This window comes from Paraburkholderia sp. PAMB 6770 (genome assembly GCF_057748135.1).
In genome coordinates this window covers 917,977-975,067 of the sequence record NZ_CM173239.1, presented here as the reverse complement: position 1 = coordinate 975,067, position 57,091 = coordinate 917,977, and the positions used below count along the sequence as shown (strand labels likewise).

The window sequence follows — 57,091 nt, the reverse complement described above, 5'->3', positions numbered from 1 at the left end:
ATCGTTTAGGGCGTGGACTACCAGGGTATCTAATCCTGTTTGCTCCCCACGCTTTCGTGCATGAGCGTCAGTATTGGCCCAGGGGGCTGCCTTCGCCATCGGTGTTCCTCCACATCTCTACGCATTTCACTGCTACACGTGGAATTCCACCCCCCTCTGCCATACTCCAGCGCTGCAGTCACCAATGCAGTTCCCAGGTTAAGCCCGGGGATTTCACATCGGTCTTACAGCACCGCCTGCGCACGCTTTACGCCCAGTAATTCCGATTAACGCTCGCACCCTACGTATTACCGCGGCTGCTGGCACGTAGTTAGCCGGTGCTTATTCTTCCGGTACCGTCATCCCCACGAGGTATTAGCTCAAAGGTTTTCTTTCCGGACAAAAGTGCTTTACAACCCGAAGGCCTTCTTCACACACGCGGCATTGCTGGATCAGGGTTGCCCCCATTGTCCAAAATTCCCCACTGCTGCCTCCCGTAGGAGTCTGGGCCGTGTCTCAGTCCCAGTGTGGCTGGTCGTCCTCTCAGACCAGCTACAGATCGTCGCCTTGGTAGGCCTTTACCCCACCAACTAGCTAATCTGCCATCGGCCGCCCCTGTAGCGCGAGGCCCGAAGGTCCCCCGCTTTCATCCACAGATCGTATGCGGTATTAATCCGGCTTTCGCCGGGCTATCCCCCACTACTGGACACGTTCCGATGTATTACTCACCCGTTCGCCACTCGCCGCCAGGCCGAAGCCCGCGCTGCCGTCCGACTTGCATGTGTAAGGCATGCCGCCAGCGTTCAATCTGAGCCAGGATCAAACTCTTCAGTTCAAACCTGTTACTGTTTTCGGTTCCGCGGTCTCCCGCTAAACCGGTCGCTCACTCAACGTACTGACGTTGTGGCCAGGCCCTGCCCCTTGACGAAGCAGCCCTGACCTTCCTTTCAATACTGTGTGAGACACTTTGATACTTTTGCCCTGCGCGCGGCTCTTGCGAACCCCGCGCTGCGCGCCCTGCATCAAGTGCCCACACTTATCGGCTGTATGTTTTTAAAGAACATTCGCTGCGTGCTGCGCCCCGCTACTGCCCTGTTCACTCCGGCGCTGCTTCGCTGCGTTGCTGCGTCTGCAGCAGAGAAACGAGATTATGCAGAACCTCCTCCCCCCCGTCAACTCCACCTGCGAAAAAATTTGCAGCCCAGTGACGATCGCGTGAAAACTGTGTGACCAGGTGGTTCTGTTTTTACGCAGCGGCGCGGCACCTGCATGCGTGCGTCACTGCATCGCCTGATGCGCGTCCATCACGCGCGCCACCACGGCAAGATAATGATCGAGATCCGGCGTCGTCCGGTTTGCCACCTTCGCCTGATCGTCCCAGCGGCGCAGACGCAACGCGTCCTGCGCAAACGGCTTGCCGAGGAAAGCGTCGGCCTCCTCGCGGCCGAACACGCCGCCCTGCAACGCCAGGCTGCGCACGGAATCCGGCGACAGACGGCCGAAGTATCCCTCGTCGATCGCACACAGGCAGCGCTTCGCATCGACGTGCAGCCGGATCGGCTCAAGCACCGCATCGGGCAGGATCGGCCGCAGGAACGGCAGCGCGTAATACTGATGCAGATCGTCGACCCCGCGCGCGGTCGGCGTCGCGCCCCGCCGGTTCAGCAGATGCCCGAGATCGTGCAGGAAAGCCGCGGCGATCAGTTCCTCATGCGCCCCGTCCCGCTCGGCAAGCGCCGCGCTCTGCAGCGCATGCTCGCGCTGGGTGACCGGCTCGCCGCTGTAGGCGAGATTGCCGTGCGACTCGAACAGCGCACGGATATCGTCCAGATTCAGTGCCACGCCTTCACTCCCACGGTAACGAAAACGTCTTGAGGTTCGTGAAGCTTTTCATCGCCTCCTGCACCCCTTCCTTGTAGCCGAGCCCGGAATCCTTGATGCCGCCGAACGGCGTCATCTCGATCCGGTAGCCCGGCACTTCCCATACGTTGACGGTGCCGACCCGCAACTCGTTGACGAGGCGCGTGATCGCATCCTGGCGGTTCGTGCACACGCCCGAGGACAGCCCGAACGCGGTGCCGTTGCTGATCCGGATCGCGTCGTCGAGCGAATCGAACGTGATGACCGGCGACACCGGCCCGAACGTCTCCTCGCGCACCAGCGTCATTGCGGGATCGACCCGGTCGAGCACGGTCGGCGCGTACAGCGCGCCGCGCCGCTGGTTTCCGGACAGCAGCCGCGCCCCTCGCGCGACGGCTTCGTTCACGCGCGCCTCGAACAGCCGCGCCGCCGCCTCGTCGATCACGGTGCCCATCTGGTTCGACGCATCGAACGGGTCGCCATAGGTCCATGCGCGCGTGAGTTCGACGACGCGCTCCGTGAAACCCGCCGCCACGCTCTTTTGCACCAGCATCCGCTTGACTGCCGTGCAGCGCTGCCCGGAGTTCCTGTACGAGCCCTGGACCGCGAGCGCGGCGGCGCGATCGAGATCCGCATCGTCGAGCACGATCAGCGGATCGTTGCCGCCGAGTTCGAGCACGACGCGTCGATACCCCGCCTTCGCCGCGATGTATTTGCCGATCGCGACGCCGCCCGTGAACGTCACGAGCTCTGCCAGCGGATGCGTGATCAGTTCGTCGCCGATCTCGCGCGGATCGCCGGTCAGCACCTGCAGCATCGGTTCCGGCAGGCCCGCCTCGTAGAGAATGTCGGCCAGCATGAACGCCGACAGCGGCACCTTCTCGGACGGCTTCAGCAGCACGCGGTTATTGGTCGCGATCGCCGGCGCGATCTTGTGCGCGACCTGGTTCATCGGATGATTGAACGGCGTGATCGCGACGATCACGCCCGCGAGCGGCTCGCGCTGCGAAAACACGCGCCGCTTCCTGCCGTGCGGCGTCAGATCGCACGAGAAGCTCTGACTGTCGTCGCGCAGCGTTTCGATCGACGCGAACTTCAGCACGTCCGACACCCGCCCGATCTCGTAGCGCGCATCCTGTATGGACAGTCCCGATTCGAGCGCGATCAGATCGGCGGCCGCGTCGGCGCGCGCGCGCAGCAGAGCGGCGGCGCGTTCGAGGATCTGCGCGCGCTCGTAGCGCGTGAGCTTCGCCTCGTAGGCGCCGGCATACGCGAACGCCGCGCGCACGTCGTCGACGCTTGCCATCGGCACCGTTCCCGCGCGCAGCCCCGAATACGGATCGAACACGTCGAGCGTGCGCGCGCGCGGCGCGCGTTCGCCGGCGAGCCGCAGGGTTTCGGCCCGGAAAGCCGGATGATCGGTCACTGCGGCGCTCATGCTGTCTCCACGTGGTTCAGGGCGAGGTCGAATACGTCGAAATTGCGCAGCCGCCGGCCCGCGGCGAGTCCGTCGAGGCGCCGGTTGAACAGCAGCGGCACCTGCTGCTCGGACAATCCGCCGTGGGAGCGCAGCGGCACCGTGAGTCCCGAGAGATCGTGCGCATCGCGCCGCGTGCCGAGCACGACGTCGCGCCGGCCGATCACGACGATGTCGCCGACGCGGTCGTTCGGCAACGCGAAGCGCTCGCAGGCCGCGTCGTTGGGAAGCACGAGCTCGACGCCGTCGAGTGCCGCGAGCCGCGCGATCACGCCGGGCACGTCGGCGCCGGCCGGCAGGTAGATCGTCGCGAACGAGCCCAGGGCGCCGTGATGCACGACGTAGGGATCCGTGATCGGCAGGATCACGCGCGCGGAGCCCACGCCGAGCCACGCATCCAGCGGGTCCTGCAGGTAGATCACGTTCGGCTCGCCGGTGCGCGGATCGTGCTTCGCGTTCATCCCGTGATCGGCGGTCAGGGCGATCACCCAGCCGAGCGCATCGAGTTGCGCGAGGTAGCGATCCATCATCGCATGGAACGCATTCGCGCCTTCGGTGCCGGGCGCGCATTTGTGCTGGACATAGTCGGTGGTCGACAGATACATCAGGTCGAGACGGCGCGTCTGCGCAAGCCGCACGCCTGCCGCGAACACGAACTCGGACAGCGCGGCGCTGTAGACGTCCGGCACCGGCAAGCCGACCTGCGCGGGCACGTCGCCGATGCCGTTGTCCTCCGGCGTCGCGGCATCTGCTTTCTCGGCCGAAAAGCAGATGCCCGCCATCCGCCAGCCGAGCAGGCGGCGCAGCTTGTCTTTCGCGGTGACCACCGCGACCGCCGCGCCGGCCTCGGCCGCGGCCGCGAGCAGCGTTCCCGCGCGCAGATAGGCGGGATCGTTCATCATCACCTCGGCGCCCGCGCCGCCGTTGGCGAGCGGATCCCAGAAGTAGTTGCCGCAGATGCCGTGCACCGACGGCGGCACGCCGCAGACGATCGACAGGTTGTTCGGGTTCGTGAACGACGGCATCACGCAGTCGCCCCGCAGCGCCGTGCCCGTCTCCATGATCGTGCCGACGAACGGCGCGACGCCCGCCGCCACCGCGGCCTCCAGGTAATCGTATTCGCAGCCGTCGATACACACGACGACCGTAGGCTGCGCCGGCAGCCGGTAGGTCCGGCCGTTTACTTCAATGCACGTGCCAGTGCACGTGCCGGTCGTATCGGTCTGACTGGACATCGCCCTCTTCCTTGTGCGTCGCCGACGCGCATGCTTCATTCAGCGGCGCCGCCGGAGGGCGCGCCGCGTTCTCCCGTCATGTCGCCACAACGCCATCACACCTTGTCACGACAATTCGCATATTTTCAGTCATTTTGACATTTTTTGCCACATTCCTGAATACGCCTGAATACGCTCCGCACCGCGCTTCCTCCGCGCGTCCACGCGTCCACGACGCGCGCCTATCCGCCGCGGCGGCGCGGCACGCGCGCCGCGATCAGCAGCAGCGCGCCGAGCGACACCAGCAGCAGGATCAGCGACAACGCGGACGCCGGCAGGTAATAGCCGCGCTCGACCTGGCCGACCACGACGATCGGCACCGTCGCAAACCCCGGCGGATACACGGTGAGCGTCGCGCCCAGTTCGCCGAGCGACAGCGCGAAGCCGAGTGCGAGGCTCGCGCGGATCGCCGGCACCAGTTGCGGCAGCACGACGCGCCGCAGCACCATCGCCGGGGGCGCGCCGAGGCTCGCGGCCGCCTCGCGCAGAACCGTCAGTTCGGGACGCAGCGCCGCCGCGGCGCACCGGTAGCAAAACGGCAGCACGAGCGCGAGCTGCACGAGCACGACGATCGCAGCCGACCCCGACAGGTCGAGCGGACGCTTGTGATACGCGATCAGCACCGCCAGCCCGAGCACGACGCTCGGCACGCCGTTGGGCATCATCGCGACCGTGTCGACCAGCGCGCCGAGCCCCTTGCGGTCGCGGCCTTCGAGCGCAAGCGCGAACCATAGCCCGAGCACTGTGCCGAGCACCGCGACGCCGAAGCCGACCTCGAGGCTCGTGGACAGTGCATCGAAATCGCTCGGCCCGAGCCGCTCGAACCAGCGCATGCTGAAGCCGTCGGGCAGGATCGTGCCGGACCAGTGCGCCGCCACGCTCGACAGCGCCACGACGGCGACCGGCAGCACGAACAGCCACACGCACAGCAGCGCCGCGCCCGCGACCAGCGCGCCGCCGGCCATCCGCGCAGCGCGACTGCGCGGCGCGCGCCGGCTCGCGCGGCGCGCGGCCGGCAACCCAGGCTTCCCCAGACCGGCGGCCATCAGTGCGCTCCTTTTGCCGTGCGGCGATTGACCCGGCGGTACACCGCATACAACGACAACGACATCATCAGCATGACCACCGCGCCCGCCGCCGCGGTCGGCAGATCGAGGTCGACGGTCGCCGAACTGTAGATCGCCACCGGCAGCGTCACGAGGCGCGCGCTGCCGAGCACCAGCAGGATGCCGAATTCGTTCAGCGTCAGCAGAAAGCACAGGATCGTGCCCGCCGCGATGCCCGGCCACGCGAGCGGCAGGATCACCCGCAGCGCGACCATCGGCCCGTTTGCGCCGAGACTGCGCGCGGCTTCGACGATGCGCATGTCGAGCATCGCAAACGACGCGAGCGTGGGCCGCACGACGAACGGCGCATAGAACACGACCTCGGCGAGCACGACGCCGCCGAGGCCGAACAGGAAATCGAGCGGCGGCGCCTGCAGATGAAAGAGCCGCTGCAGTCCGATGCTCACCGAACCCTGCGAGCCATACAGGAAGATCAGCGTGAAGGCGACCAGAAACGACGGGAACGCGACGAACAACTCCAGAAACCGCGTGACGAGCCGCGCGCCCGGAAACGGCCGGAAAAAGAGCAGCGCGGCGAGCCCGACGCCCAGCAGCGACGCGAGCCCCGCGCTCGCGCACAGGATCGCGAGCGTGGTGCCGATCAGCCCCTTCGTCTCCGGGTTGCCGAAAAACGTCGCGTACGCGTGAAAGCCGAACCCGTGGCCGCCGCTCAGGCTCAGCAGCACGAGCCGCGCCAGCGGATAGACGACGAGCGGCCCCAGCACGACGCTCGCGAGCCCGAGCAGGTGCCATTGCGCGGCCCGTTCGCGGCGCCGCGCCGCGGCCGCGTGCGAAGCCTCGCTGCGCGCGCGCACATGAGCATGAGCACGAACGGCGCGCGGGTCGGCGTGAGCGTCAGGGTTCGATAAGGACGACATCGTCTGCCTCGTAGTGCAACGAAATCCGCGCGCCCTTTGCAGGCGTCATGCCCTGGCCGCGCTGCATCGTGACGAGCACTGCCTCGTCGGGGCGCGCATCGAGCACGACCGACACCGACAGCACCGCGCCATACCAGTCCACCGATGCGATCGTGCCGTGCAGGTGGCCGCCGCCGAGCGGCACGATCCGCCATGCTTCGGGCCGCAGGCACGCGACGCGCTCGCGCTCGCCGTGGCGCGCGTCGCCGAGCGCGAACGCAATATGCGGCGGCAGCAGGTTCGCCGCGCCCAGGTAGCGCGCGACGAACGCGTCCTGCGGCGCATCGTAGAGCTGCTGCGGCGTGCCGAGCTGCGCGATGCGGCCGTCGCGCATCAGCAGCGTGCGGTCGGACAGCACGAGCGCGTCGTCCTGATCGTGCGTCACGCAGACGATCGTCAGGTTCGGCAGACGCTCGTGCAGCGCCTTCAGCTCGGAGCGCACCGACGCGCGCAGGTTCGCGTCGAGCGCCGACAGCGGCTCGTCGAGCAGCAGCACATCCGGCTCGATCACGAGCGCCCGCGCGAGCGCGACGCGCTGCTGCATGCCGCCCGACAGTTGCGCCGGCATCACGTGGCCGGCGTCGCCGAGCTGCACGAGCTTGAGCGCATCGGCGACGCGCCGGGCGATCTCCTTCGACGACTCGCGCCGCGCGCGCAGCCCGAACGCCACGTTCTCGAACACCGACAGATGCGGAAACAGCGCATAGCTCTGGAACAGCAGGCCGAGGTTGCGCCGGTGCGGCGGCACGTGCGTGAGATCGCGCCCGGCCACCGTCAGGCTGCCCGCGAGCCCGTCCGCCTCGACGAAGCCGGCGATGAAGCGCAGCAGCGTCGTCTTGCCGCAACCGCTGCGGCCGAGCACGGTCAGGAGTTCGCCGCGCCGGATGTCGAGCGACAGGTCGTCGAGCACCGCGCGCGTGCCGAAGCGCACCGTCAGGTGCGCGATCTGCACGCCGCCGGTCATCTCCGGTTCCGCCGCGGCAAGCGCGCGCGGCGTGGCGCCGGGCGCGCCATAGGCAAGGTTGGCGGTATTCACCGGCTTCGTCCTCCTGCGGGAAACGGCGGGCACATACTCAGGTACAAACCCGGACGCAAACCCGGGCACAAGCAGATAAAAACAGCGATGGCCGCCGCGCACGCCGCCAGCCAGCGAGCCGGGCGCGGCGCGCGACGCGTTACTGGGCGGGCTTGACCACTTCGAGCGGCTTGCCCGACGAACCGATCACGTCGTTTTTCCAGCGCGCGGTCCAGTCGGCCTTCTTCGCCATCACGGCGTTCCAGTCGACCGGAATCAGCTTCACGCCGGCGATCGCCTGCTTCACCGCCGCGCCGTTCTTGCCGGCGAGCGGCACGTCGGTGCGGCCCGGAATGCCGAACACGTCCGGCACCTTCGCCTGCACCTGCTGCGACATCAGGTAGTCGATCAGCTTCTTGCCCGCCGCCTGGTTCGGACCGTTTTTGATCAGCCCGATCGCGTACGGCAACTGGAAGGTAGTCGGCGCGCCGCCCGGCGCGGCCGCGAGGAAGACCGGCTTGAGCGTGAGGCCGCCGTTGGCCGCGTCGTCCAGATCCATCTGCACATCGCCGTTGGCCACCGAGATCTCGTCGCGCGACAGCAGCACATCCAGATAGCCGGTGCCCTTGGTGTGGAACTTCGCGTTCGCCTCGAGCTTCTTCAGGTAGTCGAACGCCTTGTCCTCGCCCATCAGCGACGTGGTCAGGATGATCATCGCCATGCCGTCGCCGGCGGTCGCCGGATTCGAATACGCGACCTTGCCCGCGTAGTCGGGCTGCAGCAGGTCGGCGAACGTTTTCGGCTGGTGCTTCACGACGTCCGGGTTGATCGCGAACGAGAAGTAGTTGTTCACGAAGGTGGCCCATGTGCCGTCCTTCGCCTTCGCGATCGCCGGCACACCCTTGTAGTTGACGCTGCGATACGCCTGCAGCAGGCCCGCCTGATCGGCCTGCTGGATGAACGGCGGCAGCGTGACCAGCACGTCCGCCTTCGGCGAATCCTTCTCGATCGTCGCGCGGTTGACCACTTCGCCGCTGCCGGCGGTGACGATGTCGACCTTCACGCCCTCCTGCTTCTCGAAGGCGGGCAGCACCGACTGGTACAGGTTTTCGAGGCCGTCGGCGGTGTACAGCACCACCCGGCCGGCCGCGCACGCCTGCAGCGAGACCGCGCCGAGCGCCGCCGCGACGAGCGCCGGCAAGGTAGCGCGGACGAGCCTCGCGGCCGCGCGAAACTGACGGTTCTTTTTCATCTGCTATCTCCGAAAGGCGATCGACCCAACGGTCGGGAAACCGGATTGGTCTGTTGTGACGGCGCGGCGGACGCCCGCATGGCGGCGCCGTGCACGTTGCCTGCAAGGGGCAGCGCAAGAATTGCAGGTTTGCGTGACAGCGCCGTGACGTCTCCCAATATTTCCAAAAAATGACACATTTTGCCAATACACTATGTGTCGACCGAGGGCTGTATTGACCCATTCCGACGCTGATGGAGGCTGTGTGATTTCTGGAAACGACCCGATCCTGCTCACGCCGGGGCCGCTGACGACCGCGTGCGCGACGCGCGAAGCGATGCTGCACGACTGGGGCTCATGGGATGCGGCATTCAACCGCGTGACCCAGTCCGTATGCGAGGACCTCGTGAAGATCGTCCACGGCGAAGACGACTATGTCTGCGTGCCGCTGCAAGGCAGCGGCACCTTCGCCGTCGAAGCCGCGCTCGGCACGCTGGTGCCGCGCGACGGCTGCGTGCTGGTGCCGGACAACGGCGCGTACTGCGCACGCATCCGGCGCATCCTCGAACGGCTGGGCATTGCGTGCGTCGCGCTGCCGCTGCGCGAAGACGAGCCGGCGAGCGCGGCCGCGCTCGACGCGGCGCTCGGGCGCGACGGGCGCATCACGCACGTCGCGCTGGTGCACCTCGAAACCAGCGCCGGCCTGCTGAATCCGCTCGACGCGATCGCGGCCGTCTGCCGGCGCCGCGGCAAGGCCCTGATCGTCGATGCGATGAGTTCGTTCGGCGCGTTGCCGATCGATCTGCGCGGCAGCGGCATCGACGCGCTGGTGTCGGCGAGCGGCAAGTGTCTGGAGGGGGTGCCCGGCATGGGCTTCGTGATCGCGCGGCGCGGCGCGCTCGACGCGTCGGCGGGCCGCTCGCCGTCGCTGGCGCTCGACCTGCACGACCAGTACGCGTATCTGCGCAAGACCACGCAATGGCGCTTCACGCCGCCCACGCACGTGGTCGCCGCGCTGCGCAGCGCGCTCGACCAGTTCGTCGCCGAAGGCGGCCAGCCCGCGCGCGGCGCGCGCTACGCGCGCAATTGCGCGGCGCTCGTCGACGGAATGCGCGCGCTCGGCTTCGTGCCCTTCCTGAGGCCCGACGTGCAGGCGCCGGTGATCGTCACGTTTCACGCGCCGCGCGATCCGGCATGGCAGTTTGCCGCGTTCTATGCGGCCGTGCGCGATGCCGGCTACGTGCTGTATCCGGGCAAGCTCACGCAGGTCGACACGTTCCGGGTCGGCTGTATCGGCGCAATCGACGCGCACCATCTGCGCGGCGCGGTCGCCGCGATCGGCCGCGCGCTCGACACGCTCGGCTGGCGGGTCCGCTGACGCGCATCAGGCGACGACGATCTCCGGGCCGCGCGCGGCGATGGCTTTCGCCAGCGCGCGCTCCGGCGCGCGTTCGGTGACGAGGTAGCGGGCCCGCTCGAAGCCGTTGATGCGCACCGGCGTCATGCGGCCGAACTTCGAATGGTCGGCGACGACCACCGCGATGCTGCCCGCCGCCAGCATGCGGCTGCGCACTTCCGCGGCCATCCGCGTGTAGTCGGTCAGCGCGCCGTCCGGCGCGATGCCGCTCGCGCCGACGAAGGCGAAGTCGGTGTGATACTGGATCAGCTGCTGCACGGTGTCGAGCCCGAAGGTCGCGTCCTCGCTGTCGGACAGCTCGCCGCCGAGCAGCGTCACGCGGTTCTCGTTGCGGCGCCCGAGCAGCAGCGCGATGCGCCAGTCGTTCGTATAGACGCTCAGCCGGTGACGGCCGGTCAGCGCGCGCGCGACCGCCTGCGTCGTGCTGCCCGAGTCGATGATCACCGACGCGCCGTCCGGCACCAGTTCGGCCGCGCGCTCGCCGATCGTGCGCTTCGCGCCCGCGTGGGCGGCCTCGCGCACGTCGAGATCGGGCTCGTGCCGCTCGGTCGACAGCGCGCCGCCATGCGTCGTCACCAGCAGGCCGCGGCTCGCGAGCGTATTCAGATCGCGCCGCACGGTCTCGCGCGACACGTTCAGCTCGCGCACGAGCTCCGCCACCGACAGCGCGCCGTTTCGCGCGACCTGCGCGAGGATGAATTGGTGTCTTTGTTCTGCCAGCATCGGAAGAAGGCCGGCCGGCGGCCGGCCTGGGTTCGTTGAGCTGCGCGGGGCCGCGCCCTCGCCGGGTCTCGCCGGGTCTCGTTGGATCTCGTCAAGCCGCCGTATTGTAGTACGCGACACCGGGCGCGAACACGCCGGCGCGCGCACAGGCCGGCTATCCCTGCTAACCTGCGCACTCTGGGCGTGCGCCGCAGGGCGCGCGCGATGTCGACCGGCTGGCTCATGCGATCCCTGTTGCACCGCTTACGACTGCTGTGGCACGCGCTGCGTTTCGGCGCGCGCCTGATCTGGCTCGCTGCGCCGCGCGAACACCGGCTGCACTGGGCCATCGCGCTGCTGCGCCGCCTGCATGCGTCCGGGCCTGCGCGCGCGCGTCTGCATACGCTGCTGCCGGCGCTCGGGCCGCTCGCCAGCGCGTTCCTGCAAAGCGTCGACGCGCACCCGGAACTCGCGAGCGCGACGCTGCACGACGCGCTCGACGCAATCGGCCGGCTCGAAGCGCCGCTGCCGCCGGCCGACGTCGAAGCGGCGTTGTCGCGCGCGCTGGGGCGGCCGGCCGCCGCGCTGTTCGCGCGCTTCGATCCGGTGGCCGTGCAGAGCGGCCTCGCCGAACAGACGCATCTCGCGACGCTCGTCGAGCCCGTCAACGGTCACCGCGAGATTGCGATCAAGTTCGTGCGCGTCGCGCAGGTGCAGCAGATCGCCGACGAACTCGCGCTGCTGCGCCAGCTCGCGCGCTGGCTCGAACGGCTGTCCGGCCGCGCGCGGCAAGTGCGGCTCGGCGCAGTTGCCGCGGATCTCGGCGACGCGCTGCTCGCGCGTTTCGACCTGCGTGTCGAAGCCGCCAACCTGAGCCAGACCGGCCATCATTTCGACGGCGACCGGCGCCTCGTCGTGCCGGACGTCGTCTGGACGCTGTGCACCGCGCATACGCTCGCGACGCAGCACGTCGACACGCTGCCGGCCACCGATCTGGCCGGGCTCCTCGTGCATCATGTGCGGCTCGCGCCGCTGGCGGCGCATCTGGTCGAAGTGGTGACCGAGCAGGCGTTCGCGCACGGCTTCTTCCACGCGAGCTTCGACGCCGCGAAGGTGCGCGTCAGCGTGGAGCCGGATACGCGCGGGCGTCTCGTGCTGGCGCAGTTCGCGGCAATGTCGAGCCTGTCGTCGCAGGAGCGCGCGTTCTTCGTGCACGGCGCATCGGCGCTGTTCGAGCAGGATTACGGACGGCTCGCGCGCCTGCATCGCGATGCGGGCCACGTGGCGCACACGACGCGCACGGAAGCGCTGGAGGCCGAGTTGCGGCAGCGCGCCGAGGCCCACTTCGCGGCTGCGCCGGACGAGCGCTCGGCCGGCGCGCTGTTTCACCATCTGCTGTATGCGGTGGAGCCGTTCGACGGGGCGGTGTCATCCCGTCTCGCGATCGCGCAGCGGACCTTCGGACAGGCCGAAACGCTTGCGCGCACGCTGCACCCGGGCGTCGATACGTGGAGCGTCGCACGCAGCGTGCTCGCCGATCTTGCGCGCCGCGATCTCGATCATCGCGGCTGGAGCGCGCGCATTGCACAGGAACTGCCCCATCTCGCGCAGATGCTGCCGCGCGTGCCGCAACTCGCGGTGCGTTATCTGCAGCAGCAGCACGACGCGCCGACGGCGCGCCGGCACACGCTGCTGCTGCAGGATCTCGACCGCGAGTACCGGCGCACGCGCATGCTGCTGTGGTCGTGCGCGATCTGCGGCGGCGTGCTGGGTGCGGCCGCGGTGCTGCTGACGGGCTGAGGGCACGGGGCGGGGCCGGCTGCGTAGCGGTTTGCGGTTTGCGGTTTGCGGCCGGCATCGGCGGGCCCGCGAGCCGTGCCCTTGCAAGCATGTGCGCTGCGGACGCATGCGTACGTCTACGTCTGCCTCATCGCGCGCATGCGCCGGGAGAACGCGTGCAGGCGTCATGCGCGCGCGTCGCGTGGGGAATCATCGGCTGTCGGTGGGGTCCGCCGGGGGAATGTCGGCGCTGCTTACCTCGCTGCTGTTCGCTTCGCTGCCGACCGAGCACGCGTGGTCGCCGAAACCCGGGTAGTCGACTGCCCAGTTGCCGAAAATCTGCGCCTGCGCGTCGCCGAGCGTCATCTTGCCCTCGCACACGCAGTGCTTCAGACGCACCACCAGCCGCGCCTTGCGCCGCTCGCCGTTCGCGCCGGCCCACGGCAGCAGTTCCAGATTCGATGCCGCATCCGGCGAACCGCCCAGCAGCACCGGCACGCGCCGATCCAGCGCGTAGCGCGCGCCGTCCGTCTTGCTGATGCCTCGCTCGGCAAGCAGGCGCGCCTTCATCGCCATCAGCGCGTCGACCGGCGGAGACACCGAATCGGCGTAATCCGGACGGCAAATCGTGTCGCCAATCGATTGCTGCGTCACCCGCGGGTCCAGCATCGACGCGTCCTGCGCGGCTACCGGCGCGGCATGAGCGGCGGCCGCGCAGAGCGCGAGCACCATGCCCAGTTGTGCAATGCGCGGCCTGGGGGACGCGCGACGCCGCGGGACGCTTCGCATCGGGCACGGCGCACCGGCCACATCGACGCGCCGCGTTGCGCCAAACTCGTCTGCATTTCTTTCCATCATGCGGTAACGCGTCAGGCCATGACGCGTAGTAGTCAACTCGCACGGGCATTAAAACACATTCGATCGCGCGGAGGAAAATCCGCCGCGCATGAATGAGCCGCGCCCGCGCGCCGCGCGCCGGCAATTCGCGCGGCTGCGCCGGCGCTATTTCACGCGGCGCGCCTGCAGCGCGCGCACCCGGTCGAGCGCGCCGGTGTCGGCCGTCGCGGCGTCGTACATTGCCGCGAGATCGCCTTTCAGCGCGGTGCGCGACGGGCCGTCGAGGTAGACCATGTGCCCGGACGGATAGAAGCGCGCCGACAGGTTGTGCCGCACCTGCTGGCTGACGAGCGGCATCTGCTGCAGGTCGAGCACGGTCTGGTAAAACGGCGTAACAAAATCATAAAAGCCGTTCGCCGACAACACCTTCAGATCGACGTTCAGCGCCATCACCGCCGCGAGGTCGCCGGCCGTGTAGAGGATCACATTGCCCTTCGCGTCGATGCCCTTTTGCGCGCCGGTCGGATCGATGTGGCTGAAGTCCCAGTACTGGAACGCCTGGTCGTTCAGATCGGTGAACGACGAGTTCGACGTATAGCGCAGCTGCTCGTTCAGATAGACGTTCCACATCGTCGTGTAGACGCCGGTGACGGCCGTCATCGTCGGGTCGTTGCCGCCGGAGTTCGGGTCGATCCTGCCCGCGATGCCGGTGTCGATCGCCGTGACCCGGCCGTCGTACGCGCCGAGCGCGAGCCCCTTCGACTTCAGCAGCGTGGTCAGGAACAGCGCATTGCCGCGGCTGTCGTAGCCGGCAATATCGAGGCCCCACGCGAGCAGCGTCGGCTTGTCGATGCCGGTGTATTCGCTGAGCTTGTCGACCGTCGCCGGGTCGGTGGCGGGCACCTTGCGCAGCGCCGCGAGATAGTCGGTGCGCGCGAACTGCGCGACCTCTTCGGCGAACGCGTCCAGACGGGGCGGCGTGGGCGCGACGCCGAGCCGGTGGTGATACCACGCGTCCGCGGCGGCGGTGGGCAGCGCGCCGACCGGATTGCCCGACTGCGTGTAGTCGAGAATCGACGACTGCAGCGTGACGCCGTTCAGATCGATCCCCGCCTCGTGCAGCATGTAAGCGAGCACGCAACTGCGCGCGGTGCCATACGACTCGCCGTACAGGAACTTCGGCGAGTTCCAGCGCTCGTTTTTCGTCAGAAAGCGCTTGATGAACTGCATGATCGAGCTCGCATCCTGATCGACACCCCAGAAGTCGCGATTGCGGTGCGGCGCGATCGCGGCCGAATAGCCGGTGCCGACCGGATTGATGAACACGAGATCGCTGCGATCGAGCAGGCTGTCGGGGTTGTCCTCCATCTGGTACGGCGCGGGCGGCGTGAAGCCCGGCATCGACGTCCTGATCCGGCGCGGCGCGAACGAGCCGAGCAGCACGAACACCGACGACGAGCCCGGCCCGCCGTTATAGAAAAACGTGACCGGCCGGCTGTCTTCTTTCTGGCCGTCTTCCGTGAACGCGACGTAGAACATCTTCGCATCTGGCTGCGAACTGCTCGGATCGACGATCACGAGGTGGCCCACGGTCGCTGTATAGGCGATCTTGCGGCCGCCGATCACGATCGTGTGATGGGTGAGCGCCGCCCCCTCGCTGGTGTCGGTGACCGAGTCGTCCGGCCCGTTGCCGTAGGCGACCGGATCGAAAAACGGCTGGTCCGCGCCGTGCTGCGGCGCATGCGGGCGATGGGACTGCGGGCTGGCGGATGCTGACTGGGTATGCGTCATGATCGCTCCATCGGATTCGTATGAAGACGTGCGTGTCGCGGTGCGCGCCGGGATCGCCGGCGCGCACCGCACGACTATAGTGCGGCCGCGATTTTCTGGCCATCGGGACTGCCGAGCCCGGTGCACGCGTCCCAGCCCTGCGAGGCCGCATAGGCGCCGTTGTTGCCCTGCGTGATGTCGTGCAGCGCGCCCGGCGCCCGGTACAGCTTCGGATTGACAAAGCCCACCGGCGTGCCCTTCGCCGCATTGATGCGCGCGATCAGCGCCGCCCACAGCGGCGCGACCGCGCTCGTCCCCCCGACCACGGTGGGCGAGCCGTCGATCAGCACGTCGTAGCCGCTTGCGGGCGACGCGTCGGCGGCGACGTCGGGCACGCCGCGCCCGGCGAGCGCGACCGGCGCCGCATTCACGCCGGCCGCGCTGAGCCCCTGCTGCCACGACGGCACCGCAAACGCGCGGCTCACCCCGCCGCCGCTCGCGCCGCCCGCCGCGCCGTCGTTCCACACGACCTCGCCCGTGATCGTCTGCCCGGCAGCGCTCAGCCGCGTGCCGCCGCAGGCGAGCACGTAGGGGCTCGACGCCGGAAAATCGACGACCGTCTCGCCGGACGGATCGCTCGAACCGCTGTCCCCGGAGGCCGTGCAGACGGTGATGCCCATCGCGGCCGCCGCCTGCAGCGTGTCGTTGAAGGTCTGCAGCGACTGCGCGGGCCAGGCGGACTCGGGACCGCCCCAGCTGATCGAAATCACCGAAGGCCGGTTGACGGTGTCGTGCACGGCGCGGCTCACTGCGTCGACGAAGCCCGCGCCGGTGTTGGTCGAAAAGTAGACCGCGAGCGTCGCTCGCGGCGCGATTGCGCCGGCCACCTCGATGTCGAGCGTCACTTCGCCGTCCGGGCCGTTCGGGTCGCCAGTGGGCTGGTTCGCGCCCGAGTCCACGCTGACCGCGACGACCTTCGGCGCGCTCTCGCCGAGGCCGGCGAAGTAGCGCGTCAGATCCGCGCCCTCGTAGCCGCCGCCGAGCTCGACGATGCCGATGCATTCGCCGCTGCCGTCGCCCGGCGGGAACCGGTACAGCGCCGCCAGCTGCAGCGGCGTGAACGACTGCGCGTCGCGCGCGCGCGCCGGATCGAACGGCGGGCGGATCCGGAAGTGCGGCCGCGCCTGCGGACGGGTGTCGAGCCCGAGCACCGCGGTGACCACGTCCGCGAGCGCGTCCGGCACGCTGACCGTGCCCGCATAGCCGCGGTACTCGCCGAGCGCCCGATGCCGGCAGCGCTGCAGATGCACGCCGAAGGCCGCCTCGAACTGAGCGGCGGTGCCGCCCAGAATCACCGCGCACGCGGCAGGATCCTCGCGCACGACGGTCAGGCCGGCCTGCGACGCGAATGCGCGCACTTTCGCGACGTCTTGCGGCGCCGCGCCGTAGGTGTGCGCGAACGCTTCGCGCGACAGCGGACGAACCGCCGGATCGCCCGCCTCGATGCGGCCGAGCAGCGCATCGAACTGCGCCTGCGCCGGCCGGCGCAGCACGACGCGCACGTCGATCCGCCCGACCCGATCCCAGGGTCCGAGCACCTCGGCACCGGCCTCTGACGCACGCTCACTGCCTCGCAACGGATGCTTTGTCATGATCTCGACACTCCTCGGTGCGCGGCGCGGCGGCCGCGCGTAGGCCACGGTTTGCACATGCACCGGCGTGACGGCCGCCGTGCGGCCAGGCGGTGCGGCTTTCCGGCTTCACGCACGCTTCGTACGGGATTCACGCAGGCGTCACGCTGGATTCGTGCACGACTTCCCGCCGTCCGACACTGCCATTCGAACACAGTTCCAGCGCACGCAGCAGTTGTCCGGATGGCCAGCGCGCACGCAATCCGTGTGCCGCGCCAGCACGCGCCGCACAGCCCGCGTATCATGCTTCAGCGGCAAGTCAGCCGTGGCTGTCCCGCGTGCGCGACGCGCGCACGCCGACGAAACCGGGTCATACAAAGGAACGTCCCATGTCCATCACGATGTATCAAGCGTCCGTGCCGGTGCTGGTGCGCGGTCTCACCGCACTGCAGGCCATTCTCGGCAAGGCGGAAGCGCATGCCGCGCAGCGCCAGATCGAGCCGGCCGTGTTCACCGGCGCGCGGCTCTTTCCCGACATGCTGCCGCTCGTGCGCCAGGTGTATATCGCCACCGACACGGCCAAGGGCTGCGCGGCGCGCCTCGCCGGCGTCGAGCCGCCGAAGTACGACGACGTCGAAACGACGTTCGAGGAACTGCAGGCGCGCATCCAGAAGACAATCGATTATCTGCAGGGCTTCGATGCAGCGCAGATCGACGGCTCCGAAACGCGCGCGGTCACGCTGAAGATGCGCACCGGCCCGGTCGAATTCACCGGCCTCAGCTATCTGCTCGGCTTCGTGTTGCCGAACTTCTACTTCCATGTGACGACCGCCTACGACATCCTGCGTCATCACGGCGTGGAGCTCGGCAAGCTCGACTACCTCGGCAGCCGCTAGACGCGCGCATCGCCCGCGCGCGGCCATCGCGGCCGCGCGCTAGTCGAGCGACAGGCGCAGCGCGAAGCCGAGCAGCGCGACGCAAAACGTCCAGCGCTGCACGGTCTGCGCGAACGGGTGCGCGCGCACCCATCCCGCAATGCGCGCCGCGCCGCTCACGTAAAGCGCATCGAAGCAGGCGCCGGTCGCGACGAGCAGCACGCCGAGTTCGGCCATCTGCCAGTCGATCCGCCCCGCGTCCGGGCGCAGGAACTGCGGCAGCAGCACCGAGCAGAACAGCAGCGCCTTCGGATTCAGCAGGTTCGTCAAGAGCCCTTTCGCGAACGCAGCACGCAATGGACGCAGCGGGCGCCCGCCGGGCCCGCCCACGGGCAGCGCGAACACCGGCGCGCGAAAAATCTGCACCGCGAGCCAGCCAAGGTACGCGGCGCCGCCGAAGCGCACGGCCTGATACAGCCACGGCGCGCTGCGCAGCAGCGCGGCAACCCCGCATGCGGAAAGCGTGACGTGCGTCGCGCGCGACAAGGCGAGACCGCCCGCGGACGCGAAACCGCTGCGCGCGCCGCGTCCGATGCTGGTTTGCAGCAGCAGCGCCATATCGGGGCCGGGCAGCGCATAGACGACACAGAGCGCAGCGAAATAGACGAACAGGAGATGCGTGGAAATCATCGGAGCCTCACATTTTCGAGGCCTCTATCTTGCAGCCGGGCAGCGAGCGATTGCTGGCGAAATTCTGCATAAAAATGATGCAGCCGAGGGGAATACGCTAAAATTCCTCCATTCACCTCGGCTTTCCACCATGACGAACCCTCTCGACAAAGTCGACCGCGTGCTCCTCGCCGCGCTGCAGAACGATGCGCGCATGTCCAATGCGCGTCTCGCGGAAACGGTGGGCCTTAGCGAGACGCCGTGCGCGCGCCGCCTGAAGCGCCTCGAAAGCGACGGTTATATCGAGCGGTACCGGGCGGTGCTGTCGCGCGCGGCGCTCGGCTTTGGCGTCGTGTCGTTCGTCTACGTGCGCTTTGCGGTGCACGACCGCTCGGTCGCCACGCGCTTCGAGCGCGAAGTGCAGGCGATTCCGCGCATCGTGTCGTGCCATAACGTGTCGGGCAGCGCGGATTACATCCTGCAGGTCGTCGCGCGCGATCTGGACGATTACGGCACCTTCATGCGCGACGAGTTGCGCTGCCTGCCGGGCGTCACGTCGGTGGAATCGTCGCTGTCGCTGCGCGAGATCAAGGCGAACGGCGGACTGCCGTTGGGCTGATGCGCGCACTGTCCCTCGACGCGAAGATCCGGGCAACCGGCCGATGTGCCAGTGGATTGTGGACCTGTGAAGCCCGGGCAAACTGCATGTGGACAAGGGTTATGACTTTGCCCATTGCCCGCGTTATCTGAAGCAGCGCGGCATCACGGCTCGCATCGCCCGTCGCGGCGTGGAAAGCAAGGGGCGGCCTGGGCAGATAGCCTTGCCGCAGCTCGCGAAGTCTATTACGGAGACTCGGCTTCAAATCCAGTGCCAGGCGCAACACATTATTACAGCCCACATGCGCAAGATCAATTGCATAGAAGCAACTCAAAGATTTATCCACAAGTACCGCATTTTCTGACGCCGGAATCGATCCACGTTCCCAATCCGCCAGGGGTCTCTGACAATGATTTCCGCTTTTACTCGAACGTGCGTTAGTACACTGCTGTTTATAGCAATACCGGTTGCCCATGCAGCGTCATCCGCCTATTACGGCCCGGACAAGCCTGTTAACGAGGTTCGTAACGGGCCTGATGGATGGGCTATATCGGTCAGGTGCAAGGCCGATGGCTCAGACAATGACTGCGTTGTTGCGGCGACCCGAAACGGACAGGTAGTAAAGGAAATTTTTGCGTCGCCTGAATTACCCGGCGTCCAATGGTATTCCGATATTGCGATGATTACCTATCCGTGTGGCTCCGGTTGCCGGAATGACGTGTTTTTCAGCCCGCCTGACAAGATCGACGGAGGACAACTGATTGACGAAAACGCTATCGATACCAGGCGGCGTCTGGTCGTCAGTGTAGCGGCAAACCCCCTTGAGATTTATCGGCTTTTTACCGGTAGCCATGAGCCGATCGCAAAGCTACGGCTTGACACCCATTACACCGAGCCCGATATTAAAAAAATGCAATGGCGTGGTGACCGTCTGGTCGTCTGGTACAGGGACGATGCTGGGAAATCAAGGCAGGCATCGATTGCAATTCCGCACAAGTCGCTACCAGGTGCACTCAAACGCAAATGATTTATAAAAGTTAAATTTAAAAACGGGCAAAAAAATGACACAAGATATGTTCATCAAGATTAATGGCATTGAAGGGGAATCACAGGATGCCGACCATCTCAACGAAATTGACGTGTTTGTCTGGACATGGGAAGTAAAGCAGAATTCCAGCATGCTTTCAGGCTCAGGCGGTGGATCCGGAAAGGCCACGGTCTCCGATCTTTCGTTTTCCCATCAATACGACAAGGCAAGCCCGAATCTTGCCAAATACTGCTTTTCCGGAAAGCATATCGACCAGGCTGTGTTGACGATGCGAAAGGCGGGAGGCGGGAGGCGTCCCGCATGAATTCGTGCGAATCACGATGTATGACGTGGTTATTACCCATGTTACACATTTGGCTACTCCGGGAGGATGTCATGAGAATGTATCCCTTTCATTCGCGAGCGTGAAGAATGAATATATCCTGCAAAACTCATTGGGCGGTAGTGGAGGCACAATTACGGCCATGATGTATATCAAGCAGAATACAACGGTCAAGTAACCATGAGCACCGCTTCGGCAGGCTTTTCATTCGAGCGCCAAGCACACCTGCCGCTGCCTTGCAGCTGCCGTACACGTTGCAGCCCCTGTCGCACGCTTTCCCGATTCTGCACCCCGCCTGTGCGCGGCCGATCCGTGTTTCCCATGGCCCCGTTCGTCGCTCTTTCACTCCGCAAGTCGATCTGCCGATGCACTCCGCAACAACGCCTGTTTCACCACACGCGACAGTCGGGTATCGAAATGTCGGACGGGGTCCAGGGTAACAATACCCGCTGCATTGCTACCCATCTGGAGTCCCATCGATGAATCACGAAAAAGCGCGCGCCGAAGAAGCCGAAGCCATGCAACGGGTCATGACGGCCACGCAGCGCGTACAGACGGCCTTCACCGCCATGCAGTCGCACTACCCGCCTACCGGCGAAGGCAAGCCCTCGGCCTTCGCGTTGCAGACCTTCGACGCGGCGCTGCAGGAACTCGAAGATGCACAAGCCGCATTCGACGCGCTGCTGAACGACCTGCTTGACGGAAACCGCTGAACGGCATATCCGGGCCGATCTGCCGGCCTGAAGCGGGTATCGCGATCCGCCACGCATAAATAGACGCAGGCGGAATACGCGGACTGGCTGGATGCGGGCGGGCTAGACCGTTAGTTGCGATATGTGCAGCGCAAAGATGCGGCGAAGTGCAGCGAGGCACGGAACAATGCGGCGAAGATGTCCAAGGGCTCGCTCTGAAAGTGAACACGGTGCCACGCAAGTGAAAAACTGCTGTCACAGATTATGGAAAAGACCGGGCGGCCGAGGTTGTTCGAGGCGGACGTGGTCGTTTGCTGGTGTCGCTGATCGAGCCACTCCGGTCAGACGACCTTCTCCAAAGCGGTCAGACGGTCGAATCCAGGTTTTGCGAACTAGAGCGCCATAAAGCGGCCGTTGGTGACCTCACCCAATCGGCCATGAAGCGTCATTCATCCATTGCGTCGCTCAGACATTCGGACGGCCGCTACACCCGGGAAACAGCCATCCGATCTCCGTTGGCCAACGCCAAGCGCATTGCTTATTGAACCTCGCCTGCCAAGCCCGCGAGAGCTGCCTGTGGCGGAGGTTGTTCGCTAAGAAAATCGTTGACAATGCGGACTAGGCGCCGCAGTGCTGGGACTCGACCGGCTAAGTCCGCCCACATAAATGTCATATCCAACGCATTGACGGTACGCATCGCATTCGCTTTGTTGTAGGCGAATCCGGCTAGTTGATAGCAATCGTGCAAATCGTCTGCTGGCGTGTCGCGAGCTGACATGTCGTCCGTTTCTGGATTGAACCCTAATGCTTGCTGAATCGCGGACGGACTAATTGTCGGTGCAATTCTAATGAAGTGCGAGTGTTCCGCAAGGAACCACGCTTCGATTTCCATAAGCGGAAATACAAAGCTGACGGGCGTGAGTTGTTTGTTTATCGCCGCCCACATCTTCTTTCGAAGCAAATCGACTGAAGCGCGGTCGTATGTGGGCCGAACGTCGCGTATTCCGACGATCCGCTCGTAGCCTTTGTTTGTCAGATCCGCATGATCGCCATGGAGCCGGACCTTGACATTGTTTTCGCTACCGCAATCGACTATAAGCGCGTAGTACTTCTCGTTGGTGGCGGCCCGAGTCGCGCTAATTTGTGTGTAAATGAGCGGCCTCCCGGTCTTGCCCCCCCCTCTTGCTGTCTTTTCATCAATTAGAAGCTGACCATCATTGGCCGCCTCCTTTAGAAGACGCGTGACAAACAGGCGTTCCGTTTTTCCCTCAACAAAAAACGCGATCCTACGCATCGTCGTCCTCGTCGTATTCTTCGTCACCATCCGAATCGTAAGTAGCGAGATCACTTACATTCATTTCGAAAAACGAGAAGTTACTGAGGCCGGTAAACATGAAATTATCAAAGTGATCCTTGGAGTTCCCGTAATTTCTCACGATCACTTCCTGCCCTCGTCTATGCAAGACCGTCCACTCATCTAATGGGACTTTGTTCATCACGAACCGGTCGTTTGTCGTCATTATCAGCTGAAGATTTGATTGACCGGCCTTGTCGCGGAGCAATTGAATCAACGCGATCGAACGCTCAAAGTCGAGACCTTCGCCGACGTCATCGATCAAGATTGTTGTCGCCGACCCCCTTAATAGAGCAAGATTGACGTGAATCAAAAGAGCAACGACCCGAAACATGCCGTCCGACATGCTGTATTGATCCGTTATAGCCTCTAAGCCTGATTCCTTGACATGCAAACACAGGAGTGGTGGAGGGGTTTGGGCGCTCGGAACACCTGGCGGCACAGCAACAATGTTGACGCGAAGGGCAATCGGCGTCCCCGTGGTTATATAGTCGACAGGATAATCGAGTGCCCTAAGGTCGCTCTTCATTACTTCCGTGAAGGCCTCCGGGAACTCTCTTTCAGCCTGCCTGAACAGCGGAACGACGGCGTGCTCATCACGGTCGCTAGGGGCTGGCGTGCCCGGCATAAAATGATTCAGAAGCCCCTTGCCTAGGTTACCGGCAAAGTGATAGAAGCGAAGCGAATCCGCCCAAGAGGCCAGAGGGTCAAGGAAACTATGCTGAAGTGAGTCGCGTCGGGCAAAAGCGGCAAAAGTATTGGTCGGAGTTTGGAAGTCGATAGGCGTATTGCTATTTACCCTTTCCGCGATAATCTTGCCTATTCCAGTGGGTCCTCGCGACAATAGCTCTCTGCCGCCTAGCTCAACCCTCTCGTGAACGATGGCCCCTTCGTGGTAGGCCACTTCATAGAGATAGGTTTGGCCTTCATTGTCAAAAACACACCTATAGTTTCCCGATAGAGCAGGTGGATTCGAGCCGGTCAGATTCCCGACAAGGGCTCCAATGATCGCCAATGACCTCGATTTGCCCGATGCATTGCGGCCAACAAGGAGATTTCGATCGCCGAATGTAAGGTCGTTGATGCTCCACGCTTGGGGGTTGTTCTCCCACTCGCTATAGCTGATAGATTGTAGTTTCATGGGATGCCGGCAGTTGAAGATGCTTGGCGGAGCGCGCTTGGTGCGGATCGTAGCATGGACCGACGACAACGCGCGTCGGGCGGAGCTCAAGAGTGCGATTTTGCGCAGCGTTACCGTCAAGTTTTGGTCAAGACTGGGGCGCAGAAAGAAAAAATACCGCGGGCTAGAGCGGCGTAGTTTATTGATTCTGAGGGGAATTCTTCGGCGGGCGTGAGTGACTCGAACGCTCGACCTACGGATTGAGAGTCCAGGGGCCGTAAAAGCGAACCCGAGTTCGCTTCTACTCAGCACTTCGCCGATGGATCGCACTCGGTGGCCCGGTCGGACCACGCGAACGGCCGTTGCACTTTTGAAACTGCCGTTGAGGACAGGCGGGCTCGACAGGCAGCAACGGGTCGGGCTGCGTCAATCCACTCCCCAAACTCATCGCTCGGAAGCGGTCACTGGAATTCAGCGGCCCGCAAGCGGCCATTCGGCAGTGCGTACTCTCGACCCGGAGCGGACCGTGACGGTATCAGACAACGGTCGTTCGTAGAATGCCCGCAGCCACGCATTCGGTCGCGTCCCGGGGCGAACTCGCAATGCTTTTGGACGTCAATAACAGAAATGGATCACAGAGCTCCGCTGCATTAAGGCGCAAGCGAAAATGCAGACATTTCGAAGTCCGCTGAGCCGCCCCACCGGATCTGCGAATACTCTGACTTCACGACCCTTTTAGCGCTTGGTGCATACCAGTACGTCGCCGTCCATGGTGCCTGCCTCAGACCCGTCTGGCTCCACACGGAGATACCGCGCATGGCAATCTTGAAGGCCTCGAACGAGCCTGCGGCTACCTCTATGCGTTCAAATGCCTCGACCCGCATGTGCGCATCGTTTTCGTGGGATCCGGATGAGTTTCGCACGACCCAATGAGAATCCCAGCTTTTGCCGACCATCATTGGAAAGCTTAGTGAACCCAAACTGGGCTCATAGGTGGTGTTACCACTTCGAGTCAGACATCCCTGACTGTCGAAAACGGCTTCGTACGGTGCTCCACCATTCTTCGATTCAGTTATCGTGGTTTGTTCTTCGGTTACCGAGACCACGGTTTCAGCTATTGCAGTTTTTCCATACATGATTGTCCACCTGTCCCCGACCCGGTAGATCGGCGCATCAGCCATGGGCATCACTGCTGTCTCCTGGGCCATTGCGACTGTCGTTAGACAGCCGAGCAAGATTGCGGCACTGCAAAATCGCTTGGCAAACATCGAAAGGTATAGCGACACGACAGGGGTTTTCATGCGGAAACCTCCAGGCTGCGATAACGTGCGAACGACCACCCGGCGTTGCCTCATAAAGGATACGCAATGCAATATTCTCCCCGGACTTCGGGGCAGCCTCGTCTGCTAGCGCACATACTCAAAACGTTCGCAACGCAGTTGGACCAAATTGTCGGCGATTCAGCTTACCTTGCCGACTGGCCGTTCCTGGCCGGGTTGACGCAGTGCCACGGGCAATTTGCTAACCGGAAACTGGCCATTGAGCGGGGGCCGGCGAGACCTTAACTATTCGGAGGTGGATGGCCACCTCGACCGGCGGCGCGTGGCCGACCACCATCCCACACCAGAGAGCGGTGATCGCATCGAGTGCGGACTCTCACGCACAACGTATAACCCGACCCCGAAGGACGTTGGAATTTTCTACAACGGCCGTTCAGATCGGCTGCGCGGCGTTGCTCTGGCGGTTTGAAGGCCGCGGGAGCGACCGTGCGCGAGCGTCAGGCATCGCTTGATACACGCACGTCATTGATCGACTGGCCGAACTTGATCAGATTGCCGTCGGGGTCAATCACATAAAGTTCTGCCATGCCCCATTCCCTTTCTGCAACACATTCCAATGCAGGCAACCTTGATTTCAGTTCGGCATGAAGTGCGTAAACATCGTCGACGCGCACGTAGCACGAGGTGTTCTCTGCAATGTGCTTTTCATTGCACAGCCAGAAATGAATTTCGACGGCACCCCTTGCGGCCATCCCATACGAGGAGTTCTCGATGTGCAGCGTCTTGAAACCCAGAACTTCATTGAAGAATTGCAACGTTCGTGCGATGTCGAGCGAAGCGAGAACGGGGATAGCCTTGCCAAACGCCAGGTTGCTTTTCGACACGATCGGAGCTCGTCCGCGCGGTTGGGTGAACGTCAATTGTTGACGATTTCGGCGCTCATGGCAAATGGCGGCAACTGGCCGCACCGCGCCCACCACGCTACGATATGCTGCGTCTTCCGCTTGCGCCGCCTGTACAGCAGATACAACCCAGCCCATTTCCGACATTTTCGACGGAGCGCCGCACGTCCGTTTTCAGCGGTACACCGGTTGCCTCCAGCAAGCGCTGACTTCGGCGGCGACAGGCAGTCGTCATCTCGGCCTGCGTCGTCGGCCCGCGCGTCCGTTGCGTGCTTACCCAGGCCTGGAGTGATTCTGTGAACCGAAAGGCCGCTCCCACGAGCAGAGCAGCCTTTGAGCGCCCGCGCGCATGCGCCGGCGAGCGTCAGAAACGGCCGCACGCCAACCAGCAACATCGTCTCGCTGTGCCGAAACCGGCCAAAGACACGCGTCGGTTCACCCCGATCGAAAAACGCACCCGGTTCCGTCATGGAGATTCAACGATCGTCCCCTGGTGGTAGAGGATTTTCCAGCCTTCGGATGAACGCCGCCAAAGTGTCGCGCGCCGTGTGGTTCTCGGCCCCTGCAGCAGCGTATAGGTCAGCAGGTACGTATCGGAAGCAATGTCCTGGCAGAAAAAGTCTTTCGTTTCCCACGTGTCTTCGACCGGGCTAGCGTATCGCTTTTCCAGCGTGTCGAGCACGTACGCCCGGCTATAGCGTTGGCCCGACGCTCCCACCTCCCAAAAGCCGGCGTCGGTCATTGATTCGAAAGCCGCACGGCCGGTTCCGTGCTCCGGTCGGTGGAAAACCGGTTCTCTGGCAGACAATTCATTTTGCACGGAGAGAAGCGATGGGTCCGTGATGCGAGCAGGTTCCATTAGGGGCATGTCAACGCGTCGAACGTGAGCGTCCATTGTCGGCGATCCGCTCCGGGTTGTCGAACGACCCGTTATGCCCCAGGTTTCCTCCCTGTCTACTGCCAGTGAGACCCACGCAGCTTCATGCGCTGCGCCGTCGGCCTGCAGCGATCCACGCGGTCATCGATGGCTTGTGCCGAACCGGACGAATTCCTCCGATGCGCCGGTCGGCAAGCGACGCGGAACGAGGTTCCCGGTGATCGATCTTCGCGCCGCGCTCAAGGCGCTGGTGCTACCTGCCGATAACGCATTGACGCGTTATTGGACAATCACGATGAGCCACGAAGAAAGAGATCGGGTCCGCAGTTCGCTTCAGGCCGCCTTCCTGCGCCACGAGGACAGCCTTGCACCGCCCGGGCGGCAGCCCGGCGAGGACAACCCCGCCGTTTATCGGACACTGCTCGAATCTACCCGGGCGATCCCCTGGAAGATCGACTGGGCGACGATGCAGTTCGCCTATATCGGCCCGCAGATCGAAGCACTGCTCGGCTACGCGCCGTCCACGTGGAAAACAGTCGATGACTGGGTCGCGCGCATGCACCCGGACGACCGCGAGACCGTGGTGAATTTTTGCGTCGCGCAGTCGCAGGCGGGCACCGATCATGAGGCGGACTATCGTGCGCTGACGGCGGACGGCGGCTACGTGTGGATTCGCGACGTTGTCCACGTCGTGCGCAACGAGGACGGCGGCGTCGACGCGCTGATCGGCTTCATGTTCGACATCAGCGAACGCAAGCGCACGGAGGAACGGCTCGCGGAACTCCAGCGCGAACTGGAACGCCTCTCGCTGTCCGACAGTTTGACCGGCATCGGCAACCGTCGCATGTTCGACACGGTCATCGCACGCGAATGGGCGAGCGCGGCGGCATCGTGCAAGCCGCTTTCGCTCGTGATGATCGACATCGATTTCTTCAAGTCATACAACGACTATTACGGTCACCTCGCGGGCGACGAATGCCTGAAGCGCATCGCGCGCGTGCTCGGCGAGGCCGCCGGGCCGGACGCGTTCCTCGGCCGGTTTGGCGGCGAGGAATTCGTGCTCGTGCTCGCCGGCACCGATGCCGATCACGCCGTGCGCGTCGCGGAGCGCTGCCGCGCGCTGATCGCGGATGAAGGCATCGCGCATCTGCGCTCCCCGCACGCTCAGCGCGTCACCGCGAGCTTCGGCGTCGCCACCGTCGTGCCGAACGAAGGCATCGACGTCACAGCGTTCATCAACCTGACGGATGCGCAGCTTTATCAGGCCAAGGATCAGGGACGCAACCGCATCGCGGCGGTGGACCGGGCAGGCATCGGCGGCGAAGGATTCAAGCTGCAGTCGCGCTAGTTCTTTCGTTGCTCGTGCAACGATCCTTCTGGCGTATGGATGCTTCACGCGCGCGGTCTTTCGTCGGTCTATGCCGTCGGGCCAATCAAGCCCGCCCGTATCGCACGGCAGAAACCGCCCTGCACGCCCTCACTCGAGCGCGCGCAGCGCGAAGCGCTTGAGCTTGCCCGTCTCGGTGCGCGGCAGCGCGTCGATGAACGTGATCGCGCGCGGATACTTGTACGGCGCGACGCTGCGCTTCACGAAATCCTGCAGTTGCGCGACGAGCGCGTCCCCGACGGTGTGCCCCGCGCGCAGCACGACGAACGCCTTGACGATCTGTCCGCGCGTCTCGTCCGGGCTGCCGATCACCGCGCATTCGGCAACGGCCGGATGCTGCATCAGGACGTCCTCCACCTCCGGGCCCGAGATGTTGTAGCCGGCGGACACGATCATGTCGTCCGAGCGCGCCTGATAGAACACGTACCCGTCCGCGTCGAGATACACCGAATCGCCGGGCAGGTTCCAGCCGTCGCGCACGAACTTGCGCTGCCGCTCGTCCGCGAGGTAGCGGCAGCCGGTCGGCCCGCGCACCGCGAGCTTGCCGACCTCGCCCGGCGGCAACGGCCGCATCTGGTCGTCGACCGCGCACACCACGTAGCCCGGCACCGCGCGGCCGATCGCGTGCGCCCGGACCGCGCTGCCCGCCGACGAGATGAAGATGTGGATCAGCTCGGTGCCGCCGATGCCGTCGATCATCTCGATGCCGCTCGCCTGCCGCCACAGCGCGCGCGTCGAATCCGGCAACGCTTCGCCGGCCGACACGGTCTTCGTGAGGCTCGCGAGGTCGAACTGCGCGACGAGCGGCGCCATCTGACGATAGAAGGTCGGCGCCGTAAACAGGATCGTCGCGCGAAAGCGTTCGACGGCGGCCAGCAGCGTCTGCGGTGTGAGCTTTTCGAGCAGCACCGTCGACGCCCCCGCCCGCAGCGGAAAGCACAGCAACCCGCCCAGCCCGAACGTGAACGCAAGCGGCGGCGTGCCGCAGAAGATGTCGCTCGCCTGCGGCTGCAACACGTGGCGCGGAAACAGGTCGCACATCGCGAGCACGTCGCGATGAAAATGCATGCAGCCCTTCGGCGCGCCCGTCGTGCCGCTCGTGAACGCGATCAGGCAGACGTCGTCGCTCGCGGTATCGCACGCGCGAAACTGCGCGGGCTTGCCGGCCGCGCGTCCTTCGAGCGAGTCCGGCGCATGCTCGTCGTGAAAGTGCAGCACCTGCGCGAGCGACGGGCAATAGCACTCGTCCTGCGGATCGCGGCAGCGCGCGAGCTCCGCGGCGAGGCGCACGTCGCACAGCGCGGCCGCGATCTGCGCCTTGTCGATGATCTGGCGCAGCTCTTTCGCGCGCAGCAGCGGCATGGTCGGCACGACGACGAGCCCCGCCTTCAGCGCCGCGAGAAACGCCACCGCCATCTGCAGCGTGTTCGGGCCGCGCAGCAGCACGCGGTTGCCCGGCTGCAGGCCCATGTCGTCGACGAGCACGTGCGCGCTGCGGTCGACCAGCGTGCGCAGCGCGCGGTAGCTGGTCGCATGCGGCTTGCCGTCGCGCTCCGACCAGATCGCCGGCGCGTCGCCGCGGCCTGCGTCGATTGTCCGGTCCAGCAGTTCGGTCGCGCAGTTCAGGCGCGCGGCATACGCGAGATCGGGATTGTCGAGCAGCAGCACGGGCCACTCGTGCTGCGGCGGCAGATGATCGCGCGCAAACGTATCGACGTGGGCGGACGGTTCCATCGAGGTCTCCCTGGGGAAGGACGGAGCAGTAAAACAGCGGCAGGTTTCAGTCGGGAATGACGGCGGTGGCCTCGATTTCGACCTTCGCGTCGTCCTCGATCAGCGCAACGACCTGCACCGCGCTCATCGCGATGTCGTAGTCGCCGATCAGTTCGCGAAACGCCGCGCCGACTTCCCGCGCTGCCGCGAGGTACTCGCGCTTGTCGGTCACGTACCACGTCATCCGCACCAGGTGCTCCGGGCGGCCGCCGGCCTCGCGCAGCACCGCGACCACGTTGCGCAAGGCCTGCGCGGCCTGCTGCGCGAACGCGTCGCTCTGGAAGCGTGCGGACGCGTCCCAGCCGATCTGTCCGGCGATGAACACCTGGGTGCCGCGCGCGGCGACACCGTTCGCATAGCCGCGCGGCTTGATCCAGCCATCCGGCAACAAGGTCTTTTTCATGGAGAAAGCTCCGGTGGATCCGTTTCGTCAGGGTTGGGCGGCTTCGCGGGCGGCCGTGGGCGCGCAGGCCGCGAGCGCCGCGGCGAGGTCGGCGGGCAGGTCGATCGACGCGCCGCTGTCGAGCGACGTCGTGACGAGCACCTGGTGCGCAACGAAGCGCACCTCGTGCGCGCAGTGGCAGACGATCGCGATCCGCAGCGAGCGCCGCCCTACCCGCTCGAGCGTGAGCGCGAGCGTGACGGTTTCGCCGATGCGGCTCGGCCGCGAGAATTCGCAATCGAGCTTCACGATCGGCAGGCCGATGCGTCGCTGCACGATCATCTGCGCGTAATCGATGCCGAGGCCGAGCGTGAACCAGTCCTCGACCAGCGCATTCGTCATCACGAGGTACTGCGGAAAGAACACGATGCCGGCCGGATCGCAATGTGCGAAGCGGATCCGCACCGGCGTGCTGAACGTCGCGCTCATGCGCGAGACTCCGGCGCGACAGCGGCCGCATGCGCCTTCAGAAGGTCGCGTCCGACGATCAGCTGCTGCACCTCGGTGGCGCCCTCGTAGATGCGCAGCGCGCGGATCTCGCGGTACAGCGTCTCGACCGCGGTGCCGCTTTGCACGCCCATGCCGCCCCACAGTTGCACGGCCGCGTCGATCACCTGCTGCGCGCCCTCGCTCGCGTGCCACTTCGCCATCGCTGCTTCGCGCGTGACGCGCTCGCCCTGATCGCGCAGCCAGGCCGCGCGGTAGACGAGCAGCGCGCTGCTGTCGATCGTGAGCGCCATCTGCGCGAGCTTCGCCTGGGTCAGCTGGAAGTCGCCGAGCGTCTGGCCGAACATGCGGCGCGTATGCGCGCGCGCGAGCCCCTCCGCGAGCGCGCGGCGCGCAAAGCCGAGCGACGCGGCGGCCACCGACGTGCGGAAAATGTCGAGCGTGCGCATCGCGATCCCGAAGCCCTCGCCGGGTGCGCCGAGCCGCTGCGCGCACGGCACGCGCACGCCGGAAAACTGCAGGCGCGCGAGCGGATGCGGCGCGATCACGTCGATGCGCTCCGCGATGTCCAGCCCCGGCGTATCCGCGTCGACGACGAACGCGCTGATGCCGCGTGCGCCCGGCGCCTCGCCGGTGCGCGCGAACACCACATAGAAATCGGCGATGCCGCCGTTGGAGATCCACGTCTTCGCGCCGTCGAGGACGTACGCGTCGCCGTCCTGGCGCGCCGCGAGGGACATCGCCGCGACGTCCGAGCCGGCGTCCGGTTCGGACAACGCGAACGCGGCGATCGCGCGGCCCTCGGCGACGCGCGGCAGATAGCGCGCCTTCTGCGCGTGCGTGCCGGCGAGCGAGATCGCGCCGCTGCCGAGCCCCTGCATCGCGAGCGCGAAGTCCGCGAGGCCCGCGTGCTTCGCGAGCGTTTCGCGCAGCAGGCAGACCGCGCGCGTATCGATCGTGTCGCCGTGACCGCCGTAGTCGCGTCCGCCGACGCCATAGCGCAGCCAGCCCGCGTCGCCAAGCGCGCGCACGAGCGCGCGGCAGGCGGCATCGACGTCGCCCGCCGCGCCATGCGCGCCCGGCGCACCCGGCGCGCCGAGATGGGCATGCGCCCATGCGTCGACGTCGCGCGCCAGCGCGCGGTGCCGGTCCTCGAAGAACGGCCACGCGAGCGCGTCGTGCAGGTCTGTCGTGCTCACGTCAGTCTCCTCCGAAAACGGGGCGCTGCCGCGCAGCGAACGCGCGGTACGCACGCTCGAAGTCGCGCGTGCTCATGCAGAGGGCCTGCGCCTGCGCCTCGGATTCGAGCGCCTCGTCGACGCTCATGCTCCACTCCTGATGCAGCATCTTCTTCGTGATGCCGTGCGCAAAGGTGGGGCCCGCGGCCAGTTCGGCGGCCAGCGCCTGCGCGGCGTCGAGCAGACCCGCGGGCTCGCACAACCGGTTGTAGAAGCCCCAGGCGTGCGCTTCGTCGCCGCTCGCCGCACGCCCGGTGAACAGCAGTTCGGCCGCGCGCCCCTGGCCGATGATGCGCGGCAGGATCGCGCACGCGCCCATGTCGCAGCCCGCCAGGCCGACGCGCGAGAACAGGAACGCGAGCTTGCTGCGGGCGGTGCCGAGGCGCAGGTCCGAGGCCATCGCGAGGATCGCGCCCGCACCGGCGCACACGCCGTCGACGGCGGCGATCACCGGCTGCGGACAGTGGCGCATCGCCTTGACGAGATCGCCGGTCATCCGCGTGAACAGCAGCAGGTCGGGCATCGGCAAGTCGAGCAGCGGCGCGATGATGTCGTGCACGTCGCCGCCCGAGCAGAAATTTTCGCCGGCACCATGCAGCACCACGGCCTTGACGTCGCTCGCATACGCGAGCTGCCGGAACAGGTCGCGCAACTCCGCATACGAGGCGAAGGTCAGCGGATTCTTGCGCTCCGGCCGGTTCAGCGTGATCGTCGCGATCCGCGTGGCGCTCGCATACGACCAGCCGATGTGCTGCGCGCGGTAGCCGGCGAGCGTCGTCCGGTTGCCGGCCCGCAGCGCATCGAGAGGGCTTGAGGTCATCGATGTCTCCGTCTAGTCCGCTTTCGGGTTGTCGAGCAGATGCTGCTTGAGCTTGCCGAGCCGCTGGTGCATGCGCGTTTTCTCGTCGAGCCCGAGCCCGCCGAACAGTTCGACCACCCACTGCTCGTGCGCCGCCGCCATCCGGTCGAACAGCGCGCGGCCCTCGCGCGTCAGCCGCACGGTGGTCGAGCGGCGATCGTCCGGGTCGGCGTCGCGCACGACGAGTCCTTCCTTTTCGAGCTGATCGGTCAGGCCCGTCACGTTGCCGCCCGTCACCATCAGCCGGCGCGACAGTTCGGTCATCTTCAGGCCTTCGGGATGGCGCTCCAGTTGCGCCATCAGGTCGAAGCGCGGCAGCGTGGTGTCGAAGCCGGCGCGCAGGCGCTTGCGCAGTTCGGCCTGCACGAGGTTGGTCGTGGTGAGCAGGCGCAGCCACAGACGCAGGGCCATGTGGCTGTCCGCGCCGGTGCTCATTTCGAGGTCGACGACGTTTTCGGCCGGTTTCGCCGTGCCTTTGCGCGGCGTCGCGCCGTCGGCTGCCGCTGCTTTCTTGATGGACGTGGAGCGCGTCACAGGATCTCTCCCCCGGAAACGGAAATGGACTGGCCGGTCACCGAAGCGGATTCGGGCGCACACAACCAGCGCACCGCATGCGCGACCTCGGCCGGATCGATGAAGCGGCGCTGCGGGTTCTGCCGCAGCAGCGCGTCGCGCGCATCGCGCTCGCTGCGCGCCGTGGTGGCCGCGATGTTCGCGAGCGACGCATGCAGCAACCCCGTCTCCGTGTACCCGGGGCACACTGCATTGACCGTGATGCCGCGCGTGGCGACCTCGCGCGCGAGCGAGCGCGTGAGGCCGATCACGCCATGCTTGGCGGCGCAGTAGGCCGCGACATACGCATACCCTGTCTGCCCGGCCGTGCTCGCGATGTTGACGATGCGCCCGGTTTCGCGCGCGAGCATCGACGGCAGCACCGCCCGCGTGCACAGGAACACGCCGGTCAGGTTCACGTCGAGCATGCGCCGCCACAGGTCGAGGTCGGTCTGCGCGAACGGCGCGGACTGCGCCTGCCCGGCATTGTTCACCAGCACGTCGACGTCGCCCTGCGCGTCGCGCGCCGCGTCGAACGCGGCCGCCACCGCGGCTTCGTGCGTCACGTCGAGCGCGATCTCATGCACGAGGCCGCGATGGTGCGCGTCGAACCGCTCGCGCTGCGCGCGCAGCCGCTGCGCGTCGCGGCCCATCAGCGTGACGCGCGCGCCGGCTTCGAGCAGCGTTGCCGCAATCGCCGCGCCGATGCCGCTGCCGCCGCCCGTGACGACCGCGTGGCGGCCCGCGAGAAACGATGTCGTGTTCATCAGACGAGCCCCTCCGCGCGCTGCGCCCGCTCACGTTCGAGATTGCGCTCAAGCTGCGTCTTGCCGGCCTGGTAGGGCTTCGGCCACGCGAGATCGAAATAGCCGATCTTCGCGGCTTCGTTGAGCGTCCATGCGGGATTCGCCAGATGCGGACGCGCGAGCGCGCACAGGTCCGCGCGACCGGCGGCGATGATGCTGTTCACGTGATCGGCTTCCGAAATCGCGCCGACCGCGATCGTGGCGATGCCGGCCTCGTTGCGCACGCGATCGGCGAACGGCGTCTGGAACATGCGTCCATAGACCGGCTTTTCGTCCTTGCTGACCTGGCCCGACGACACGTCGATCAGATCGGCGCCTGCCGCCTTGAACGCTTGCGCGATCGCGACCGCGTCGTCCGGCGTGTTGCCGCCCTCGACCCAGTCGTGCGCCGAAATGCGCACCGAGACCGGCCGCTCGCCGGGCCACACGGCGCGCATCGCGCGCAACACGTCGAGGGGAAAGCGCAGCCGGTTTTCGAGCGTTCCGCCGTATGCGTCGGTGCGCCGGTTCGTGAGCGGCGACAGGAACGCGGACAGCAGATAGCCATGCGCCGCGTGCAGTTCGAGCCAGTCGAAGCCCGCCTGCGCGGCCATCTGCGTCGCGCGCACGAACTGCGCCTCGATTTCGCGCAGGTCGTCGACGCTCGCTTCGCGCGACCACTGGCTCACGCCGCGCAGATATTGCTGCGCGGAAGCCGACACGAGCGGCCAGTTGCCTTCGGCGAGCGGCTGGTCGATGCCCTCCCAACTCACGCGCGTCGACGCTTTCGCCCCCGCATGACCCAGCTGCATGCCGATTTTCGCATCGGTGTGCGTATGCACGAAATCGACGATGCGCTGCCATGCATCCCGATGCCGTGTCTCGTACATGCCCGGGCAGCCAGGCGTGATGCGGCCGTGCGGCGACACGCAGGTCATCTCGGTCATCACGAGCGCGGCGCCGCCCATCGCGCGCGCGCCGAGATGCATCAGGTGAAAGTCGCCGACGAGGCCGTCGACGGCCGAGTACTGCGCCATCGGCGAGACGACCACGCGGTTCTTCAGCGTGAGGCCGCGCACCGCGAACGGCGTGAACATCGGCGGAATCGAGCGCTGGCCGGGCGCGCGATGCGCGCCGGCGCGCGCCGCGAGCCAGTCTTCGAACGACGCGACATACGCGGCGTCGCGCGCGCGCAGATTCTCGTGCGAGATGCGCTGCGAGCGCGTGAGCAGCGAGTACGCGAACTGCTCCGGTTCGAGCGACGTGTAGCGCTCGACATGCTCGAACCACTCGGTCGAATTGCGCGCCGCGTTCTGGATGCGCAGCACGTCGACGCTGCGCACGTCCGTGTAATGCGCGAGCGCGGCGGGCAGATCGCCCGCGTGCGCGCCGATGCTGCCGGCCAGTTCGATGGCGTCTTCGAGTGCGAGCTTCGTGCCCGAGCCGATCGAGAAATGCGCGGTGTGCGCCGCGTCCCCCATCAGCACCACCGGCGTGCGCGAACCGTCCGCGTTGCCGCGCCAGTGCACCCATTGCTGGTTGATCACGCGCGGAAAGCGGATCCACTGCGCGGAGCCGCGCAGATGGCTCGCGTTCGACATCAGCGCATGACGGTCGAGATACCGGGCGAACAGCCGCTCGCAGAATGCGATGCCTTCGTCCTTGTCCATTTCGTCGAGCCCGGCGGCGCGCCACACGTGCTCGGGCGTCTCGACGATGAAGGTGGAGGTCTCGTCGTCGAACCGGTACGCATGCGCCTGAAACCAGCCCCACTCGGTCTGCTCGAATGCGAACGTGAACGCGTCGAACAGCTTGCGGGTGCCGAGCCACACGAAGCGGCACTGGCGCAGATCCACGGACGGCTGATAGGTGGCCGCGTACTTTTGCCGGATCGCGCTGTTCGCACCGTCGGCGGCGATGACCAGATCCGCGTCCCAGTGCGCGTCGTCGCTCACCTGGGTTTCGAACACGAGCTTCACGCCGAGCGATTCGCAGCGCGCCTGCAGGATATTCAGCAGACGTTTGCGGCCGATTCCGCAGAAGCCATGCCCCGACGAGCGGATGCTGCGGCCGCCGATATGAATCTCGATGTCGTCCCAGTGACTGAACGCATCGAGAATCTGCTCCGCGCTGTGCGGATCCGCCGTGCGCAGGTTGCCGAGCGTCTGGTCGGAGAACACGACGCCCCAGCCGAACGTGTCGTAGGGACGGTTGCGCTCGACGACCGTGATGTCGTGCGACGGATCGCGCAGCTTCATCAACAGCGCGAAGTAGAGGCCGGCAGGGCCGCCTCCGAGACAGACGATACGCATGGAGCGGTCTCCGGACGGGTTTCGGAATTTACTTTAGTGTTCGATATTTTATATGTCAAGTAAATTTGCGTTGCGGGCGTGGCGGTGGCTCAATGTGCGTCCGGGAGCATGCCGTCCGTCATCGGAACCCGCGCGCCCGCGCTGACCGGCCGCTTGCTCAAACGTCACAGGCCCGACGACCCCACCATGAACGCACCCACACAGGCAACGCCTTATCCGGCTCGCACGCAAACCATGACGAGCCGGTACGACTTTCCGACCACCGTATCGCGCCTGAAAGAGGCGCTGGGTTCGCGCGGCATCACCGTGTTCGCGGACATCGACCAGCGCGCGGCGGCGGCGCAGGCCGGCAGCACGCTGCGGCCCACGCGGCTTTTTCTGTTCGGCCATCCGAAGGCGGGCACGCCGGCGATGCACGCCAACCCGCACGCGGCCGTCGAATTGCCGCTGCGCGCCGTGATCTGGGAGGACGAGCACGGCACGACGCATATCGATTCCCAGGACACGAGCGCGGTTCTCGGCGCGGATTACGGGCTGCCGGAGGACATCGTCGCGCCGCTGGCCGCCGTGCCGATGCTGTTGCGTGGCGTGGCCGGGGACGCGTGAGCGAAAGGACCCGGCCGTCATCGCAATCGGCGTTTACCGGGGCCCTGGCTGACGCGGAGAATGTGGGTGTTTGCGCGCCAGCGACCTGGCATCGATCAGCGTCGGCGATGACGCTGCCGGCTGCCTGTCGTGCGCGATGAACCGGTTGCCGTGGCCGTGCGTCACGGCCCGTCCATGTCGACGCCCCAAACCGAAGCGCCCCAAACGCACGAAGCACACGCGCTCACGGCTGCGCCTGCGCGTTGACGCGCCCCCTGCCCGTCATCACACGCGCCGACCGCGTCCGCAGCCCCCCGGTCTGCAAATCGGGCCGCGCGGGAAGATCGAGGCCGGTCAACGCGATCGTGGACGTTTCAGGGCGCGACCGCGCGGGCCGTCATGGCCTGGGCATCCCGCGACATCATCAGCAGCATCGCCGCGGAGACGATGGCCGGCACGGCCACCGCGACGAACAACCCCGTGTTGGACCAGTTCATCCGGATCAGTTCGCCGCCGATCACCGGCCCCGCGATGGAGCCGATCCGTCCGACGCCGAGACTCCAGCCGACACCCGTCGAGCGCAGCGAGGTCGGATAGTAGGTGGCGGCCAGCGCATTGACGGCGGGTTGTCCGCCGATGATGCACAACCCCGTGATGCCGACCACGACGAACAGCAAGACGAGCGGCAGTCCCGGCTGGCCGATCGTGGCGATCGTCACGGCCGCCACCAGGAACATCGGCACCAGAACCTTGAAGAAGCCGACGCGGTCGATGACCGGTCCCATCGCCAGCGTGCCGGCAACGCCGCCGAGCTGAAGCACCGTGCCGACCCATACGGCAGTGGAGAGCGGCAGGCCGACGCTCCTCACGAGCGTCGGCAGCCAGTTCGACAGGAAGTACAGGTTGAGCAGGTTCATGAAATTGACGCCCCACAGCAGCACCGTCGTTTTTGCACGTCCGCCGCGAAACAGCTCCATCACAGGCGCCTTGTCCTGCCGCGGCTCGGGGACGACGAAGCGCGTGTCCGGCGTGACGGTCAGCGCCGGATCGATCCGCCGCAGGGTGGCAGCCAGCCTGTCGAGGCGCACACCGCGCAGCGCGGCGAACAGCATGGATTCAGGCATGCAGAAGAACATCAGCACCGCCAGCGCGAGCGGCACGACGCCGCCCACGACGAAGACCGACTGCCACCCCCACAACGGGAGCAACGCGGCCGAGACGAGTCCGCCCAGCACCGCGCCGACCGTGAAGCCGCACGACACCCCCATCATCAGCGTCACGCGATTGCGCTTCGGGCTGAATTCGCCGGCCAGCGCCATCGCATTGGGCATGATCGCGCCCAGACCCAGGCCCGTGACGAAACGGATGGACAGCAGTCCGGCAATCGTCGTGACCCGCGAGGTCGCCAGCATGCACAGCGCAAAGGCAAGCGTGGCCACGATCAGCACGGGCCGCCGCCCGACCTTGTCCGCGACGACGCTCAATGTCAGCGAGCCGAGCAGCATCCCCAGAAGACCGGCGCCGAATACCGGTCCCAGCGCCGCCTTGTTCAAGCCCCACACGTGAACGATGGCGGGCGCGACGAAGCCCATCGACTGAACGTCGAAGCCGTCGAGAACCACGGTCAGTCCAATGAGTATCAGGATGCCGGTCTGAAAACGGCTGAGCGGGTTCGCATCGATGAGGGCGGGAATATCTATGGTCGCTTGCGGTGTTTGCATGGCTGCGTCTCCTGAAGGTGCAAGTCGGAATCGGCATGATTCGTCACCGGCGCGGCCAGCGTCTCGCCCCTGCGCAACGCGATCGTGTGACGAACCAGGCGACGCTGTACTCTAAAAGCGGCGGTCGCTTCACGAGAAGACGTCGAACGGCACTTCATTTGTGCTGCGAGGGCACAAATGCGCGCGTGGACCTATACTGGCATGCCGGACACGAAGCCCTGAAAGGCGACCCACGGACACGCGACGGCGGCGCGGCCGGCGTCCGCTGCGGCCCGAGAGACCCCGACCCGAGAGACACGCACGTCATGAACGATTCAGGAATCGCCCGCCTGGATGGGGTGGAACTCTTCTGCGCCGCGGCGAAAGCGCAAAGCTTCACTGCCGCCGCCTCGGCCCTGGGCGTGACGCCTTCGGCCATCAGCAAAGCCGTGCAGCGCGTCGAAAACCGGCTGGGCATCAAATTGTTCGAGCGCACGACGCGCGCCATTCGTCTGACCGACGACGGCCTCGCCTACTACAAAACCTGCCAGGCGGCGCTGCAAAACATCCGGGACGCCGAACAGGCGCTCACGCGCCATGGCATGCCGCGCGGGGAATTGCGGATCAGCCTGCCGTACAGCTATGGAATCAAACGGGTGATTCCGCTGATCCCCCGCTACGTCGAACGCTATCTGGGGCAGGTGAAAGTCGCCGTTTCCCTCGGCAACACGTTGACGGATTTCGTGAAGCAGGACTTCGACATGGCCATCCGGCTGGGCCACGTGGCCGATTCGCGCCTTGTCGCAAGGACCCTGCATCAGGCGGGTTTTCGCGTCGTGGCCACGCCGGGATTCCTGCGCCGGCACGCCGTCCCCGCCCGGCCGGAAGACTTGCGCGGCAGCGATTGCCTGGGTCTCCTGATGCCCGACAGCGGCCGCCTGCTGCCGTGGACGTTTTCAGCCGGCGAAGACGCCGCGTACGAAGTCGCCATTCGCCCGACGGTCACGTTCGATCATCCGCTGGCGACGCTCGCGGGTGCGCTCAACGATGCGGGCTTCGCGCAACTGCTCGATTTCACTGTCGAGGACGATTTGCGCAGCGGCCGCCTCGTCGAGGTGCTGGCCGATTTTCGTCCGCCGCCGCAAGCGGTCTCCGTGGTCTATCCCGGCAATCGCCATACTTCAGCGAAGGTGCGCACGTTCGTCGATTTCCTGGTGGAGGCAGCCAGCGCACCGCCGCACGCGGACGGACCGCGAGGCATGGCGGCCCGGTAACGCGCGGCCGGCCGCATCCCGTCGCGCACGCCGCTACAGCTTCTCGCCGCCCAACGTAGCGGCCAGAAAATCGATTAGCAGCCGCGTCCGTTGCGGCATCCTTTTCGTTTTCGCCCACAGCGCGTTCAACGGTAACGAGTCGATCGCATAGTCGCCGAGCAGCAACTCGACGCGCCCCGCATCGAGCCATTCGCGAATCTGCCAGTACGCGGCCACGCCGATCCCCAGCCCGCTTGCAACGCCTGCGTTCGCCCCGGCCACCTGATCGCTGTCGAAGCGGCCCTTGACGTTGACGTCGATCTTCGCGCCGTCACGCGCGGTGAAGCTCCAGCGTCCCGCATGCGCGACGCCGCTGCGGACCACACAGTCGTGTCTCGCGAGATCGGCCGGATGGGCCGGCCGACCCCGCTCGGCAAGATACTGCGGCGCCGCGAACACCACACGGCGGATCGACCCAAGGCGCCGCGCGACCAGCCCCGAATCCGGTATCTCGCCGATGCGGATCGTCACATCGGCACCGCTTTCGAGCGGATCGACGAACTCCTCGGCCAGGTCCAGCGAAAACTCCAGCGAAGGATGGCGCTGCATGAACTCGCCGATCCGCGGTGCGATATATTTCGGTCCGAATAGCGTGGGCGCATTGATCCGCAGGCGCCCGGTCAGCCGATGCGCCTCTTCCGCCAGTTCCGTACGCGCGAGTTCCAGCCCGGACAACGCGGCTTTGACCCGCTCGTAATAACGCATGCCGGCCGCGCTCGGCACGCAGGTGCGCGTCGTGCGCACGATCAGCGTCATGCCGTGCAGCTGTTCGAGCAGCTGCAGCGAGCGGCTCACCGTCTGCAGCGAGCGCCCGAGCCGGCGGGCCGCGCGCGTCAGACTGCCTTCCTCGACGATGCTCACGAAGATTTCGAGGTCACGTAACGCATCCATTCGTTGATTCTCCCGGAATACTGGAGAATATATCCAAACTTCGCGTGATTGTCGTTCCCGTCGATGAGGGTAGTATCTCTCCCACCCCCAACGCCCGAGCGACCCTCATGCAAACGCCCGATCTCCGGTGCCCCGCGCTTCCCGATGCCGTGCCGTCCGCGGTGCCTGTCGGATGGTTTGCCTTCATGGTCGCGGTGGCCGTGCTGCCGCTCTACGCATCGCAAACATTGCTGGTCTCGCTGGACGCGTCGTTGCACCTGGGCTCGCGCGCGACGCTTGTCACGGGCCTCACGATGCTCGGCTACGCGGTGGGTCTCGTCACGCTGGTCCCCCTCACCGACCGCTGGCCCAACCGCCCGCTGATCGCGTTCACGCTCGTCGCGCAGATCGCCTGTCTGCTCGTTGCAGCGCTTGCGCCGTTCGCCTGGCTCTTTCTGCCGGCGGCCTTCGCGCTGGGGGTCACGGCGAGCGTCGTCCAGATGCTGGTGCCCGCCGCCGCATCGCTCGCGTCCCCGGCGTCGCGCGGGAGAGTCGTCGGCAATGTGATGAGCGGCCTGATGCTCGGCATCATGCTGTCGCGGCCGATTGCCGCGTTCGTGGGCGGCTGGCTCGGCTGGCGCGCGTTCTACGCGGCCGACGCGGCGCTCCTCGGCGGCGTTGCGCTGGTCGTGCTGCGGCGTCTGCCCGACGTGCGGCCGACCGGCACGCTGCCGTATCGCGCGCTGCTCGCGTCGATGGCGCAGCTTGTCGCGCACGAGCCCGTATTGCGCCGCCGGGCGCTTTATCAGGGTCTGCTGATGGCGGGCTTCAATGTCTTCTGGACCAGCGTCGCCATCGTGCTCACGCGCGCGCCGCTCCATCTCGACAGCAACGCAATCGCGCTGTTCGCGCTGGCCGGCAGCGGCGGCGTGATTGGCGCGCCGCTTGCCGGGCGCGCAGCGGATCGCGGCTGGGCCGTGCCTGCGTCCGTCGCCGTGCACGGCGCCGCGCTCGTCGCTGTGCTGATCGCCGCGGCCGCCCTCCACCAGGGCATGCCGCGCACCGTGGCACTCGGCATGCTGGCCGTGGGCGCTTTTCTGATCGACAGCGGCGTCGTGGGGGATCAGGCCATCGGCCGCCGCGCGATCAACCTGCTCACGCAAGCGTCGCGCGGCCGCGTCAACGGCCTGTTCACCGGCCTCTTTTTCGTGGGCAGCGCGGTGGGCGCCTCGCTCGCCGGACCCGTGCTGGCCCGTTTCGACTGGCCGGGCGTATGCGCGGCGACGTTTGCCTTCTTCGCCGCCGCCACGCTGCTGCATCTCTACGATGCCGGCCGCAAGGCCTGACCGGTTACCCGATCTTTCCAGGGAGAACGATTATGTCCGCTTCACACACCGCTTCACAGACCGCTTCACATATCGCTTCACCGGCCGCCTCACCGGCCGCTTCACACACCGGCATGCGCTACCGCAGCATGACGGTCGACGGACTCGACATCTTCTATCGCGAGGCGGGGCCCGAGGACGCCCCGGTCATCCTGCTGCTGCATGGCTTTCCGTCGTCCTCGCGCATGTACGGCACGCTGATGCCGCTGCTCGCCGGCCATTACCGCCTGATCGCCCCCGACTACCCGGGCTTCGGTCACAGCAGCGCGCCGCCGCCCGACCAGTTTGCCTATACGTTCGATCATCTCGCGGACGTCATCGCGCACTTCGTCGACGCGCTGGCGCTGCGCGATTACGCGCTCTTCGTGCAGGACTACGGCGGCCCGGTCGGATTCCGGCTGGCACAGCGCTGGCCCGGGCGCGTGCGCGCGCTGATCGTGCAGAACGCAGTCGCGCACGAGGACGGGCTCGGTCCGTTATGGAACACCCGCAAGGCGTTCTGGCAGGATCGCGCCGCGCACGAACCGGCGCTGCGGGCCAACCTGCTTTCGTTCGAAGCGACGCGGCTGCGCCATGTCGGGCGTAGCCCGCACCCGGAGCGCTACGACCCGGACGGCTGGGCCGACGAGTTCGCGTTCCTCTCGCGGCCGGGCCAGATCGACATCCAGACCGATCTGTTCTACGACTATCAAACCAATGTCGCCCGTTATCCGCAATGGCAACGCTACCTGCGCGAACATCGGCCGCCGACGCTCGTGCTATGGGGCCGCTACGATCCGTCATTCGAGGTGGGCGGCGCGCATGCCTACGCGCGCGATGTCCCGCAAGCGGAGGTTCATCTGCTCGAAGGCGGCCACTTCGTGCTCGACGAAGCCTGCGACGAAGCCGCCGCGCTGATGAAGCGCTTTCTCGCGGCCCAGTGGCCGCTTGCGGAATCCGCGCGCCAGCCCGGCGGCAGGACCGCGTAGCGGATCGCCGTCGCCACACTGCGTGCGCCGGCGATGTCGCGGGCAAGGCTGATCCAGTGCTCGAATTCGATGACGAGCGGATTGCGCGAACGCGACGGCGTCGTGAGACCGTAGCGGCACGGCTCGTCCGCGCGCTCCTCGACATACGTGCCGAACAGGCGGTCGAACAGGACGAGTACGCCGCCGAAGTTCGCATCGAGATAAACGGCATTCGATGCGTGGTGCACGCGATGCGCCGAAGGCGTATTGAACACATATTCGAGCCAGCCGAGTTTGGGCGTCCACGTGTTGTGCAGCCAGAACTGATAAAGCAGGTTGAAGCTGAGCGTCGCCAGCACGATCTCCGGGCGCACGCCGAGCCACACGAGGGGCGTGAAAAACAGCGCCGTGCCGGTCATCTTGCCGGTGAGTCCGAGCCGGTAAGCCGAGGACAGCGTGAGCTGGTTCGGCGAATGGTGAACGGCATGCGTGGCCCAGAAAAAGCGGATGCGGTGTGACGCGCGGTGGTACCAGTAGTAGCAGAATTCCTGGCCGATAAAGAGCAGGAACACCATCAGCGCGCTGTCGAGCGTGACGGTAAAGATCCGGTGATCCCACGCGAGCGCGAAGACCGGCGCCGCGAGCGAGAGCGGCAGCAGCGCAAGCAGCTTGCGGCCGGCCACGTCCGCCAGTGAAATCCAGACTTCATACCAGTCGAAAGGCGCGCGGCTGCCGCGCTGTGTGCGGGCGAGCACGCACGCCTCGATCAGCGAGACGCCGATCACGATCACGGTCACGCAAAGCGCGATTTTTTCAGTGGCAGACATGATGAACAGAGGTTGATCGAAAGGTGACGCCAATGTAGCGGGCGGGCCGCCGGAAGACCACGCGGAAATCGTGTCGCCGGATGTCACGCGATCCGGGTCCCCCGGCACAGGCCGGCACGAGCGGCCGGCGCCGGCGATGTAACACCGCGACATCGTTTTCCCCGCGATTATTTCGTGCGCGCCTTTTATAGTTCGTGCCGTTGCCACGCCGCTGTGCGTGACGAAACCCGCCGAACCTGGAGAGACATCGGATGAAACGCATTGAACTTGCCGCCGCCACCGCTTCGCTGCTCGTCGCGCTCAGCACACCCGCCCTCGCGACGGAGGTCGTCGTGATCGCGCCGGCACCCGCGCCTGCGCCGGTCGTGGTGACGCCGCCGCCCGCCTACGTGCCGCCCCCGCCGCGCGTCGTCTATGTCGCGCCGCAGACCCGCACCGTGTATGTCGCGCCGCGCGCCGTCTACGTCGCGCCCGCGCCGCGCGCCGCCGTGTGGGTGCCGGGCCACTGGGCGGGCCGCGTCTGGATCCCCGCGCACTGGGCATGACGCCAAACGTCAGATCAATGGGCGCGCCGCCGGCCGCGCGGGTCGCCCACCCCACGGAGCCAATGATGAAAAAGATGAGCGCCGTTCTGGTCTTGTGTATTGTTTCGGCAATGGCCATGGCAACCGCTTCCGCACAAAGCATGCCGCCGCCCGCCGGCACGCCGCCCGCCGCGCATGCGATGCAGCAGTTGCAGGCCCGCTTTGCCCGCGCCAACACAACCGGCGACGGCAAACTGACGCGAGCCCAGGCGGCTGCCGGGATGCCGATGGTCGCGCGGCATTTCGACGAAATCGACACGCAGCACGTCGGCTATGTCACATTGCAGCAGATCGCGCAGCGGATGCAGAAAGGCGCAATGACGCACTGACGCACTGAACGCCGAGGCGGCGGGAGACAGGCGATGGAGCAGGCGAACAGGATTATCGTGCTGGACGACGAAGCCGAATTGCGCAACATGCTGCAGCGGTTTCTCACCGGCCACGGGTTTCACGTGCGCGTGGTCGCCGACGGCAGGCAGCTCGACCGCTACCTGCAGCGCGAACCGTATGACGCGCTCGTGCTGGACCTGATGATGGAACCCGAAGACGGGCTGACGATATGCCGGCGGATACGCGCCGAGGGACAGACGCTGCCGATTCTGATGCTGACCGCGAAAGGCGATCCGGTCGACCGCGTGATCGGCCTGGAAACCGGCGCCGACGACTATCTCGCCAAGCCGTTTCTCCCCGACGAACTCGTCGCGCGCCTCCGTGCGCTCCTGCGCCGCCAGAAAATGGCCGCGGGAGGGCCGAGCGTCACGTCGCAGACCCTGCGTTTCGGCGAATACCAGTTCGACGTGGGCACGCAAACGCTGCTGCGCCGGGGCGAGCCGGTCGAGGTGCATTCCGCGCAGCGGTTGCTGCTGCATGCATTAGGGTCGTCGCCGAACCGGCCGGTGAGCCGCGAAAACCTGCTTGCGCGGGCGCGCGGACGCGATCACGACGCACTCGATCGCAGCATCGACGTGCAGATCCTGCGGCTTCGCCAGATCGTCGAGGACGATCCGTCGAAACCCCGCTTCATCAAGACCGTCTGGGGTGTCGGCTACATGCTCGTCGCGGGCATCGAGCCGTGAGCGCGCCCTCGCGCCCGAAACCGCCCGCCGGCTGGCTGCCGCGTTCGCTGCTCGCGCGCAATATCGCGCTGCTGGTAGGGCTCGTCGCGCTGACCCAGGCCTGCTCGTTCACGGTGCTGCTGCATTTCGTGCAGCGTCCGCGGATCGAGCGCGCCGCGATTATCTTTTCGGACTACGTAACTATCCTCGATGGCGTGCTCGCCGCGATGCCGCCCGACGCGGGCCGCGCGGCCGCCGCGCGCCTCGGCGGCCGGGCCGAGCCGCCCCAGGCGCCCGACACCGACCTGCGGCACAGCGCGCCGCACCTGTTTCGCACGTGGCAGCGCGACGTGTTCGTCGACGCGCTGCGGCGCGATCTGCCGCCGGACATGCCGGTGCGCTGGCAGGACGGCGACGGCGAACGGCTCTGGATTCGCCTGCATGCCGGCGGCGCACCCGCGTGGATCGCGCTGCCGATGACCGAAGACGCGCAGGCGAGCGGCATCGCCACGACCCTCGCGCTCTCGGTGGGCCTCGCGCTGCTGGCGGCGCTGACGGGCTATCTGATCCAGCTGCACATCAACCGACCGCTCAAGGACCTGACGCGCGCCGTGCGGCACGTGAGCGCGGGCAAAACGTCCATCGAACTGCCGACCGACGGTCCGACTGAAATCGCCGAGGTCAGCCGCGCGTTCAACCAGATGACGCGGGCGTTGCAGCAGGCCGACGCGACGCGCGCGCTGATGCTGGCGGGCGTATCGCATGACATCCGCACACCGCTCACGAAGCTGCGCCTCGCGATGGCGATGGCGCTTCCGCGCGGCGCCGACGACGCGTTTGTCGCATCGGCGGAAGGCTATCTCGACCACATCGACACGATTCTTCAGCAGTTCATGGACTACGCCGGCAGCGGCGAGCGCGAGGCGGCGCAGCAGGGCGATCTCAACGCGCTCGTCGGCCAGCTCGCGGCCGACTTCGCCGGACTCGGACACGAATTCGAACTCTCGCTCGGCGTCATCCCCGCATTCGCGTACCGGCCCGTGAGCGTGATGCGGCTCCTGATGAACCTGATGCAGAACGCGATCGTCTACGGGCGCAGCGGTCTCGCGGTGCGCACGTGGCGCGAGGGCGACACCGCGTGCATCGCCGTCGGCGATCGCGGCAGCGCGATGGCCGCCGAAGACCTGGAGAAGCTCAAGACACCGTTCAGCCGCGGCGCAAACGCGCGAACGCATTCGGGCGGCACAGGGCTCGGGCTCGCCATCGTCGAGCGGATCGCCCATCTGCACGGCGGTTCGCTGCGGTTTCGCGCGCGTGAAGGCGGCGGTCTCGAAGCGCTCGTCACGTTGCCGATGAATCCGCATTCCTCGTAAAAAAGCAGCGATTCCCGCTTCTCCGCGCGCAATTCCCCGGTGCAATTCCCCGGTGCGATTCCCCGGTGCAATTCCCGGCGCAATTCCCCGGTGCAATTCCCCGGTGCGATTCCCCGGTGCGATTCCCCGGTGCGATTCCCCGGCGACATCGCCCGACATCATTCCCGGCTGGCGCGCTCGCCCGCGTCCTCGCATACTCGCATCTGTGTGTTGCGGCGCCCTTCCTGCCGCGACGATTGACGGCACAACCATGCCGACGACAGGATCGATATGCGAACCCCATTCCAGTCCCTCGTAGCCCGCGCGCAACGTCTGGCAAGCCCGGCACTCGTGGCCGTCACGCTCGTTCTGGGCGGGTGCGCGTCCGGCGTCACCGGCATGGCCGGCAACCCGCCGGCGCACGCCGCGCCGCGCGTGCACGCCGAAGCCATCTACGTGTATGCGTTCGATGCGACGCCCGCCCAGGTGAAAACCGACAGCGGCATCGCCCAGCAACTCAAGGCGGCGATGAACGGCGAAACGGCCGCGCAAAAGCAGGTTCGGACGGCGACGGACGCGCGCGAACAGGTCGCCGATGCAATCGTGCGCGAACTGCAAGCGCAGGGACTGCGCGCCGTGCGTGCCGAAGGCCCCGTGCCGGCGAACCAGAACGTGCTGATCGTCGAAGGCCAGTTCCAGACGATCGACGAAGGCAAGCGCCGCCGCCGCATCCTGATCGGGCTTGGCGCAGGCAAGAGCGAAGTGGGCGCGTCGGTGCAGATCCTGTATCGGCCGGCCAGCGGTGCGCCGGTCCCGCTGCAAAGCTTCTCCGCAAGCGCCGACAGCGGCCACATGCCGGGCGTCGCCGAAACGGCGGGCGTCGGCGCGGCGGCCGGACACGTCGCCACCGCCGCGGCGGCCGGCACGTCGCTGCACGCCGTCTCGGAGGCGAAGCGCGACAGCGTCTCCAGCGACGCGAAAAAGCTCGGCGAACGGATCGCGAAGCAGATTGCCGCGGCCAGCGGCGCACAGGGCTGGATGTCGGCCGAACCCGGGAAGTGACCGGCGGGTCGATCGCCTTCGCGTGCGGCCCCCTGGCCTGTACATCGTCTTATGACATCGGCAATCCAGATTGACGGGATTGCCTTGGTCGACATCGGCGCGCCGGCGCGCCGCCCGTTCCAGATCAACGACCCGTATTTCTTCACGCCCGCGTTCTGGCTCGGCGCCTCGAATGCGTACATGCCCGGCCGCCTCGGCACCCGTTCGCGTCGCGATGACCCACCACTTCTGAGCGCGCGGCGGCGCGGCATACGCGGCCCCGCGCTCAGCGCGCGGGCCGCGAGACGGTCCTGAACAGTTCGAACAGATGCTGCGCGCTCGCGGACAGCGCGCGGCCGCGCCGGTGGATGAGCCCCATTGCGCGCGTCACCGCCGGTTCGACGAGCGGCACGCCGACCAGCGTCGACTGTTCGTGCGCGGACAACGCCATCGCCGGCATCGCCGCGACGCCGAGCCCCGCCTCGACCAGGCCGAGCGCGGTCGTGCCGGTCTGCACCTCGTATGCGATGCGCGGCCGCACCGCGGCGCCCGCGAGCGCGCGGTCGATGATCAGCCGGTTGCCCGACGTGCGCGCGACCGCGATGAACGCGGTCTCGCGCAACTGCGCCCACGTCACGCTGCGCTCGCCGGCAAGCGGATGATCGCGCCGGCACGCGAGCACGAAGCGCTCCTCGAACAGCGGCGTGAACTCGACGTCGCCCTCCTGCGCATCGACAAAGGTCAGGCCGAAATCGGCCTCGCCCTGCGAAACCGCCTGCAGCACCTCGTTCGCTTTCGTGTCGAGCAGGATCACCTGCACGCGCGGATGCGTCTCGCGATAGCGCCGCAGCACCTCGGAGGTCGCGTAGTAGACCGCCGACGGCACGCACGCAAGCGTCACGCGCTCGCCGCGCGTGCCCGGATCGCCGCGGATGCCGAGCAGCGCGTTGTCGAGGTCGTCGAGCAGCACCCGCATCTTGCGGTCGAACTCGCGCCCGGCCGCCGTCAGCGACACGCGCCGCGTGGTGCGCTCGATCAGCCGCACGCCGAGCGCCTGTTCGAGCTTCTCGATGCGCCGGCTGTAAGCCGGCTGCGACAGATGCACGGTGTCGGCCGCCTTGCGGAAGCTGCCGAGATCCGCGAGCGCGCGAAACGCCACCAGGTCGTTCAGGTCGAAATTGATGCTCACGCTCTCCTCCGGGTATTGATGCACATTTTCTATCAATCGTTGCTTTAATTGCAATTGACGAAAATACGGCCGTCATCGAGACTCAGCGTCTACGCTGAATGACTACTACCCGGGAGGCGCGCACGCCGTGGTCGACGTACTCGTGATCGGCGGCGGCAACGCCGCACTCTGTGCTGCATTGATGGCGCGCGAGGCCGGCGCCTCCGTGCTGCTGCTCGAAGCCTCGCCGCGCGCGTGGCGCGGCGGCAATTCGCAGCACACCCGCAACCTGCGCTGCATGCACGACGCGCCGCAGGACGTGCTGGTCGACGCGTATCCGGAAGAGGAGTACTGGCAGGATCTGCTGAAAGTGACCGGCGGACAGACCGACGAGGCGCTCGCGCGGCTCGTGATCCGCGCGTCGTCGACCTGCCGGCCGTGGATGCGCCGCCACGGCGTGCATTTCCAGCCGTCGCTGTCCGGCGCGCTGCATACCGCGCGCACCAATGCGTTCTTCATGGGCGGCGGCAAGGCGCTCGTGAACGCGTACTACCGCAGCGCGGAGCAGCTTGGCGTGCAGATCCGCTACGAGGCGCCGGTCGAGCGCATCGAGCTCGACGGCCCGCGCTTCGTCGCGGCCTGGGTCGGCGACGAGCGCATCGCGGCACGCACCTGCGTGCTCGCGGCGGGCGGCTTCGAATCGAACCGCGCGTGGCTGCGCGAAGCGTGGGGGCAAAACGAGCGCGGCGAGTATCCGGCCGACAACTTCCTGATCCGCGGCACACGCTTTAACAACGGCACGCTGCTGCGCTTCATGCTCGATGCCGGGGCCGACCGCATCGGCGAGCCGACCCAGGCCCACATGGTCGCGATCGACGCGCGCGCGCCGCTGTACGACGGCGGCATCTGCACGCGCATCGACTGCGTGTCGCTCGGCGTGGTGGTCAATCGCGACGCCGCGCGGTTCTACGACGAAGGCGAAGACTTCTGGCCGAAGCGCTACGCGATCTGGGGACGGCTCGTCGCGCAGCAGCCGGGCCAGACCGCGTGGTCGATCATCGACGCCAAGGCGGTCGGCCGCTTCATGCCGCCGGTGTTTCCGGGCACGCGCGCCGACAGCCTGCCGGCGCTCGCGCGCGCGCTCGGCCTCGACGAGACGCGCTTCATGGCGACGCTCGACGCGTACAACGCGGCGTGCCGGCCCGGCACGTTCGACCACACGCGCCTCGACGACTGCGTCACCGCCGGCCTCGCGCCGCCGAAAACCCACTGGGCGCGGCCGATCGATACGCCGCCGTTCTTCGGCTATGCGCTGCGGCCGGGCGTCACCTTCACGTACCTCGGCCTGAAGACCGACGAAACCGCGGCCGTGCGCTTCGGCGGCGCGGCGAGCCCGAATCTGTTCGTCGCCGGCGAAATGATGGCCGGCAACGTGCTCGGCAAGGGCTATACCGCCGGTGTCGGGATGAGCATCGGCACCGCATTCGGCCGCATTGCCGGCACTCAGGCCGCACAGGCGGCACGCAAGGAAACCCTCGATGCAAGCGCTTGACACCCTGATCCGCCAGGCCGGCGAATGGGCCGAGACCCCGCCCGGCGCGTCCCTGCCGCTCGCCGACCCGGACGCCGAAGTCGCGCGCGTGATGCAGATCTGCAACGCATGCCGCTACTGCGAAGGCTTCTGCGCGGTGTTCCCCGCGATGACGCGCCGCCTCGAATTCGGCCCCGCGGACGTGCATTACCTCGCGAACCTGTGCCATCAATGCGGCGCCTGCCTGCACGCCTGCCAGTACGCGCCGCCACACGAGTTCGCGGTCAACGTGCCGCAGGCGATGGCGCGCGCGCGGCTGCACACGTACCGGCGCTACGCGTGGCCGCGCGCGTTCGCGGCGCTGTACGCGCGCAACGGGCTCGCGCTGGGACTCGCGCTCGCTGCCGGCATCGCGCTGTTCCTGATACTGGCGCTCGCGCTGCGCGGCGATCTGTGGCGCGCGGCGCCCGGCGGCAACTTCTACGACGTGTTTCCGCACGCGCTGATGGCCGGCGTATTCGCGCCGGTGTTCGTGCTCGCGGCGCTCGCGCTCGGCGTCGGCGTGCGGCGCTTCTGGAAAGACGCGGCGCCGGGCGCGGCAAGCGCGCGGGACAGCGCCGGGGCGCTTGCCGAAGCCGGCGGCGCGGTCGCCTCGCTGCGCTACCTCGGCGGCGGACACGGCGAAGGCTGCAACAACGACAGCGACCGCTACTCGCTCGCGCGCCGTCATTTCCATCACGCGACCTTCTACGGCTTCATGCTGTGCTTTCTGTCGACCTGCATTGCCACGCTTTATCACTATCTGTTCGGCCTCGAAGCGCCCTATGCCTATACGAGCGTGCCGACGCTCGTCGGCATCGTGGGCGGCATCGGCCTCACGGTCGGCACCGCGGGGCTCGGCTGGCTCAATCTGCGCCGCCACCCCGCGCAGGGCGACGCCCGCCAGAAGCCGATGGACCGCGCGTTCATCGCGCTGCTCGGCCTCGTGGCCGTGAGCGGACTCGCGCTCGCAGTCTTGCGCGCCAGCCCAGTTATGCCTATGCTGCTCGCCATTCACCTCGGGGCAGTGCTGGCTTTCTTCGTCACGCTGCCTTACGGTAAATTCGCACACGGGCCCCTGCGGGCGGCGGCATTGCTCAAATGGTCGATCGAGCGCCGTCAGCCGAACCGCATCGGCCTGAGCGAGGACTGATGGCTTGAAGCGGGCACCCTGTTGTGCTGCACAGCCCGCTGGCGAGGGACACGAGCGCTGCGATCCCCGACAAGTTCTATAACCGCAGCGACCACACGGAGAAAAGATATGACGACCACGACAGGAGACGCGAGCGTACCGTCGCGGGACCAGGTCCTGAAGGTGGCCGTAGCCAGCATCATCGGCTCGGTCATCGAGCAGTATGACTTTCTGGTGACAGGCATCATTGCCGCGACGGTCTGGGGAGACGTCTTCTTCAAGCTGCACCAGCTCGCCGCGATCGCCGCGGCGATCGGCGTTTACGGCCTCGGCATCGTGATCCGCCCGGTCGGCGCCTTCATCTTCGGCAACATCGCCGACCGCTACGGCCGCAAGGACGCGATGGTCTGGGCGCTGCTGCTGATGGGCGTGAGCACGCTGCTGATCGGCCTCACGCCGACCTACGACACGATCGGCGCGGTTGCGCCGGTGCTGCTGATCGTGTTCCGCCTCGCGCAGGGCATCAGCTTCGGCGCCGAGTTCGGCACCGCGTCGACGTGGGTCGTCGAGCAGGCGGCCAAATCGAAATACCGCGCATTCTGGGGCGCCTGGGTCGGCTTTGCGATTCCGCTCGGCCTGCTGCTCGGCTTCGGCTCGGTGATCCTCGTGAAGTCGCTGATGAGCCCGGCGCAGTTCGTCGCGTGGGGCTGGCGCATTTTCTTCTTCGTCGGGTTCGCCGTCGCGATCGTCGGTATCGTCATCCGTACCCGCACCGCCGACAGCTTCGTGTTCGAGCGCTTCAAGTCGGGCGCGGAGACGCTGCAGAGCCCCGCGCTGCAGGTGTGGAAGGAAATGCCGCTGCGCATCCTGCGCACGTCGGTTGTCAACGCAATGTTCGGCGGTGCGTTCTTCCTGAGCTTCGTGTTCGGCACGAGCTACATGAAGGCGGTCGGCTACAGCGGCACGGAGGCCGAAACGATCGGCCTGATCGCCGCGGCCTCGATGTTCGTGTTCATGGTGATCGGCGCGCTGCTGTCGGACATCATCAACCGCCGCACGATCCTGCTGGCGTCCGCGATCGTGTTCCTCGTCTGGGCCATTCCGTACTTCTACCTGATCAACCTCGGCAACTTCTGGCTCGCCGTGCTCGCGGAAGTGATCGGCTTCGGCTTCGTGTTCGGCTTCGGCTACGGCGCGATCCCGACGTTCTACACGGAAAACTTCCCGACCCGCTATCGCGCATCGGGCGCGAGCGCCGGCTATCAGGTGTCGCAGGTGTACGGCGGCGGCCTGATCCCGATCATCGCCGGGCTGATCCTGCATGCGTACGGCATTCACCGCGCGTATCTGTACATCGGTCTGTTCGTGATGGTCTACGCGCTCGCGGCGATCTTCGCGATCCTCGCAACGCCCGAAACCAAGGGCGTCGACCTCGAAAACTGACCCACCCGTCCATGCGCGCGCCGCCGATGCGGCCCGCGCGCGATGTGTCCAGCAGGCCCCGGCCCGTCCCTACTGCGGCGCGCCGGGGCCTTTGCTTCAGGTGCTCTCGCGCGCCACGAGCCGGAACCCGAGATCGATCCGGTGCTGGGCCGGCGGCTCGCCGTCGATGATCTGCAGCAGCATCCGCGCCGCCTCGAAGCCCACCTCGTAGCGCGGCGTGGACACAGTCGTGAGCGACGGCGCCGACCACGCCGCGAACGGCAGATCGTTGAAGCCGACGATTGCCAGCGCGCGCGGCACAGCGATGCCGCGCCGCTGACATTCGAACAGCGCGCCGAGCGCCAGGTCGTCGTTGCAGCAGAACACCGCATCGCAATCGGGCGCCCGTTCGAGCAGCGCGGCGAGCAACTGGCATCCGAGCCCGATGCTCGAAGGTTCGTGCGTGAGGATTTCGAGCCCGCTGTCGAGACCGGCGCCGCGCAACGCGCGCCGGAAGCCCGCGCGCCGCTGCATCGTGCGCGGATCGAGCTGCGCCGCGACGAACGCGGGGCGCTTCGCGCCGCGCGCGATCAGATGCTCGCCGATCGCAAAGCCGGCGCTGCGCTGCGAGAACCCCACCGACCAGTCCTGCGGCGACGCGAAGTCGAACATGTGCACGAGCGGCACACGCGCGGCCGCGAGCCGGCGGCGGATCGGCCCGGAATCGTCGATGCTCGCAACGAGGAAACCGTCGGGCGCATGCGCGAGATACGCGCTCAGCAGCTCCGCCTGGCGCTCGGGCGCATAGCCGGTATTGCCGATCAGCAACTGGTAGCCGGCGGCGACGACGCAGTCCTGCACGCCCGCGAGCGTCTCGACGAAAACCGCGTTCGACAGCGACGGCACCAGCACGCCGAGCAGCTTCGAGCGGGCCGACGCGAGCGTGCGCGCGGCGCGATTCGGGATGTAGCCGAGCTGCGCGATGGCCGCGTCGATCCGCTCGCGCGCCTGCGGCAGCACCAGCGACGGGTCGCTCAGCGCGCGCGATACCGTCATCGTGCTGACCTGCGCGTGGCGGGCGACGTCGGCAAGCGTCACGCGGCCGCTCGGCCGGCGGCGCGCGCCGCGCGCCGAAGCGGCTTCATCGCGCGGCGCGGGTGCGGCACGCGGGGTCCTGCTGGTTCGTGTGTTCATCCGCAAAGTATCGCCGCGTTGTGCGCCGCCGGAAAGAGCACGCTCGCGCAGACGCTCATGGCCGCCCTCACGCAGGGTTCGTCCTGGTGCGTGCGCGTGCGTGTTAGCGCTATCATCGTGACCCGGATCGACCTTCTGACCATTCTTTCATTCATCGCGCCGGCCACGGCGAACGGAGACCCACCATGCTTTCCATCCGCAATCCGCGCCGCCGCGCGCGCCTGACACCGGTCGCGCTCGGCGCCTGCGCCGCGGCGTTCGCACTCGCCGCGCTGCCCGCGCACGCCGCGCGCGTCGAGGTGCTGCATTACTGGACCTCCGGCGGCGAGGCCAAATCGGCCGAAGTGCTCAAGCAGATGCTTGAGGAAAAGGGCGACACGTGGGTCGATTTCGCGGTCGCGGGCGGCGGCGGCGGCAACGCGATGACCGCGCTGAAGACGCGCCTTGTGGCCGGCAATCCGCCGGCGGCCGCGCAGATCAAGGGACCGGCGATCCAGGAATGGGCCAATCAGGGCGTGCTGCTGTCGATCGACGACGTCGCGCAGGCCAACAACTGGAACCATCTGCTGCCGCCGGAGATCGCGAGCATCATGAAGTACAAGGGGCACTACGTGGCGGCGCCGGTCAACGTGCATCGCGTGAACTGGCTGTGGATCAACGCGGCCGCGCTGAAGAAGGTCGACGCGCAGCCGCCCGCGACGTGGGACGACTTCTTCCGGGTCGCCGACGCGCTGAAGAAGGCGGGCATCACGCCGGTCGCGATCGGCGGGCAGTCATGGCAGGAGGCCGAAACGTTCGAGACGGTCGCGCTCGGCGTCGGCGGCGCGGCCTTCTACAAGAAGGCGTTCGTGCAGCTCGACCCGGCAACGCTGAAGGGACCGACGATGGTCAAGGCTCTCGAAACCTTCAAGCGCATCAAGGCCTACACGGATGCCGGCCAGACCGGGCGCGACTGGAATCTCGCCACCGCGATGGTGATCAACGGCAAGGCTGCGATGCAGTTCATGGGCGACTGGGCGAAAGGCGAGTTCACGGTGGCCGGCAAGGTGCCGGGCAAGGACTACCTGTGCGTCGCGGCGCCGGGTTCGCAAAAGGCGTTCACGTTCAACGTGGACAGCTTCGTGTTCTTCAAGGTGAAGGATCCGGGCGTCGAGAAGGGGCAGAAGGACATGGCCGGCCTGCTGATGAGCCCGAAGTTCCAGGAGATCTTCAACCTGAACAAGGGATCGATTCCGGTCCGCCAGGACGTGAGTCTCGCGAAGTTCGACATGTGCGCGAAGAAGTCGTCGGCCGACTTCAAGGCGGCGGCCGCCGCCGGCGCGCTGGTGCCGTCGTGGGCGCATGACATGCTCGTGAGCCCCGCGGTGGAAGGCGCGTTCTATGACGTGATCGGCAACTACTGGGCCGACGACAGCGAAACGGCGCAGCAGGCCGCCGACCGGCTCGCCGAAGCGGCGAAGACGCAGTAACGGCAGGTGACGCGACGCTCCGGGGCGACCCCGGAGCCGGCCGGCGGTGCGTGGGCCGAACGTGGGCCGAACGTGGGATGGACGTGAGATAGATGAACGTGAGATGAATGTGGGCTGAGCGTCGGCCGCGCGTGGGCTACGCGCTTATCCGCCCGGACCGCATGGGCTCCGCAGTCACCGCGACGACCCCGCTATCGCGTACACGCAGCGCCCGCCAGGATCGCCACCGCCCCACCGCTTCAGCCAATCTTGTGCAGATGCGCCGCGCTGCGCTGCATGCGCGCGATCACGCGGCCGGCCTGAAGCGCCGCCTGCGCATTTCTGACCACCTGCAACGAGCCCGTGATGAACAGCGCTTCGTCGCGCGCCTCGTCGAAACAGGCATCGATCGCTTGCCATGCGGCCTCGTCGACGCATTGAAGGCTGGCGTTTTCCCCAATGTGTTTGTCTATTTTCATCTGCCGCCCTGCTGTGAATGTCCGATTACCGCGCGCCGAACCACCCGCCGATCGCGCAACCCGATTCTACAAATGGCGTGTCGGCCGACCTATTGCAGAAAACCATTAGGAATGACCGGCGATCCGCGCAACCGGTCCGGCATGCCTGAACCAGTCGTTGCGGACACAACCGGTTTCGTCCTGTCTGCGCGAGCCGCGCGTGCGCCGGTTTTCTGTTGAAAAGAAGCTTGCGCTTTACTGTCGCCCGATTATTCACGATCAATAAAACGCCGTAAATCGCCCGCGCCTCGCGTCACGCCAGTGTCATGCGGGCCGGCAAGCGCGACTTCAAACGCCGCGGCGCCGTTTAATAATCCGGGCACCCCTTTTGTCAAGTCCTCGCGCGCGGCAGCCAGTCAAAATTTATTTGTGGAAATATCGACCGGCTCCCGCCAAAATGCGTGCGCACTTCCCGTTTGCTCGGGAAATATGACAAAACAGGATTTCGCCACC

Annotated in this window: 49 protein-coding genes, 1 rRNA gene and 4 pseudogenes (1 of these 54 cut by a window edge); 22 read left to right on the top strand and 32 right to left on the bottom strand. The window is 66.6% G+C overall.

The genetic code is table 11. From position 1 onward, the window contains the following. The 8 genes from AC3AP7_RS21740 to phnS form a co-directional block, all read right to left on the bottom strand. Nucleotides 1-814, bottom strand: a 16S ribosomal RNA gene (locus AC3AP7_RS21740) (it extends 717 nt beyond the left edge of the window). Between the two features lie 443 nt (nt 815-1,257). Continuing rightward, nucleotides 1,258-1,821 carry a phosphonate degradation HD-domain oxygenase gene (locus AC3AP7_RS21735; RefSeq protein ID WP_487364619.1) on the bottom strand — a complete coding sequence of 188 codons (564 nt, stop codon included), beginning with the start codon at nt 1,819-1,821 and terminating at the stop codon, nt 1,258-1,260. A gap of 4 nt (nt 1,822-1,825) precedes the next feature. Beyond that, a complete protein-coding gene (gene phnY / locus AC3AP7_RS21730; RefSeq protein WP_487364618.1) occupies nt 1,826-3,277 on the bottom strand; it encodes a phosphonoacetaldehyde dehydrogenase in 1,452 nt (483 codons plus the stop codon). Next, on the bottom strand, nt 3,274-4,551 hold the full coding sequence (gene phnA, locus AC3AP7_RS21725) for a phosphonoacetate hydrolase (RefSeq protein ID WP_487364617.1): 1,278 nt from the start codon (nt 4,549-4,551) through the stop codon (nt 3,274-3,276). Before phnA ends, phnY begins: the two co-directional genes overlap by 4 nt. A gap of 221 nt (nt 4,552-4,772) precedes the next feature. After that, nucleotides 4,773-5,636: a 2-aminoethylphosphonate ABC transport system, membrane component PhnV gene (gene phnV, locus AC3AP7_RS21720; RefSeq protein WP_487364616.1), complete on the bottom strand. Its 864-nt coding sequence runs from the start codon at nt 5,634-5,636 to the stop codon at nt 4,773-4,775. Then, on the bottom strand, nt 5,636-6,574 hold the full coding sequence (gene phnU / locus AC3AP7_RS21715; RefSeq protein WP_487364615.1) for a 2-aminoethylphosphonate ABC transporter permease subunit: 939 nt from the start codon (nt 6,572-6,574) through the stop codon (nt 5,636-5,638). Before phnU ends, phnV begins: the two co-directional genes overlap by 1 nt. Then, entirely contained in the window at nt 6,552-7,649 is a 1,098-nt protein-coding gene (gene phnT / locus AC3AP7_RS21710; protein WP_487364614.1) for a 2-aminoethylphosphonate ABC transport system ATP-binding subunit PhnT, read from the bottom strand. Before phnT ends, phnU begins: the two co-directional genes overlap by 23 nt. A gap of 139 nt (nt 7,650-7,788) precedes the next feature. After that, entirely contained in the window at nt 7,789-8,880 is a 1,092-nt protein-coding gene (phnS, locus tag AC3AP7_RS21705) for a 2-aminoethylphosphonate ABC transporter substrate-binding protein (protein ID WP_487364613.1), read from the bottom strand. 247 nt (nt 8,881-9,127) lie between these two features. On the opposite strand from phnS, the gene AC3AP7_RS21700 reads away from it, so the two are divergent. Continuing rightward, the gene (locus AC3AP7_RS21700) at nt 9,128-10,237 is read left to right on the top strand and encodes a 2-aminoethylphosphonate--pyruvate transaminase (RefSeq protein WP_487364967.1); all 1,110 of its coding nucleotides are present in this window, start codon (nt 9,128-9,130) and stop codon (nt 10,235-10,237) included. 6 nt (nt 10,238-10,243) lie between these two features. Here AC3AP7_RS21700 and AC3AP7_RS21695 read toward each other — a convergent pair whose 3' ends face one another. Further along, entirely contained in the window at nt 10,244-10,999 is a 756-nt protein-coding gene (locus AC3AP7_RS21695; protein ID WP_487364612.1) for a DeoR/GlpR family DNA-binding transcription regulator, read from the bottom strand. Between the two features lie 222 nt (nt 11,000-11,221). On the opposite strand from AC3AP7_RS21695, the gene AC3AP7_RS21690 reads away from it, so the two are divergent. After that, entirely contained in the window at nt 11,222-12,778 is a 1,557-nt protein-coding gene (locus tag AC3AP7_RS21690) for an ABC1 kinase family protein (RefSeq protein ID WP_487364611.1), read from the top strand. Between the two features lie 189 nt (nt 12,779-12,967). On the opposite strand, the gene AC3AP7_RS21685 is transcribed toward AC3AP7_RS21690, so the two are convergent. The 3 genes from AC3AP7_RS21685 to AC3AP7_RS21675 form a co-directional block, all read right to left on the bottom strand. Then, entirely contained in the window at nt 12,968-13,489 is a 522-nt protein-coding gene (locus tag AC3AP7_RS21685) for a hypothetical protein (protein ID WP_488324864.1), read from the bottom strand. A 270-nt stretch (nt 13,490-13,759) separates the two neighbouring features. Next, nucleotides 13,760-15,385, bottom strand: a complete 1,626-nt coding sequence (locus AC3AP7_RS21680) for a S10 family peptidase (RefSeq protein WP_487364609.1) — start codon at nt 15,383-15,385, stop codon at nt 13,760-13,762. A 74-nt stretch (nt 15,386-15,459) separates the two neighbouring features. After that, nucleotides 15,460-17,016 carry a S53 family peptidase gene (locus AC3AP7_RS21675; protein ID WP_487364608.1) on the bottom strand — a complete coding sequence of 519 codons (1,557 nt, stop codon included), beginning with the start codon at nt 17,014-17,016 and terminating at the stop codon, nt 15,460-15,462. Nucleotides 17,017-17,384: 368 nt separating this feature from the next. Here AC3AP7_RS21675 and AC3AP7_RS21670 point away from each other — a divergent pair, with 368 nt between their 5' ends. Beyond that, on the top strand, nt 17,385-17,891 hold the full coding sequence (locus AC3AP7_RS21670) for a DUF1993 domain-containing protein (RefSeq protein ID WP_487364607.1): 507 nt from the start codon (nt 17,385-17,387) through the stop codon (nt 17,889-17,891). A gap of 39 nt (nt 17,892-17,930) precedes the next feature. Here the strand turns inward: AC3AP7_RS21670 and AC3AP7_RS21665 are convergent, their stop codons facing one another. Further along, complete coding sequence (locus AC3AP7_RS21665; protein WP_487364606.1) at nt 17,931-18,560, bottom strand: LysE family translocator; 630 nt, start codon at nt 18,558-18,560, stop codon at nt 17,931-17,933. Nucleotides 18,561-18,690: 130 nt separating this feature from the next. Here AC3AP7_RS21665 and AC3AP7_RS21660 point away from each other — a divergent pair, with 130 nt between their 5' ends. The 5 genes and pseudogenes from AC3AP7_RS21660 (at nt 18,691) to AC3AP7_RS21640 (ending at nt 21,220) form a co-directional block, all read left to right on the top strand. Continuing rightward, nucleotides 18,691-19,158, top strand: a complete 468-nt coding sequence (locus AC3AP7_RS21660) for an Lrp/AsnC family transcriptional regulator (protein WP_487364605.1) — start codon at nt 18,691-18,693, stop codon at nt 19,156-19,158. A 73-nt stretch (nt 19,159-19,231) separates the two neighbouring features. Next, nucleotides 19,232-19,354 (top strand): annotated as a pseudogene (locus AC3AP7_RS21655) (IS5/IS1182 family transposase); the annotation flags it as partial. Between the two features lie 192 nt (nt 19,355-19,546). Then, the gene (locus tag AC3AP7_RS21650) at nt 19,547-20,164 is read left to right on the top strand and encodes a hypothetical protein (protein ID WP_487364604.1); all 618 of its coding nucleotides are present in this window, start codon (nt 19,547-19,549) and stop codon (nt 20,162-20,164) included. Nucleotides 20,165-20,198: 34 nt separating this feature from the next. After that, nucleotides 20,199-20,685: pseudogene (locus AC3AP7_RS21645) on the top strand (Hcp family type VI secretion system effector). Nucleotides 20,686-20,986: 301 nt separating this feature from the next. Then, nucleotides 20,987-21,220, top strand: coding sequence for a hypothetical protein (locus AC3AP7_RS21640; protein ID WP_487364603.1), 234 nt, complete (start codon nt 20,987-20,989; stop codon nt 21,218-21,220). Nucleotides 21,221-21,737: 517 nt separating this feature from the next. Here AC3AP7_RS21640 and AC3AP7_RS21635 read toward each other — a convergent pair. The 5 genes from AC3AP7_RS21635 to AC3AP7_RS21615 form a co-directional block, all read right to left on the bottom strand. Next, nucleotides 21,738-22,493, bottom strand: coding sequence for a hypothetical protein (locus tag AC3AP7_RS21635; RefSeq protein ID WP_487364602.1), 756 nt, complete (start codon nt 22,491-22,493; stop codon nt 21,738-21,740). Continuing rightward, nucleotides 22,486-23,694, bottom strand: coding sequence for an AAA family ATPase (locus AC3AP7_RS21630; RefSeq protein ID WP_487364601.1), 1,209 nt, complete (start codon nt 23,692-23,694; stop codon nt 22,486-22,488). The genes AC3AP7_RS21635 and AC3AP7_RS21630 overlap by 8 nt, the downstream gene beginning before the upstream one ends. Nucleotides 23,695-24,323: 629 nt before the next feature. Then, the gene (locus AC3AP7_RS21625; protein ID WP_487364600.1) at nt 24,324-24,974 is read right to left on the bottom strand and encodes a hypothetical protein; all 651 of its coding nucleotides are present in this window, start codon (nt 24,972-24,974) and stop codon (nt 24,324-24,326) included. A gap of 476 nt (nt 24,975-25,450) precedes the next feature. Beyond that, nucleotides 25,451-25,837, bottom strand: a complete 387-nt coding sequence (locus AC3AP7_RS21620; protein ID WP_487364966.1) for a bleomycin resistance protein — start codon at nt 25,835-25,837, stop codon at nt 25,451-25,453. Nucleotides 25,838-26,321: 484 nt separating this feature from the next. Then, nucleotides 26,322-26,714, bottom strand: a complete 393-nt coding sequence (locus tag AC3AP7_RS21615) for a nuclear transport factor 2 family protein (protein WP_487364965.1) — start codon at nt 26,712-26,714, stop codon at nt 26,322-26,324. 313 nt (nt 26,715-27,027) lie between these two features. Here AC3AP7_RS21615 and AC3AP7_RS21610 point away from each other — a divergent pair, with 313 nt between their 5' ends. After that, nucleotides 27,028-28,080: a GGDEF domain-containing protein gene (locus tag AC3AP7_RS21610; RefSeq protein WP_487364964.1), complete on the top strand. Its 1,053-nt coding sequence runs from the start codon at nt 27,028-27,030 to the stop codon at nt 28,078-28,080. Between the two features lie 129 nt (nt 28,081-28,209). Here AC3AP7_RS21610 and AC3AP7_RS21605 read toward each other — a convergent pair whose 3' ends face one another. The 8 genes from AC3AP7_RS21605 to AC3AP7_RS21570 are packed head-to-tail and all read right to left on the bottom strand — an operon-like array spanning nt 28,210 to nt 36,527. Further along, the gene (locus tag AC3AP7_RS21605; RefSeq protein ID WP_487364599.1) at nt 28,210-29,853 is read right to left on the bottom strand and encodes an AMP-binding protein; all 1,644 of its coding nucleotides are present in this window, start codon (nt 29,851-29,853) and stop codon (nt 28,210-28,212) included. A 46-nt stretch (nt 29,854-29,899) separates the two neighbouring features. Next, complete coding sequence (locus AC3AP7_RS21600; protein WP_487364598.1) at nt 29,900-30,295, bottom strand: RidA family protein; 396 nt, start codon at nt 30,293-30,295, stop codon at nt 29,900-29,902. Between the two features lie 27 nt (nt 30,296-30,322). Continuing rightward, nucleotides 30,323-30,763: an acyl-CoA thioesterase gene (locus AC3AP7_RS21595; protein ID WP_487364597.1), complete on the bottom strand. Its 441-nt coding sequence runs from the start codon at nt 30,761-30,763 to the stop codon at nt 30,323-30,325. Then, entirely contained in the window at nt 30,760-31,980 is a 1,221-nt protein-coding gene (locus tag AC3AP7_RS21590; RefSeq protein WP_487364596.1) for an acyl-CoA dehydrogenase family protein, read from the bottom strand. The genes AC3AP7_RS21595 and AC3AP7_RS21590 overlap by 4 nt, the downstream gene beginning before the upstream one ends. Before the next feature lies 1 nt (nt 31,981). Next, nucleotides 31,982-32,839, bottom strand: coding sequence for an enoyl-CoA hydratase family protein (locus AC3AP7_RS21585; RefSeq protein WP_487364595.1), 858 nt, complete (start codon nt 32,837-32,839; stop codon nt 31,982-31,984). A 12-nt stretch (nt 32,840-32,851) separates the two neighbouring features. After that, complete coding sequence (locus AC3AP7_RS21580; RefSeq protein ID WP_487364594.1) at nt 32,852-33,412, bottom strand: MarR family winged helix-turn-helix transcriptional regulator; 561 nt, start codon at nt 33,410-33,412, stop codon at nt 32,852-32,854. Continuing rightward, nucleotides 33,409-34,197, bottom strand: coding sequence for an SDR family NAD(P)-dependent oxidoreductase (locus AC3AP7_RS21575; RefSeq protein ID WP_487364593.1), 789 nt, complete (start codon nt 34,195-34,197; stop codon nt 33,409-33,411). The genes AC3AP7_RS21580 and AC3AP7_RS21575 overlap by 4 nt, the downstream gene beginning before the upstream one ends. Beyond that, nucleotides 34,197-36,527 carry a bifunctional salicylyl-CoA 5-hydroxylase/oxidoreductase gene (locus AC3AP7_RS21570; RefSeq protein ID WP_487364592.1) on the bottom strand — a complete coding sequence of 777 codons (2,331 nt, stop codon included), beginning with the start codon at nt 36,525-36,527 and terminating at the stop codon, nt 34,197-34,199. The genes AC3AP7_RS21575 and AC3AP7_RS21570 overlap by 1 nt, the downstream gene beginning before the upstream one ends. A gap of 186 nt (nt 36,528-36,713) precedes the next feature. Between AC3AP7_RS21570 and AC3AP7_RS21565 the strand changes: the two genes are divergently transcribed. Then, nucleotides 36,714-37,133, top strand: a complete 420-nt coding sequence (locus AC3AP7_RS21565) for a DUF302 domain-containing protein (protein ID WP_487364591.1) — start codon at nt 36,714-36,716, stop codon at nt 37,131-37,133. A gap of 353 nt (nt 37,134-37,486) precedes the next feature. Here the strand turns inward: AC3AP7_RS21565 and AC3AP7_RS21560 are convergent, their stop codons facing one another. Further along, on the bottom strand, nt 37,487-38,833 hold the full coding sequence (locus AC3AP7_RS21560) for an MFS transporter (RefSeq protein ID WP_487364590.1): 1,347 nt from the start codon (nt 38,831-38,833) through the stop codon (nt 37,487-37,489). 305 nt (nt 38,834-39,138) lie between these two features. On the opposite strand from AC3AP7_RS21560, the gene AC3AP7_RS21555 reads away from it, so the two are divergent. Beyond that, nucleotides 39,139-40,086, top strand: a complete 948-nt coding sequence (locus AC3AP7_RS21555) for a LysR family transcriptional regulator (RefSeq protein ID WP_487364589.1) — start codon at nt 39,139-39,141, stop codon at nt 40,084-40,086. A gap of 33 nt (nt 40,087-40,119) precedes the next feature. Here the strand turns inward: AC3AP7_RS21555 and AC3AP7_RS21550 are convergent, their stop codons facing one another. Next, nucleotides 40,120-41,016, bottom strand: a complete 897-nt coding sequence (locus AC3AP7_RS21550; protein ID WP_487364588.1) for a LysR family transcriptional regulator — start codon at nt 41,014-41,016, stop codon at nt 40,120-40,122. Between the two features lie 44 nt (nt 41,017-41,060). On the opposite strand from AC3AP7_RS21550, the gene AC3AP7_RS21545 reads away from it, so the two are divergent. Then, nucleotides 41,061-42,341, top strand: a complete 1,281-nt coding sequence (locus AC3AP7_RS21545) for an MFS transporter (RefSeq protein ID WP_487364587.1) — start codon at nt 41,061-41,063, stop codon at nt 42,339-42,341. A gap of 113 nt (nt 42,342-42,454) precedes the next feature. Continuing rightward, a pseudogene (locus AC3AP7_RS21540) lies at nt 42,455-43,291 on the top strand (alpha/beta fold hydrolase); the annotation flags it as partial. Here AC3AP7_RS21540 and AC3AP7_RS21535 read toward each other — a convergent pair. Then, a complete protein-coding gene (locus AC3AP7_RS21535) occupies nt 43,216-44,154 on the bottom strand; it encodes a sterol desaturase family protein (RefSeq protein WP_487364586.1) in 939 nt (312 codons plus the stop codon). The pseudogene AC3AP7_RS21540 and the gene AC3AP7_RS21535 sit on opposite strands and share 76 nt — an antisense overlap. Before the next feature lie 302 nt (nt 44,155-44,456). Between AC3AP7_RS21535 and AC3AP7_RS21530 the strand changes: the two are divergent. From AC3AP7_RS21530 to AC3AP7_RS21510, 5 genes and pseudogenes are all read left to right on the top strand, one after another. Further along, nucleotides 44,457-44,699, top strand: a pseudogene (locus tag AC3AP7_RS21530) (hypothetical protein); the annotation flags it as partial. 65 nt (nt 44,700-44,764) lie between these two features. Then, nucleotides 44,765-45,067 (top strand): EF-hand domain-containing protein, encoded by a 303-nt coding sequence (locus tag AC3AP7_RS21525; protein ID WP_487364963.1) that lies wholly within the window; start codon nt 44,765-44,767, stop codon nt 45,065-45,067. Between the two features lie 33 nt (nt 45,068-45,100). Continuing rightward, a complete protein-coding gene (locus AC3AP7_RS21520; RefSeq protein ID WP_487364585.1) occupies nt 45,101-45,814 on the top strand; it encodes a response regulator in 714 nt (237 codons plus the stop codon). After that, the gene (locus tag AC3AP7_RS21515) at nt 45,811-47,166 is read left to right on the top strand and encodes an ATP-binding protein (RefSeq protein WP_487364584.1); all 1,356 of its coding nucleotides are present in this window, start codon (nt 45,811-45,813) and stop codon (nt 47,164-47,166) included. Before AC3AP7_RS21520 ends, AC3AP7_RS21515 begins: the two co-directional genes overlap by 4 nt. A gap of 270 nt (nt 47,167-47,436) precedes the next feature. Next, a complete protein-coding gene (locus tag AC3AP7_RS21510; protein WP_487364583.1) occupies nt 47,437-48,207 on the top strand; it encodes a DUF4410 domain-containing protein in 771 nt (256 codons plus the stop codon). Nucleotides 48,208-48,472: 265 nt separating this feature from the next. Here the strand turns inward: AC3AP7_RS21510 and AC3AP7_RS21505 are convergent, their stop codons facing one another. Continuing rightward, nucleotides 48,473-49,375: a LysR family transcriptional regulator gene (locus tag AC3AP7_RS21505; protein WP_487364582.1), complete on the bottom strand. Its 903-nt coding sequence runs from the start codon at nt 49,373-49,375 to the stop codon at nt 48,473-48,475. 127 nt (nt 49,376-49,502) lie between these two features. Between AC3AP7_RS21505 and tcuA the strand changes: the two genes are divergently transcribed. The 3 genes from tcuA to AC3AP7_RS21490 all read left to right on the top strand — a co-directional run bounded on the left by tcuA (nt 49,503) and on the right by AC3AP7_RS21490 (nt 53,499). After that, the gene (gene tcuA, locus AC3AP7_RS21500) at nt 49,503-50,906 is read left to right on the top strand and encodes an FAD-dependent tricarballylate dehydrogenase TcuA (protein ID WP_487364581.1); all 1,404 of its coding nucleotides are present in this window, start codon (nt 49,503-49,505) and stop codon (nt 50,904-50,906) included. After that, nucleotides 50,893-52,077, top strand: coding sequence for a tricarballylate utilization 4Fe-4S protein TcuB (gene tcuB / locus AC3AP7_RS21495; protein WP_487364580.1), 1,185 nt, complete (start codon nt 50,893-50,895; stop codon nt 52,075-52,077). Before tcuA ends, tcuB begins: the two co-directional genes overlap by 14 nt. Before the next feature lie 108 nt (nt 52,078-52,185). Beyond that, nucleotides 52,186-53,499 carry an MFS transporter gene (locus AC3AP7_RS21490; RefSeq protein WP_487364579.1) on the top strand — a complete coding sequence of 438 codons (1,314 nt, stop codon included), beginning with the start codon at nt 52,186-52,188 and terminating at the stop codon, nt 53,497-53,499. A 96-nt stretch (nt 53,500-53,595) separates the two neighbouring features. On the opposite strand, the gene gntR is transcribed toward AC3AP7_RS21490, so the two are convergent. Beyond that, nucleotides 53,596-54,672: an HTH-type transcriptional regulator GntR gene (gene gntR, locus AC3AP7_RS21485; protein WP_487364578.1), complete on the bottom strand. Its 1,077-nt coding sequence runs from the start codon at nt 54,670-54,672 to the stop codon at nt 53,596-53,598. Nucleotides 54,673-54,857: 185 nt separating this feature from the next. Between gntR and AC3AP7_RS21480 the strand changes: the two genes are divergently transcribed. Continuing rightward, on the top strand, nt 54,858-56,141 hold the full coding sequence (locus AC3AP7_RS21480) for an ABC transporter substrate-binding protein (protein WP_487364577.1): 1,284 nt from the start codon (nt 54,858-54,860) through the stop codon (nt 56,139-56,141). A 239-nt stretch (nt 56,142-56,380) separates the two neighbouring features. Here the strand turns inward: AC3AP7_RS21480 and AC3AP7_RS21475 are convergent, their stop codons facing one another. Further along, nucleotides 56,381-56,599, bottom strand: a complete 219-nt coding sequence (locus AC3AP7_RS21475) for a hypothetical protein (protein ID WP_487364576.1) — start codon at nt 56,597-56,599, stop codon at nt 56,381-56,383. Nucleotides 56,600-57,091: the final 492 nt, after the last annotated feature.

Bases quoted from the DNA above. Each gene is read 5' to 3' on its own strand.
- phnY (WP_487364618.1), bottom strand. From the start codon at position 3,277: ATGAGCGCCGCAGTGACCGATCATCCGGCTTTCCGGGCCGAAACCCTG.
- phnA (WP_487364617.1), bottom strand. From the start codon at position 4,551: ATGTCCAGTCAGACCGATACGACCGGCACGTGCACTGGCACGTGCATT.
- phnV (WP_487364616.1), bottom strand. From the start codon at position 5,636: ATGGCCGCCGGTCTGGGGAAGCCTGGGTTGCCGGCCGCGCGCCGCGCG.
- phnU (WP_487364615.1), bottom strand. From the start codon at position 6,574: ATGTCGTCCTTATCGAACCCTGACGCTCACGCCGACCCGCGCGCCGTT.
- phnS (WP_487364613.1), bottom strand. From the start codon at position 8,880: ATGAAAAAGAACCGTCAGTTTCGCGCGGCCGCGAGGCTCGTCCGCGCT.
- AC3AP7_RS21695 (WP_487364612.1), bottom strand. From the start codon at position 10,999: ATGCTGGCAGAACAAAGACACCAATTCATCCTCGCGCAGGTCGCGCGA.
- AC3AP7_RS21690 (WP_487364611.1), top strand. From the start codon at position 11,222: ATGCGATCCCTGTTGCACCGCTTACGACTGCTGTGGCACGCGCTGCGT.
- AC3AP7_RS21685 (WP_488324864.1), bottom strand. From the start codon at position 13,489: ATGGTGCTCGCGCTCTGCGCGGCCGCCGCTCATGCCGCGCCGGTAGCC.
- AC3AP7_RS21680 (WP_487364609.1), bottom strand. From the start codon at position 15,385: ATGACGCATACCCAGTCAGCATCCGCCAGCCCGCAGTCCCATCGCCCG.
- AC3AP7_RS21675 (WP_487364608.1), bottom strand. From the start codon at position 17,016: ATGACAAAGCATCCGTTGCGAGGCAGTGAGCGTGCGTCAGAGGCCGGT.
- AC3AP7_RS21670 (WP_487364607.1), top strand. From the start codon at position 17,385: ATGTCCATCACGATGTATCAAGCGTCCGTGCCGGTGCTGGTGCGCGGT.
- AC3AP7_RS21665 (WP_487364606.1), bottom strand. From the start codon at position 18,560: ATGATTTCCACGCATCTCCTGTTCGTCTATTTCGCTGCGCTCTGTGTC.
- AC3AP7_RS21660 (WP_487364605.1), top strand. From the start codon at position 18,691: ATGACGAACCCTCTCGACAAAGTCGACCGCGTGCTCCTCGCCGCGCTG.
- AC3AP7_RS21650 (WP_487364604.1), top strand. From the start codon at position 19,547: ATGATTTCCGCTTTTACTCGAACGTGCGTTAGTACACTGCTGTTTATA.
- AC3AP7_RS21640 (WP_487364603.1), top strand. From the start codon at position 20,987: ATGAATCACGAAAAAGCGCGCGCCGAAGAAGCCGAAGCCATGCAACGG.
- AC3AP7_RS21635 (WP_487364602.1), bottom strand. From the start codon at position 22,493: ATGCGTAGGATCGCGTTTTTTGTTGAGGGAAAAACGGAACGCCTGTTT.
- AC3AP7_RS21630 (WP_487364601.1), bottom strand. From the start codon at position 23,694: ATGAAACTACAATCTATCAGCTATAGCGAGTGGGAGAACAACCCCCAA.
- AC3AP7_RS21625 (WP_487364600.1), bottom strand. From the start codon at position 24,974: ATGAAAACCCCTGTCGTGTCGCTATACCTTTCGATGTTTGCCAAGCGA.
- AC3AP7_RS21615 (WP_487364965.1), bottom strand. From the start codon at position 26,714: ATGGAACCTGCTCGCATCACGGACCCATCGCTTCTCTCCGTGCAAAAT.
- AC3AP7_RS21610 (WP_487364964.1), top strand. From the start codon at position 27,028: ATGAGCCACGAAGAAAGAGATCGGGTCCGCAGTTCGCTTCAGGCCGCC.
- AC3AP7_RS21605 (WP_487364599.1), bottom strand. From the start codon at position 29,853: ATGGAACCGTCCGCCCACGTCGATACGTTTGCGCGCGATCATCTGCCG.
- AC3AP7_RS21600 (WP_487364598.1), bottom strand. From the start codon at position 30,295: ATGAAAAAGACCTTGTTGCCGGATGGCTGGATCAAGCCGCGCGGCTAT.
- AC3AP7_RS21595 (WP_487364597.1), bottom strand. From the start codon at position 30,763: ATGAGCGCGACGTTCAGCACGCCGGTGCGGATCCGCTTCGCACATTGC.
- AC3AP7_RS21585 (WP_487364595.1), bottom strand. From the start codon at position 32,839: ATGACCTCAAGCCCTCTCGATGCGCTGCGGGCCGGCAACCGGACGACG.
- AC3AP7_RS21575 (WP_487364593.1), bottom strand. From the start codon at position 34,197: ATGAACACGACATCGTTTCTCGCGGGCCGCCACGCGGTCGTCACGGGC.
- AC3AP7_RS21570 (WP_487364592.1), bottom strand. From the start codon at position 36,527: ATGCGTATCGTCTGTCTCGGAGGCGGCCCTGCCGGCCTCTACTTCGCG.
- AC3AP7_RS21565 (WP_487364591.1), top strand. From the start codon at position 36,714: ATGAACGCACCCACACAGGCAACGCCTTATCCGGCTCGCACGCAAACC.
- AC3AP7_RS21560 (WP_487364590.1), bottom strand. From the start codon at position 38,833: ATGCAAACACCGCAAGCGACCATAGATATTCCCGCCCTCATCGATGCG.
- AC3AP7_RS21555 (WP_487364589.1), top strand. From the start codon at position 39,139: ATGAACGATTCAGGAATCGCCCGCCTGGATGGGGTGGAACTCTTCTGC.
- AC3AP7_RS21550 (WP_487364588.1), bottom strand. From the start codon at position 41,016: ATGGATGCGTTACGTGACCTCGAAATCTTCGTGAGCATCGTCGAGGAA.
- AC3AP7_RS21535 (WP_487364586.1), bottom strand. From the start codon at position 44,154: ATGTCTGCCACTGAAAAAATCGCGCTTTGCGTGACCGTGATCGTGATC.
- AC3AP7_RS21525 (WP_487364963.1), top strand. From the start codon at position 44,765: ATGAAAAAGATGAGCGCCGTTCTGGTCTTGTGTATTGTTTCGGCAATG.
- AC3AP7_RS21520 (WP_487364585.1), top strand. From the start codon at position 45,101: ATGGAGCAGGCGAACAGGATTATCGTGCTGGACGACGAAGCCGAATTG.
- AC3AP7_RS21510 (WP_487364583.1), top strand. From the start codon at position 47,437: ATGCGAACCCCATTCCAGTCCCTCGTAGCCCGCGCGCAACGTCTGGCA.
- tcuB (WP_487364580.1), top strand. From the start codon at position 50,893: ATGCAAGCGCTTGACACCCTGATCCGCCAGGCCGGCGAATGGGCCGAG.
- AC3AP7_RS21490 (WP_487364579.1), top strand. From the start codon at position 52,186: ATGACGACCACGACAGGAGACGCGAGCGTACCGTCGCGGGACCAGGTC.
- gntR (WP_487364578.1), bottom strand. From the start codon at position 54,672: ATGAACACACGAACCAGCAGGACCCCGCGTGCCGCACCCGCGCCGCGC.
- AC3AP7_RS21480 (WP_487364577.1), top strand. From the start codon at position 54,858: ATGCTTTCCATCCGCAATCCGCGCCGCCGCGCGCGCCTGACACCGGTC.
- AC3AP7_RS21475 (WP_487364576.1), bottom strand. From the start codon at position 56,599: ATGAAAATAGACAAACACATTGGGGAAAACGCCAGCCTTCAATGCGTC.